The following is a 53,698-nucleotide window of genomic DNA, read 5'->3' on the forward strand; positions in this document are numbered from 1 at the left end:
GCATGGAGAAAGGCGCACCACCATGACCTCAGTGCAGGTCGACAAGCAGCACGACGGCAATGAGGCCAGCGAGTCCGCCGGCGAGGGTTATCAGCGGGGCCTCGGCGCACGCCAGATCCAGATGATCGCGATCGGCGGCGCCATCGGCACCGGCCTCTTCCTCGGCGCGGGCAAGGCCATCGCGAAGGCCGGCCCGAGCCTCATCCTGGCCTACGCCATCGCGGGCCTGGTCATCTTCTTCATCATGCGGGCGCTGGGCGAGCTGCTCATGTACCGCCCCGTGTCGGGCTCCTTCTCGGAGTACGCCCGTGAGTTCGTCGGCCCCTTCGCGGGGTTCGTCACCGGCTGGACGTACTGGCTCTTCTGGGTCGTCACCGGCATCACCGAGGTCACCGCGGCCGCCACGTACATGACGTACTGGTTCGACATTCCCCAATGGGTGTCGGCGCTGATCTTCACGGTCATCCTCTACGGCGCGAACCTGATCTCCGTGAAGCTCTTCGGTGAGCTCGAGTTCTGGTTCTCGATGGTCAAGGTCACCGCGATCATCGGCATGATCCTCATCTGCGCCGGCATCCTCACCATCGGCTTCTCCGACGCCGGGGACACCGCGTCCGTCACCCACCTGTGGGCCGACGGCGGCTTCTTCCCCAAGGGCATCGGCGGCACGCTGATGACCCTGCAGATCGTGATGTTCGCGTTCCTCGCGGTCGAGCTGGTCGGCGTCACCGCCGGTGAGTCCAAGGACCCGAAGACCGTCCTGCCCAAGGCCATCAACACCGTGCCGTGGCGGATCGCCGTCTTCTACGTCGGCGCGCTGATCATGATCCTGTCGGTCGTCCCGTGGACCTCCTTCCAGCCCGGCATCAGCCCCTTCGTGGCGGCCTTCGAGAAGATGGGCCTCGCCGCCGGCGCCGGCATCGTCAACTTCGTGGTGCTGACCGCGGCGCTGTCGTCCTGCAACTCCGGCATGTACTCCACCGGCCGCATGCTGCGTGACCTGGCGCTCAACAGCCAGGGCCCGAAGATCTTCACCAAGCTGACGAAGAGCGGCACCCCGCTCGTCGGCACCACCTTCTCGGCCCTGCTGATGCTCGTCGGCGTCTGGATCAACTACCAGTGGCCGGGCGAGGCGTTCAACTACGTCGTCTCCTTCGCGACCATCTCCGGCATGTGGGCCTGGATCATGATCCTGGTCTGCCAGATCCGCTACCGCGCCAAGGCCAACCGCGGCGAGCTGCCCGAGTCCGAGTTCAAGGCGCCCGGCGCCCCCTGGACCAGCTGGTTCGCCCTGCTGTTCATCGGCATGGTCATCGTGATGATGGGCATCGACAAGGACGCGCGGATCTCGCTGTACTGCGCGCCGCTGTGGGGCCTGATCCTCGGCGTCTCGTACCTGGTGCTGAAGTCCCGCAACCCGGAGGGCGCGGCCTTCGCCAAGCGCTCCTAGCGCCCGGCTCCGTAGCCCCGCCGCACGGCGCGCTTCTGGGCGCTGTCCAGCATTCGGGCCGTCCCGTACCACTCCTCGGTACGGGACGGCCCCTTTGCTTATCCTGTCGGACATGCTGACCATCACCCGCGCCCTGTACGACCAGATCGTCGAGCACTCCCGCGCGGACCACCCCGACGAGGCCTGCGGCGTGGTCGCGGGCCCGGCGGGCACCGGCCGCCCCGAGCGCTTCATCCCGATGCTGAACGCCGCCCGCTCGCCCACCTTCTACGAGTTCGACTCCGGCGACCTGCTGAAGCTGTACCGCGAGATGGACGACCGCGACGAAGAGCCGGTGATCATCTACCACTCGCACACGGCGACGGAGGCCTACCCCTCCCGCACGGACGTCTCGTACGCGAACGAGCCCGGCGCGCACTACGTCCTGGTCTCCACGGCGGACGCCGACGGCACGGGCCCCTTCCAGTTCCGCTCGTACCGGATCGTGGACGGTGTGATCACCGAGGAAGAGGTCGAGGTCGTCGAGGCGTAGCGGCGCCTCCCGGCCGAGGTCAGGCCCCCGGGGCGGGCGGTGCGCCGCCCGCCTCCGGCCCGACGCGGGTCCATCTGTTGAACGCTTCTCTTCCGGCATGTGAGATCACATTCCGGAACCCGGACCGGGAATCGATACGATGAGCCCATGGTTTCCCACGACGTGAGCGAACAGACGCCGAGCAGCCCGCTGCTCGCTACGCTGCGCTCCGCCTCCACTCTCCTTTTGGGAGCCTTCGGATGGGGAGCATCGCGGCTGCACGTCGACCTGTGCCGCCTCGCCAGCGCGATGTGTCCGTCCCGCGCCGCGATCTGACCCCCGGCCCTTCAGCACAGCAGCCCGAGCACCACCCCACCCGCGCGGGGGGCAAAGAGCCGCGCGCCCTTCACGCCACTCCCGACAGGAGCCCACGTCATGGCCATCGAGGTCCGCATTCCGACCATCCTCCGCACGTACACCGACGGCGCCAAGGCCGTCGACGGCAGCGGTGAGACCATCGCCGAGCTCTTCGCCGACCTCGAGACCCGCCACGCGGGCATCCGGGACCGCCTCATCGACAAGGCCAACGGCGAGCAGCTGCGCCGCTTCGTCAACGTCTACCTGAACGACGAGGACGTCCGCTTCCTGGACGGCATCAACACCAAGCTCACCGACGGCGACAACGTCACGATCCTCCCGGCCGTGGCCGGCGGCATGGTCTGACATGCGCTACGACTCCCCGCTGGCGGCCGTCGGCAACACGCCCCTGGTCCGCCTCCCCCGGCTGTCCCCCTCGGACAACGTCCGTATCTGGGCCAAGCTGGAGGACCGCAACCCGACCGGCTCGGTCAAGGACCGCCCCGCCCTGCACATGATCGAGCAGGCGGAGAAGTCGGGCCGGCTGACGCCGGGCTGCACGATCCTCGAACCGACGTCGGGCAACACGGGGATCTCCCTGGCCATGGCGGCGAAGCTCAAGGGCTACAAGATCGTCTGCGTCATGCCGGAGAACACCAGCGAGGAGCGCCGCCAGCTGCTCGCCATGTGGGGCGCCGAGATCATCTCCAGCCCCGCCGCCGGCGGCTCCAACACGGCCGTCCGCGTCGCCAAGGAGCTGGCCGAGCAGAACCCCAGCTGGGTGATGCTCTACCAGTACGGGAACCCCGACAACGCGGGAGCCCACTACGCCACCACCGGACCGGAGATCCTCACCGACCTCCCGTCCATCACGCACTTCGTCGCGGGCCTCGGCACCACCGGCACCCTCATGGGCGTCGGCCGCTATCTGCGCGAGCACAAGCCGGACGTCAGGATCGTCGCCGCCGAGCCGCGCTACGACGACCTCGTCTACGGCCTGCGCAATCTGGACGAGGGCTTCGTGCCCGAGCTGTACGACGCCTCCGTCCTCACCACCCGCTTCTCGGTCGGCTCGGCCGACGCGGTGACCCGCACCCGGGAACTGCTCCAGCAGGAGGGCATCTTCGCGGGCGTCTCCACAGGCGCGGCGCTGCACGCCGCGATCGGCGTCGGCAACAAGGCCGTCAAGGCCGGCGAGAGCGCCGACATCGTCTTCGTCGTGGCCGACGGCGGCTGGAAGTACCTCTCCACCGGCGTCTACACCGCCGCCACCACGGAAGAGGCCATCGAGACGCTGCAGGGCCAGCTCTGGGCGTAACACCCCACGGGCACGAGCGCGCTACGAGGCGAGGTGGCGGACCTGGTCCCAGACCACCGGGTCCACCACCCCTGCCCGCCTGCGGAACTCCCACACCGGAACGTCCCGCAGCTCGTCCGTCTCCAGGAAGCTCGCCCGCCCCCGCGTGTCGCCCACCGACCCAGGCGGCAGGGCGACCACCCCGCGCCGCTCGTCGTGGTACTTGCTGGTGATCTTGGCGACGAGGGCGCTGTCACCCCGTACGGCCATCACCAGACAGGGCCGGTCCTTCGCGCCGGGCCCGTCCTCATACGGCACCCGCGCCCACCAGATCTCCCCCGGCCGGGGCGTCCGCGCGGGCTCGCGCCGCGGGCCCGAGGGCTTTCCGGGCGGCCGGGTCACCTCCTCCGGACGCCGGCCCCCCGAAGGGCGGCCGCGGGACGAGCGGCTTCCGGAACGCCGGTCACCGCGCCGACGGCCGTCGGCGACCGCGACCACCAGTGCGATCACCACCACCCCGGCCAGCGCCGGCCACCAGGACGTGTCCATACCCCAGGACGTTACCGGCGCGCGCCGCGCCACGCCCGCCCGCCCCGCGCGGGCCCCGGGTCCATCCGAACCGGTGACAGCGCAGGTGAGTTCCCCCACAACGGGCCACCACGGAGGAGCGGCCGACCCCGCCGCGCCTTACGCTCGACAGATCGCACGACCTCCCTCCCCAGCGCCCGCCCCGCTCCCGTCCACGGAGGTTCACGCTCCATGAAGCTCACCGTCGTCGGCTGCTCCGGGTCGTTCCCGTCCGCGGAATCGGCCTGTTCGAGCTACCTCGTAGAGGCCGACGGCTTCCGGCTGCTCCTCGACATGGGCAACGGCGCCCTGGGCGAGCTGCAGCGCCACATCGGTCTGTACGACCTCGATGCCATCTTCCTCAGCCATCTGCACGCCGATCACTGCATCGACATGTGCGGCTACTTCGTGGCCCGGTACTACCGCCACGAGGGCGGCCGCTGCGACGCGCTCCCGGTCTACGCCCCGGAAGGCGCCGAACAGCGCCTGACCACGGCGTACGCGGACACCCCCTCGCCCACCTCGATGAGCGAGGTCTTCGCCTTCCACTCCCTGAAGTCCGGCACCTTCGACATCGGACCCTTCCAGGTCCGTACGGAGAAGGTCTGCCACCCGGTCGAGGCGTACGGCATCCGGATCGAGCACGGCGGGAAGGCGCTCACCTACTCCGGCGACACCGGCGTCTGCGACGCGCTGCACGAACTGGCCGCCGGGAGCGACCTCTTCCTCTGCGAGGCGTCCTTCACCCATGGCAAGGAAGACATCCCGGCGCTCCACCTCAACGGCCGCGAGGCCGGCGCGCACGCGCGTCGCGCGGACGTCGGCCGTCTGGTGCTGACCCACATCCCGCCGTGGACGGACGGTGCCCAGAACCTGGCCGACGCGCGGGCGGTATACGGGGGGCCGGCGGAGCTGGCGTACCCGGGCGCGGTGTACGAGATCTGAGCGCGGCCCCGAGCATGGGGAAGGCCCCGGAACCGTACGGTTCCGGGGCCTTCCCGTCGCTCTCGGGGACTCACGCCTTGGTGAGGTCCTCGATCTCCTCCTCGGGCTCGCGACCCGGGGTGGGGAGGTTGAACTTGGTGATCGCGAAGCGGAAGACCGCGTAGTAGATGGCGGCGAAGACGAGGCCGATCGGGACGATCAGCCACGGCTTGGTGGCCAGGTTCCAGTTCAGGGCGTAGTCGATGAAGCCGGCGGAGAAGGTGAAGCCGGCGTGGACCCCCAGCGCCCAGGTGACGGCCATCGAGACGGCGGTCAGCACCGCGTGGATCACGTACAGGAGCGGCGCGATGAACATGAACGTGAACTCGATCGGCTCGGTGATACCGGTGACGAAGGAGGTCAGCGCGAGCGACACCATCATGCCCATCACGGCCTTGCGGCGCTCGGGGCGGGCGGCGTGCGCGATGGCGAGCGCGGCGGCCGGGAGACCGAACATCATGATCGGGAAGAAGCCCGACATGAACTGGCCGGCGGTCGGGTCGTGGGCGAAGAAGCGGTTCAGGTCGCCGTGGACGACCTTGCCCGCGGCGTCGGTGAAGTCACCGAGCTGGAACCAGGAGACCGTGTTCACGAACTGGTGCATGCCGACCGGGATCAGCGCGCGGTTGATCAGGCCGAACAGACCCGCGCCGACGGCGCCGAGACCGGTCATCCACTCGCCGAAGCTGCTGATGCCGTTGCCGATGGGCTCCCAGACCAGGCCGAACACCACGCCGACGAGGGTGCCGACGAAGGCCATGATGATCGGGACCAACCGGCGGCCGTTGAAGAAGCCGAGCCAGTCCACCAGCTTGGTGCGGTGGTACTTCTGCCACAGCACCGCCGCGATCAGGCCCATGATGATGCCGCCGAGGACACCGGGGTTGTTGAACTTGGCGGGGGTGTCCTCACCGGCCTGGATGACGGCCTCGGAGACCGGGAAGGCCTTGAGGACGTTGCTGTAGACCAGGAACCCGACGAGGGCCGCGAGAGCGGTGGAGCCGTCGGCCTTCTTGGCGAAGCCGATGGCCACGCCTATGCAGAACAGCAGCGGCAGGTTGTCGAAGACCGCGCCGCCGGCGGTGGCGAAGACGGACGCGACCTTGTCCCAGCCGAGACCGTCCTTGCCGAACACATCGGGCTGGCCGAGACGGAGCAGAATACCCGCGGCCGGCAGGACGGCGATCGGCAGCTGCAGGCTGCGACCGACCTTCTGCAGGCCCTGGAACAGGCCGGATCCCCGCTTCTTGGCGGGTGCGGCGGCCTGGGCGGTGGCCGTACTCATCAACTTCCTCCAGTAGGCAAGGCGCCGCCCGGGGCATGATCTACGGGGGACGGCGGCGTCTCAGAAGAACGCGGTGGACTGGACCGCGTGGTCTACACCAATGAGTGGTGTAGACCAGTTTTAGCACGTGAGACTTAGATAAGGAACCTTCAAATCCGTCACCCGTTCTTCACGCCCCGTGCCCGGCCCCAGGGGCATGCGGAACCCGGCCGCCGGGGCATGCGGAAAGGCCCCCGGACCGGTCGGTCCGGGGGCCTTTCCGTCGCCTTTCGCAGGGGCTCGCGCCCGGCCGGGACTACGCCTTCGTGACGTCCCGCTCCGCCTCCTGCTCCACCTCCGGCGGCTCGCGTCCCGGCGTCGGGAGATCGAACTTGGTGATCGCGAACCTGAAGATCGCGTAGTAGACGACGGCGAAGGCGAGGCCGATCGGAATGATCAGCCAGGGCTTCGTGGCAAGGCCCCAGTTGATGACGTAGTCGATCAGGCCGGCCGAGAAGCTGAAACCGTCCTTGACCCCGAACGCCCAGGTCACCGCCATCGAGACGCCCGTCAGTACCGCGTGGATCGCGTACAGGACCGGGGCGATGAAGAGGAACGAGTACTCGATCGGCTCGGTGATGCCGGTGACGAACGAGGTCAGGCCGACCGAGAGCATCATGCCGCTGACCTCCTTGCGCCGGTGCGGCCTGGCGCAGTGGGCGATCGCGAGCGCGGCCGCGGGAAGGGCGAACATCATGATCGGGAAGAAGCCGGTGGTGAACTGGCCCGCGTTCGGGTCGCCCGCCAGGAACATGTTGATGTCACCGTGGACGACCTGGCCGTCCGGCTTGGTGTAGCTGCCGAACTGGAACCACACCGGCACGTTGAGGAATTGGTGGAGCCCGATGACGAGAAGCGCGCGGTTGGCGACGCCGAAGACTCCGGCGCCCCACGCCCCGAGGCCCACGAGCCAGTCGCTGAAGCTCTCCAGCGCGTCGCCGACCGGCGGCCAGATCCACAGGCAGAGCGCGGCGAAGGCGATGGCGACGAAGGACATGATGATCGGGACGAGTCGGCGGCCGTTGAAGAATCCGAGCCAGTCCACCAGCTTCACCCGGTGGTAGCGCTGCCAGAACCAGGCCGCGAGCAGGCCCATGATGATGCCGCCGAAGACGCCCGGGTTCTGGTACGTGTACCCGGCGAAAGTGTCCGCCTGTCCCAGACAGCCGCCCCCGACGTCCTTCGTGCCCTCCGGGCAGTCCTTGGGGAAGGCGTGCAGAACACCGCGGTAGACAAGGAATCCCGCCACGGCCGCGAGGGCGGTGGAACCGTCCGCCTTCTTCGCCATGCCGATCGCGACACCGATGCAGAACAGCAGGGGCAGCCCGAGGTCGGCGTCGAGGAGCGCCCCACCGGCGCCCGCCATCACCTTCGCGACGTCGGTCCAGCCGAGCCCGTCCTTGCCGAAGACGTCCGGCTGGCCGAGCCGGTTGAGGATGCCGGCGGCCGGCAGGACGGCGATGGGGAGCTGCAGGCTGCGGCCCATCTTCTGCAGCCCCTGGAACAGGCCCTGCCACCACCTCTTCTCCGGCACGGCGGCGGTGCTCTCGGAACTCATTGCATCCTCCCGGAACAAGCCAGTCTGGCCGGCGTGGCAACTGGTGTAGACCAGTTGCGGTAGGCTCTCGGAGCCCGGCCGCGGGCAGGACTCCGGTGATCGTCATCATTCGGGACGCCCTGGAATACCGCTCGCGAAGATGGGCCAACCGTGCGTTACCGTGACAAAGCGGCCTACGGTGCGCCGAGACTGCGCTCTTTGACTGCGCTTCGAAGGACAGGGAGAAAGACATGGCCAGCAAGGCTGAGAAGATCGTCGCCGGTCTCGGCGGCATCGACAACATCGAAGAGGTCGAGGGCTGCATCACCCGCCTCCGCACCGAGGTCATCGACCCCGGCAAGGTCGACGAAGCCGCGCTGAAGGCCGCAGGCGCCCACGGCGTCGTCAAGATGGGCACCGCGATCCAGGTCGTCATCGGCACCGACGCGGACCCCATCGCCGCCGACATCGAAGACATGATGTGAGCTGACCCAGCGCACCTCCCCGAAGGGCCCGCCCCGACACCGGGACGGGCCCTTCGCGTACCTACGACTAGGCTCAGCACCATGTCTCGAATCGACGGCCGCACCCCCGAACAGCTCCGCCCGGTCACCATCGAACGCGGATGGAGCAAGCACGCCGAGGGCTCCGTCCTCATCTCCTTCGGCGACACCAAGGTCTTCTGCACCGCCTCCGTCACCGAAGGCGTCCCGCGCTGGCGCAAGGGCAGCGGCGAAGGCTGGGTCACCGCCGAGTACTCGATGCTGCCCCGCTCCACCAACACCCGGGGCGACCGCGAATCCGTCCGCGGCAAGATCGGCGGCCGCACCCACGAGATCAGCCGGCTGATCGGCCGCTCCCTGCGCGCCGTCATCGACTACAAGGCCCTCGGCGAGAACACCATCGTCCTCGACTGCGACGTCCTCCAGGCCGACGGCGGCACCCGCACCGCCGCCATCACCGGCGCCTACGTCGCCCTCGCCGACGCCGTCGCCTGGGCCCAGGGCAAGAAGCTCGTCAAGGCCGGCCGCAAGCCCCTCACCGGCACCGTCGCAGCCGTCTCCGTCGGCATCGTCGACGGCACCCCGCTGCTCGACCTCTGCTACGAGGAGGACGTCCGCGCCGAGACCGACATGAACGTCGTCGTCACCGGCGACGGCCGCTTCGTCGAGGTCCAGGGCACCGCCGAGGCCGAGCCCTTCGACCGCAAGGAGCTCAACGCGCTCCTCGACCTGGCCACCGGCGGCTGCGCGGACCTCGCGGAGATCCAGCGCAAGGCGCTCGACACCACCCTGTAGCAACCACGGACGCCCGCCGCGGCGTCCCACACGACACGGGCGTACGGGTCGAACCGTACGCCCGTCCGTACACCCGCGCACTGCCGCGCGTCCGTACATCCGTGCACTCCTGGGGGAGGACCCGTCCCATGCGCCGTCGCCGTACCGCAGCACTCGCCGCCGCCACAGTCGTACTCGCCCTCACCGGCGCCGTCGGCTGCGGCGCCCTCGACAAGGCCATGGACTGCGTCCAGACCGCGGACGCCATAGCCACCAGCGTCGACAAGCTCCAACAGGCCGTCTCCAACGCCTCCAACGACCCCACGCAGCTCAACGAAGCCCTCAACGACATCACCACCGAGCTGGGCAACCTCAAGAACACCACCGACAACGCCGACCTGTCGAAGGCCGTCGACGACCTCGGCAAGGGCGTCGAGAGCGTCCGCACCGCCGTCAAGAACGGTGACAACACCCCCGACCTCAAGCCGGTCACCGACGCGGCCACCGAGATCGGCAAGGTCTGCACTCCCGGATAATCGGCGCATGACCCGTCTGATCCTCGCCACCCGCAACCCCGGAAAGATCACCGAACTCCACGCGATCCTCGCCGACGCAGGACTCACCCATGAGCTCGTCGGCGCGGACGCCTTCCCGGAGATCCCCGACGTCAAGGAAACCGGCGTCACCTTCGCCGAGAACGCCCTCCTCAAGGCCCACACCCTCGCCCGCGCCACCGGCCTCCCGGCCGTCGCCGACGACTCGGGCCTGTGCGTCGACGTCCTCGGCGGCGCCCCCGGCATCTTCTCCGCCCGCTGGTCCGGCGCCCACGGCAACGACCGCGCCAACCTCGACCTCCTCCTGGCCCAACTCGCCGACATCGCCCCCGAACACCGCGGCGCCCACTTCGCGTGCGCGGCGGCCCTGGCCCTCCCGGACGGCACGGAAAGGGTGGTCGAGGGCCGCCTGCGGGGCGTCCTGCGCCAGGAGCCGGTCGGCGCGAACGGCTTCGGCTACGACCCGATCCTCCAGCCGGAGGGTTACGACGTGACGTGCGCGCAACTGACGTCGGACGAGAAGAACGCGATCAGCCACCGGGGGGAGGCGTTCAGGGCGCTGGTGCCGGTGGTGCGCGAACTCCTGGGCTGACACCCGCACAAGCCGGAGGGCGCGACACCACGCCGGCGTCGCGCCCTCGGGCACGGTGGGCCCGGTGGGACTCGAACCCACGACACACCGGACCTAAACCGGCGCCCTCTTGGCCAGCTGGGGTACGGACCCGCGCCGCCCACTGTACTGCGCCTCCGAGCGGCGTTTCGAGAAGGTGCGGGTTTGGCTGTGACACGACGGGCACAGATACCGAAGGTTCTCGACGCGGTTGTCGAGACGGTCGCCGTTGATGTGATCGACCTCCAGGACGAGGCGTCTGCCCTGCCAGGTGTCGCCGACTCCGCAGGCTTCGCACGTGTGCGGAACGCGCCGTTCGTCGAGGGCGCGGCGCAGCTGCGTGGTCTTGGTGCGGGGAGAGCCCAGCTCCAAAAGGACCAGGACCTCGTCAGCGGACTTACGGCTCTCGGAAGGAACGCCGCGACGGTGGGCCTGGCCGACGAAATGTCCGGCATCGAGGCCGTGGGCCACCACACTGCGCTTCACGCGAGCCCGGTTCGTGCCGTTGTCGGTCATGCCGAGCTGCTTGAGCACACTGGCCAGGCTCCGCGAGGACGCCACTGCGGAAGCAAGTGCCTCGCGCGGCAGGATCCCTGGACCGTACCCGCGCCCGCGGAGGAAGTGCGACGTGTCGATCTCGAAGTGATCGAGCCTCCTCCGGACGTGTCCGTACGGGCAGTCGTCCGGGGAGAAGCCCATGAACTCGATCACCTCGCGGACACTGTGCGCCTGGGCGGCGGCTTTCGCGAGCAGTTCCTTCGAGAACGAACGGCGCGGCCGCTCCGGAAGTGCCTCCTGCCGGAAGTGCGAGGTATCGATGCCGTAGTGCCTGAGGCGCTTGTCGAGATAGTGACGCCGGCCACCGCTCAAAGGCGCGCCCAGCTTCCGCATCATGTCGACCAGACTGGTGGACTCCGCCGCAGCGCGGGCGAGCAGGTCGCGGGTGTAGGTGGGGGATGTCATGCCAGGCCCCGGCGCTTGCGACCGCGGTAATTGTCCGTGACAGCGTGGCAGTTGGGGCACAGAAGCCGGAGGTTCTCGAGTCGGTTGTCCCACCAGTCACCGTTGGTGTGATCCACCTCAAGCGTGAGTGGCTTTCCGTTCCATTCCGGTCCTGTCCCGCACATCGCGCAGGTTTCCTCGACCCCGTTGAGGAGGAGTTCGCGACGCAGGCGGTGCCCGGGCAGCCTGCCCTCCGCGGGGTCCCGCAGGCAGAGGGGGCTCCCTAGAGAGCCCTTTGGGCGACCTCGACGAGTTCGCCTGAAGTGAGAGGTGTCGATCCCGAGCGCGGCAATCCGACGGGCGATGTGACTCTGGTTGCCGCCGACCTGACTGATGCCCAGGTGGTGAACGACTTCCTTGATGTTGCTCGACACAGCCACGGCCGCGCGCAGGCGTTCCTCGGTGTGCCGGACCCTATGTGTCGTGAAGTGGGTGATGTCGATGCCTGCCTCGGCCATCTTCTGCCGCAGATAGCGTCTGCTGCCGGGCGTTGGGCACCCGCCGCACCAACGAACCGCGTCGTCCAAGTGTCGCGTTTCGCGTGCTGCCTCTTCCAATACGTCTCGCGTGTACCGCCCCGCCATTCGGCCCCCTCCGTCCGGTCGCCTGTTCGCGACCTCGCACGGAGTAACGAACCGAATATCGGATGGTCACGTCCGGCATGCGGAAGGGCCTCCCCCGCTCGGCGGTGGAGGCCCTTCCGGAGGGATGGAACCCCGGGCCGGGGCCCGGGAGGCGGTGGGTCAGACGCCCAGGTCCTTGATGATCTTGGCCACGTGGCCGGTCGCCTTCACGTTGTACAGCGCGCGCTCGACCTTGCCCTCCTCGTCGACCACGATCGTCGAGCGGATCACGCCCGTCACCGTCTTCCCGTACAACTTCTTCTCGCCGAACGCGCCGTACGCCTCCAGCGTCGCCTTCGACGGGTCGCCGACCAGCGTGACCTTCAGGGACTCCTTCTCACGGAACTTCGCCAGCTTCTCCGGCTTGTCCGGGGACACGCCGATCACGTCGTACCCCGCGCCCGCCAGCAGCTCCAGGTTGTCCGTGAAGTCGCAGGCCTGCTTCGTGCAGCCCGGGGTGAGCGCCGCCGGGTAGAAGTAGACGATGACCTTGCGGCCCTTGTGGTCCGCGAGCGAGACGTCGTTGCCGTCCGCGTCGGGAAGGGTGAAGGCGGGGGCGGTGTCGCCGGGCTGCAGTCGCTCGCTCATGACTCTCCTCAGGGATTCGCACGTACGCCGCACGAGCCTAATGGGGGTCTGTGACAACCTGCGGGCCACCGAGCTGACAGACTGTCCACAAGAGACCGTTCAGAGACCGAAGCGACGACCGGAGGCAGCGCAGTGTCGGAAGCCAGGACCCCTGCGCAGATCGAGGCGGACATCGTCCGTCGGCGCGAGCAGCTCGCCGTCACCCTCGACGAGATCGGTGTGCGGGTGCACCCGAAGACGATCATCGGGGACGCCAAGGCCCGGGTGGCCTCGACCGTCGACCAGACCGCCGGCCGGGCGTTCGTCGCCGTGAACCGGACCCTCTCCGATGTGAAGGCCCGCTTCACGCACGAGGACGGCGCCCCCCGTCTGGAGCGCGTCGTTCCCGTGGCCCTGGTCGTGGTCGGGATCGTCGGTGCGCTGGCTCTCTCTTCCCGCAAGCCGTCCCGTAAGCCCTCCCGCAAGCGCAAGGGCTGACCGGAGCATGACCCGTCGGGCGTGTAAGTTCGTGGCGTGAGCGAGAACACCCACGACAAGCTGCCCATCCGGATGCTCCATGACCGTGTGCTGGTCAGGACCGACTCCCCTGAGGGTGAGCGGCGCTCCGGCGGCGGGATCCTGATTCCGGCGACCGCCGCCGTCGGGCGACGGCTGGCCTGGGCCGAGGTGGTCGCGGTCGGCCAGAACGTGCGGACGGTCGAGACCGGGGACCGTGTGCTGTACGACCCCGAGGACCGCGCCGAGGTCGAGGTCCGGGGCGTGGCGTACGTACTGATGCGGGAGCGCGATCTGCACGCTGTCGCCGCCGACCGGTTCCAGGGATCCGAGGACTCGACCGGTCTGTATCTCTAGAGGAGGTCTCTGGAGGAGGTCTCTGGGGGAGATCACTGAAGGATTCTCCGGAGGATCTCCAGTGGATCGCTGAAGGGCCGCTGGAAGATCTACCGCAGGGCGGGCCGGAAGGCCTGAGGCCTGGTGACCATGGTCACCAGGCCTTTTTGTGCTGCCGCGCCCTTTGTTACCTTGGGGGACCCCGACGAGACGCGCCGTACCGGGCTGACGCAAAGACGACGCACCGCTGTTGTTCCGTCTCTCGGAGGTGTCGTCATGGCCTGGGTTCTGCTCGTTGTCGCCGGTCTGCTCGAAGTCGGCTGGTCGATCGGGATGAAGTACACCGACGGTTTCACCCGGCTGTGGCCCAGTGTGTTCACCGGTATCGGGATCGTCGGTTCGATGATGTTGCTGTCGCACGCGGCCAAGACGCTGCCGATCGGGACGGCGTACGGCGTGTGGGTCGGTATCGGCGCGGCCGGTGCGGCGGTGCTGGGGATGGTCGTGCTGGGGGAGCCGGCGACCGCCGCCCGGATCTTCTTCGTCTGTCTGCTGCTGGTGGCCGTGGTGGGGCTGAAGGCGACCTCGGGCCACTAGCCGCGGGGGCACGGGGGCACGGGGGCACGGGCGCCAGGGCTTTGGAGGGCCGACCCGGCGGGGCGTGGGCGGGGCGGCCCGGCGTGAAGGTGGCAGGCCCTCCTGGCTGCGGCCCGCGTCTGCGGTCGGGCGGGCTCAGGCCTGAGGCCCTCGGTCGGCAGCCCGCGGTCCCCGGCTGCCGTCGGCGACCTGTCGTCTAGGCGCCCGGAGGCCGACCTCCCGGGCCCGACCCGTCCCCGCCCCCGGGCGACCCTCCCGGCCCTCCGGTCCCCCCAGGCCCCCCAGGCCCTCCCGGCCCTCCGCTCCCGCCGGGCCCGCCGGCCCCTTCCGTCCCGGCGCTCGTCGTACCACCGCTCGTGGGCGCTCCAGGTGTCAGGCCGCCGGTGCCCGGCCCGCCCGTGTCCGCGCCCCCGGCCGGTGACCCGCCCGTCGCGGGCCCGCCCGTGGTTGGTCCCTGCGTCTGGCCAGCCGTGACGGGGCCCCCGCTGATCGGACCGCCCTGTGTCTGGCCGCCGGTGACCGGCCCGCCCGTCGTCGGGCCGCCCGGCGCCGCGCCGCCGGACGTGGGCGCGGCGGGCCCCTGTCCGCCGGGGCCCTGTCCGCCCTCCGCACCGCCGTTGCGGCCGGGGTGGTGGGGGTCGTGCGGACCCGGGCGCTCGTCCAGGGCCGGCATCTCCTCCGCGCCTTCCGCCAGCTGGAGATCGAAGTCCTCGGCGGGGGTGCCCTCGAGCGCGTCCCTGGTGAACTGGCCCCAGATCTCCGCCGGCGCCCCGCCTCCGTTGACCCGCTCCACTCCCATAGCCCCGTACAGCGGCATCTGCGTTCCGGTGTCAGGGTCCTGGCCCATCACCGTGACGACGGTGGCGAGATCCGGCGTGTAGCCGGCGAACCAGGCCGCCTTGTCGTCCTCCGCCGTACCGGTCTTCCCGGCGGCTGCCCGTCCGGCCGACAGCGCGGCCGTGCCGGAGCCGCCTTCGACGACGCTCCGCAGGATCGAGGTGGTGGTGTCGGCGGCCTCGCGGCTGACGACCTGCTTCATGTCGACCGCCGGGAGTTCGACCTCCGCGCCGTCCTTGGTCATCTTCTCGACGAGGCTGTACGTGCCGTGTCTGCCGTGGTTGGCGAGGGTCGCGTACGCCTCGGCCATGTCGAGGGCGCTCGCGGTGGCGGGGCCGAGCGCGATCGAGGGGTAGGCGCCGAGGTCGGGGGTGGACGCGGGGAGACCGAGGGCGACCGCGGTCTGCTTGACCTTGTCGGGGCCGACGTCCACCGCCATCTGCGCGTACACGGAGTTGACCGAGCTGTCGGTGGCGGCGCGGACGGTGAGGAGACCGTACCCGGCGTCGTCCTCGTTGGAGGGGGCGTACTCGCTGCCGCTCCAGCCCTGGACGGGCCGCTTGTCGGAGCCGTCGTAGATCGTGTTCGGGGTGATCCGCAGGCCGTCCTGCGTCACCGAGCCGTGCTCGACCGCGGCGGTGAAGACGAACGGTTTGAAGGTGGAGCCCACTTGGTAGTCGCGGCGGGTGGCGTTGTTGACGTACTGCTTGGTGTAGTCGATGCCGCCGTACATCGCGACGACCTTGCCGGTGGCCGGCTCGATGGCGGCTCCGCCGACCCGTACGTTCCTGTCGATGCCCCCGTCCCTGTTCAGCTTGGACATCACCTGGTCGTCGACGGCGTGGACGAAGGCGTCCTGCTTCGACCGTTCCAGGGTGGTGGTGATCCGGAAGCCGCCGCCCGCCAGGGTGTTCTCGTCGATGATGTCGTTGCTGGTGAGGTAGTCCTCGACGGCCTGGACGACATAGCCGCGCTGTCCGGACAGACCGATCGCGGGCCTGACCTTGTGCGGTGGCGGGAAGGCCGTGCGGGAGCGGTCGGCGTGGGTGAGCCACTTCTCCTTGACCATGCCGTCGAGCACGTAGTGCCAGCGGGCGAGCGCCTCGGCCCTGTTCTCGGGGTGGGTCGCGACGTCGTACGCGCTGGGGGCGTTGAGCAGAGAGGCGAGATAGGCCCCCTGCGCGGTGTCGAGGGCGGCGACGTCCTTGCCGTAGTAGGCGCGCGCGGCGGCCTGGATGCCGTAGGCGTTGCGGCCGAAGAAGCTGGTGTTGAGGTATCCCTCGAAGATCTCGTCCTTGCTCTTCTCGCGGTTGAGCTTGATCGCGATGAAGAACTCCTTCACCTTTCGGGTGACGGTCTGCTCCTGTCCCAGGTAGTAGTTCTTGACGTATTGCTGGGTGATGGTGGAGCCGGACTGCTTGCCCTTCCCGGTCACGGTGTTCCAGGCGGCGCGGACCATCGCCTTGGGGTCGACGGCGCGCTCCGTGTAGAAGTCGCGGTCCTCGGCGGCGAGTACGGCGTGCTGGATGCTCTTGGGGATCCGGGCGAGCCGGACGTTCTCGCGGTTCACCTCGCCGTCGCGGGCGATCTGACTGCCGTCGCTGTAGAGGTACTCGTTGGACTGCGCGGTCGCGGTGGCGTTGGCGGGCGGGATGTGGACGAGCATGTAGCCGGCGACGAAGCCGCCGGTCAGCAGGAGTGTGAGGAGCAGGAACGCGCCGAGCGTCATCCGCCAGGTCGGCAGCGCGCGGCGCCAGCCGGTGCGCCGGGGGCGCTTCCCGCCCTTGCGCGCCTTCGGGTCCCGCGGTGCGGGGGCGGCGTCCGGGACGGTGGGGTCGCGGGGTTCCCAGCCCTGCTGCTGCGGCTCGTCACTCATGACTGTGGAGACTCCTCGGACGCGGTCGGCATTCGCTCTCCGGCATAACGGCGTCGTATCGGGCGATTACCGTGATCGACCCATAGTGCACTTCTTCGGGTGATCACCCCTGGAACAACTCGGCTCCCAAATCGGTCGCGGGCGTCCGGGTGGGTGAGTAGGCTCGTGCGCTTTGGTGTCCGCTGCGGAGAGGGGCGTGACGTGCGGCTCTACGCGGTCGTGGCGGCGGGTGGGTTCCGGCGCTATGCGACGTACCGGACGGCGACGGCGGCGGGGGTGTTCACCAACACCGTCTTCGGTTTCATCGTGGCGTACACGTATATAGCCCTCTGGGACGAACGCCCACGGCTCGGCGGCTACGACCAGTCCGAGGCGCTGACCTATGTGTGGCTCGGCCAGGTGCTGCTGATGACCTGCGCGATGCTGGGCGGTGGCTTCAGCGACGAACTGGTCGAGCGCATCCGTACGGGTGACATCGCCATCGACCTGTACCGCCCCGCCGACCTCCAACTGTGGTGGCTGGCGGGCGACCTGGGCCGGGCGGCCTTCCACTTCCTGGGGCGGGGCCTGCTCCCGCTGGTTTTCGGTGCGCTCGCCTTCGACCTGGTCCTGCCCGTCAATCCGCTGACCTGGCTCGCCTTTCTGGTGTCGGTGGCGCTGGGCGTGGTCGTGAGCTTCGGGGTGCGCTATCTGGTGGCGCTGTCGGCGTTCTGGCTGATGGACGGCTCGGGCGTGACCCACATCGCGTCGCTGGCCGGCCTGTTCTTCTCCGGGATGCTGCTGCCGCTGACGCTGTTCCCCGGCGTGCTGGGCGAGGTGGCACGGCTGCTTCCCTGGTCGTCGCTGCTCCAGGTGCCGGCGGATGTCTTCCTCGGCAAGCACACGGGGTGGGGGCTGGTGGAGGCGTACGCCTTCCAGGTCGGCTGGGCGGTGGCGCTGCTCGGCGCGGGGCGGCTGCTCCAGTCGCTCGCGACGCGGAGGGTGGTGGTGCAGGGTGGCTGAGCCGGGAGTGGTCGGGGCGGCTGGTGGGGCTGAGGCGGTTGAGTCGGGCAGGGCTGGGGTGGTTGGCGGGTCTGGGGTGGGTGCGGCTGAGGTGGTTGGCTGGTCCGGTGTGGTCGGCTCGTCCGGTCGTCTCGCCGTGCTGCGGGCGGGGCTCAGCGCGTACGGGCTGATCGCCATGATGTGGATCCGCTCGACCATGGCGTACCGCGCCTCCTTCGCGATGACCGTGTTCGGGAACTTCGCGGCGACCGCCTTCGACTTCGTGACGGTCATGCTGATGTTCACGCACACGAAGGCGCTCGGCGGCTACGGCCTCGCGGAGATCGCCTTCCTGTACGGCCTGGCCGGCACCGCCTTCGGGCTGGCCGACCTTGTGATGGGCTCGATGGACCGGCTGGGCCGCCGGGTGCGGGACGGCACCCTGGACACGCTCCTCGTACGGCCGGTGCCGGTGCTCGCCCAGGTGGCGGCGGACCGGTTCGCGCTGCGCCGGCTCGGCAGGATCGCGCAGGGGCTGCTGGTCCTCGGGTACGCCCTGGTGGTTCTGGACATCGACTGGTCGCCGCTGAAGGTGCTGATGGTGCCGCTCGCGCTGCTGAGCGGCACGGCGATCTTCTCGGCGTTGTTCGTGGCGGGCGGGGCGTTCCAGTTCGTGGCGCAGGACGCGGCCGAGGTGCAGAACGCGTTCACGTACGGCGGGAACACCCTCCTTCAGTACCCGCCGTCGATCTTCGCGAAGGACCTGGTGCGCGGGGTGACGTTCGTGGTCCCGCTGGCCTTCGTGAACTGGCTGCCCGCGCTGTATGTGCTGGGCCGGCCGTATCCGCTGGAGCTGCCGGAGTGGCTGGCCTTCCTGCCGCCGGTGGTGGCGGCGGTGTGCTGTGGGCTGGCGGGAATGGCGTGGCGCGTGGGATTGCGTTCGTACCGGAGTACGGGGAGCTGAACATGGACGGCAGGGAATCGGACGTGGCGGAGCTGGGCGGCGGCAGGGAGGCGGGGGTGGCGGAGCCGGCCGCCGAGGGGTCGGGGCTCGTCGAACCGGGCGGCAGGGAGCCGGGCGGCAGCGAGCCCGGGGTCGTCGAACCGGACCGCGCGGGGGCGGGGTTCATCCAGCTGGACGGGGTCGAGAAGGTCTTCGACGTACGGCGGCGGGTCGCGGGCAGTCGGCTGCGGCGGGAGAAGCAGCAGGTCAGGGCCGTCGACGGAATCAGCTTCCGGGTCGAGCGCGGGGAAATGGTCGGCTACATCGGCCCCAACGGCGCGGGCAAGTCCACGACCATCAAGATGCTGACCGGCATCCTCACCCCGAGCGGTGGCCGGCTGCGCGTCGCCGGCATCGACCCGTCGCGGGAGCGCACCCGGCTGGCTCGGAGGATCGGCGTGGTCTTCGGGCAGCGCACCACGCTCTGGTGGGACCTGCCGCTGCGCGACTCGTACCGCCTGGTCCACCGGATGTACCGGATCCCGGACGCCCGCTACCGCGAGAACCTGGACCGCTGCGTCGAACTTCTCGACCTCGGCGAGCTGTTGGACGTCCCCGTACGGCAGCTCTCGTTGGGCCAGCGGATGCGCGGCGACATCGCGGCGGCGCTGCTTCACGACCCGGACGTGCTCTACCTCGATGAGCCGACGATCGGCCTCGACGTCATCTCCAAGGCGAAGGTCCGTGACTTCCTGCGGGACTTGAACGAGGCGAAGGGCACGACCGTGCTGCTGACGACCCATGACCTGACCGACATCGAGCAGTTGTGCAAGCGCGTGATGGTGATCGACCACGGGCGGCTGATGTACGACGGTGCGCTGGCCGGGCTCCATGAAGTGGGGGAGAGCGAGCGGACGCTGGTGGTCGATCTCGAGCGGGAGAGCGAGCCGATCGCGCTCGATGGCGTACGGGTGGTGAAGGTGGAGGGACCACGGCAGTGGCTGGCGTTCCCGGCGACGGAATCGGCGGCGCCGCTTGTCGCGGCGATCGCCGCGAAGTACCCCCTGGTGGATCTCTCGGTGAGAGAGCCGGACATCGAATCGGTGATCGCGAAGATGTACGCCGGGAGGTCCTGACCTCCGCGCACTAGGCTGATCGTATGACGAGTGAACTCCCTGAGATGCGAGCGTCGGATGCCGAGCGGGAGAGCATCGCCGAGCGGTTGCGCGACGCGGTTGCGGAGGGCCGCCTCGACATGGAGGAGTTCGAGGAGCGACTGGACGCGGCGCTCAAGGCGCGCACGCGGGGCGAGTTGGAGCCGCTGGTCCGTGACCTCCCCGCGCCCGGCGGCGCGTTGGACACCGGCAGCGCTGTGACCTCGGGCGGAGTGGCGGGATCGGCCGTGGCGACGGGCCCGGGCGCCTGGTCTTCCCGTATCGGAAAGCAGCCCACGTCGAAGGGCGCGTTCGCGTTCTGGGGAGGCTTCGGGCGGGGCGGCACGTGGACGGTTCCCCGGATCTTCAACGCCGTAGTGCTCCAGGCGGGCGGCGAGATCGATCTGCGCGAGGCGAACTTCGAGGACCGCGAGATCGTGATCCGGTGTGTGGCGGTCATGGGCGGTATCGAAGTGGTCGTACCGCCGGATCTGCACGTCGAGGTCACGGGATTCGGATTCATGGGCGGCTTCGACCACCGGGGGGCCGGGGAGGGCACGCCGGGCTCGCCGCGGGTGCGGATCACCGGATTCGCGCTGATGGGCGGCGTCGGGGTGGCACGGAAGCTGCGGAAGGCGGACAAGCTGCGGCAGAGGGAGGAGCGGCGGCTCGAGGAGGAGCGGCGCCGCCGGAAGGAACTGGGCTGAGGGGTGCGGGGGGTTCGGGGGGCGTGCTGATGGGCTGCGGGGGTTTCCGGAGGGGTGCGGGCTGTAAGGCGCGGCGAGGACGTGGGCCGGGGGCCGGGTGCCCGGGCCGGGGGAGCCGGGGGCTCTACGGGGTGAGCGTCGGGGCCGGTGTGGCAGGGGCCCGCCCGGCTCGGGGGAGCAGCGCTTCCAGCGGGATGGACGCACCCATCCGGCGGTATCCCGCGTCGTTCGGATGGAGCCCGTCCCCGGAGTCGTAGGCGGGGCTGAGCCGCTCGGGCGCCCGCGGATCGCGCAGCGCCCGGTCGAAGTCCAGTACGTCGTCGAAGAGGCCGCCTCTCCGGATCCTCTCGTTGACCGCCTCCCGTACGGGTTCCAGGTCGATCACGTCACCGTGCCGGCCGCCGAACGGCGGCAGCGTCGCCCCTACGACCCGCAGCCCGCGCGACCTCGCCCGGCCGGCCAGCGCGGCGAGGCCCTCGGCGATCCGGCCGGGGTCGTGCTGGTGCGGCCCGCGCAGGATGTCGTTGACTCCGAGGGCGATGACGACGGTCCGGGTACCCGGGCGGTCGAGCACGTCGCGCGCGAAGCGGGAGACGCCGCTCGGGCCCTTGCCGTTCAGCAGCAGCCGGTTGCCGCCGATGCCGGCGTTGAGCACACCGTACGGCTGCGAGGCCCGGCGCAGCCGGTCGGCCAGGACATCGGGCCAGCGGCCGTTGGTACCGGGGGTGGAACCGGCGCCGGCCGTGATCGAGTCGCCGATGACGGTGATCGCACCGGGGGAGCCGGAATTGAGTACGTCGACGGCGGCGAGGTGGTGCCATGAGGTGGTCCGCCGGGTATACGCGCCGGGTGCGGGGTCCTGCGTACGGTCGCCGTCGGCGAGGTACGAGGTCTGCTGCGCGCGGGTGTGACGGGTGGCTGGTCCGTGCGGCGCGTAGACGGTGACGAGCAGATCCCCGTCGTAGGGAACACGGAAGGCGAGCGGGTCGCTGACGGCCTCGCCGTGGGCGGGCACGGCCACCGACCGGTGACCGGAGAAGGTCACGGCCCGCAGCGTGCCGGGAACGGCGGCGGCGCCTTGCGCCCGTACGGCCAGGGAGACGTGCTCGACGTGGAGTGCCTCCCGGCCGAAGAGGTTGGAGAGGGTGAGCCGGGCGTGGGTACCGCCGATGCTGGTGTGGACGACGTTGCGGACGGAGCGGGGGGTGGAGGGTGCCTTGGTGGAGTCGACGGGGGCGGCGGCCCAGGTCCCGACCCAGCGCTTCTCGACCCGATGCCCCTCGACCCGGTGCTCTTGCCCATGGTCCTTCGTCGGGCCGTCGGGCGAGGCATCACCCACGGCGCCGCAGGCGACGGCGGCGATGACGGCGAGGAGTACGCCGATCAGGGCGGCGCTGTGGCGTCGTGTCGTCATGGCACATCCATCCCCCGGTGTCGTGGTGCCGGGAACTCGATGTGCGTCCCGGGAGTACCTCAGGTAGGGACAATACGTATATGTACGCGGCACACGCGGACGGGTGGAGTGGATGGACCGTAGGGACCACAGCGACGACCCCAACAAGCAGGACCCCAACAAGCGCGGCCAGAACGCGTCTGGCCAGAAGGCGTCAGGCCAGACCGGGTCGGGCCAGGCCGGGTCGGGCGAGGCCGGGTCGGGCGAGGCCGGGTCGGGCCATGCAGGGTCAGGCGAGGCCGGGGCGGGCCTTGGGAAGGCGGCCCTCGACGGGACGCGCCTCGAGGGGACGGGTATCGGCGGGACAGGGCTCGGCGGGGCGGGCTTCGGTGGGGCGGAGGGGAGTGCAGGCGTTGGCGTGAGGCCCCGTCCGCCGCTCGTCGCGTTCGCCTACACCGCCGCGGACGAGGAGCGGCAGCGCGGCGTCCGCCGGATGAAGACGACAGCCACCGGCCTGCTCCTCCTGGTCGCCCTGATCTACGTCCTGGCCACCTGGGCGGACAACGCGGACCTCGGCGGCTGGCCCGCCTATGTCGCGGCGGCGGCCGAAGCGGGGATGGTGGGCGCGCTGGCGGACTGGTTCGCGGTGACGGCGCTGTTCCGCCGACCTCTGGGCCTGCCGATTCCGCACACCGCCATCATCCCGACGAAGAAGGACCAGCTGGGGAAGACCCTCGGGTCGTTCGTGGGCGAGAACTTCCTTTCCTCGGAGGTGGTACGCGGCCGGCTCAGCGCCTTCGGTATCGCCGGGCGCCTCGGCGCCTGGCTCGCCGAGCCGGCCCACGCGGACCGCGTCACCGCCGAACTCGCCACGGCCCTCCGCGGCGCGCTCACCGTCCTGCGTGACTCCGACGTCCAAGCCGTCGTCGGCGAGGCGATCACGCGCCGCGCGGACGCGGCGGAGGTCGCGCCGGTCATGGGCAAGACCCTGGAACGGATCGTCACGGACGGCGCTCACCACCGCGCCGTCGACCTGGTCTGCGGGCGCGCCCACGACTGGATGGTGGAGCACCGCGACTCGGTGATGGACGCGGTCGAGGGCGGCGCCCCGGGCTGGACGCCCCGCTTCGTCGACAAGCGGGTCGGCGAGCGGGTCTACAAGGAACTCCTGCGCTTCGTCACCGAGATGCGCGACATGCCGGGCCACCCGGCCCGCGGCGCGATCGACCGCTTCCTGACCGACTTCGCCGCCGACCTCCAGGCCGACACGGACACCCGCACGCGGGTCGAGCGCCTGAAGTCGGAGCTGCTGGCCCGGCCCGAGGTCCAGGACATCATCGCGTCCGCCTGGGCATCGGTCCGCGGCATGATCATCTCGGCGGCGGAGGACGAGCGCAGCGAACTGCGTCTGCGGGCCCGCGCCTCGCTCATCTCTCTGGGCGGCCGGCTGGTGACCGACGGCCGTCTCCAGTCGAAGGTGGACGGGTGGGTCGAGGACGCGGCGTCGTACGTCGTCACGACGTACCGCGGTGAGATCACCTCCCTGATCAGCGACACGATCGCCGGCTGGGACGCCGACCAGACCTCGAAGAAGATCGAGGCCAACATCGGCCGTGACCTGCAATTCATCAGGATCAACGGCACGGTGGTCGGCGCGCTTGCGGGCCTGTTGATCTACACGGTCTCGCACGCGCTGGGCGGGTGAGGAGGCTGGGGTTGGACGCGCCAGGCCTTGAGGGCGGCGCGTGGTGGGCGCGGTGTGCCGGGCGGGGGCCGGTAGGGCGGTGAGTGGGGGCATGGTGCGGGCTGGGGCGCGCCAGGCCTTGAGGGCGGCGCGTGGTGGGCGCGGTGTGCCGGGCGCGGGCCGGTGGGGCGGTGAATGGGGGCATGGCCCGGGCGGGGGGCCTGTCGCGGGCGGGGGCCGGTGGGCGAGGGCGGGTGAACGGGCCCTGCCCTTCCCGTTCACCCGCCGGCCACTGTGGGGAGGCGCTCTCCAGTACGGACGGCAAGGCCGCCGCGTTCAGCCCCGACCGGAGAACCTCGCCCAGTCGGCCACTTTGCTCAGCGGTGGTCGTCGCGGGTGACGGCCCAGGAGGCCACCGCGACCGCCCCGGCCACGGTGAACACGGCGGGCCAGGCGCCGACCTTCTTGGCGAGGGGATGGGACCCGGCGAACGCGGCCACATACGCGGCGCTCAGCCCTACCGCGGCCCTGTTTCCCGCCTGCCGCTGCCAGTCCCGCGCCGCGACCGCCCCGGCGGCGGCGAGGGCGATGCCTCCGAGGGGCCGCTTCTTGGTCCACCGGGCCACGCCGTACCCGCCGACGAGCCCGCTCGCCGCCACGACCGCCGCAGGAATTTTCGCCATCGCCGTACCCCTTCACTGACGTTCACTCGCGCTGTGGTGCTGCCGACCGCCACGGTACGCGCGCCCCGCGCACCGCTGACGCGGCGCCCCAGCGGAGCGAGAGCGAGCAGGTAGCAGAGGCCGCCGACCGGCAGCAGGTCCAGGCTGGCTGCCATCGCGACCGTGCCGAGTACGACCAGGATGAGCGAGCGGACGGCATCCCGGCCGGTGAGGGCGGCGAGGAGGGTGATGATGCCTATGTACAGAAAGACAGGTCCGACGGTGTACACCACCGGCATGACGCCGGGTATGTCCTGCACCTGCGCGAACATCTCCTTCATCTCGGGCTTGTCGGCGGCGCGAAGGCCCACGACGAGGTCGATCCCCGCCTGAGCGAGCGCTGCGCCCACACCCACGAACGCTGCTATCAGCCCGGCCGACGCGACGCGCCGCCGGACCGGGCCGCCGGAGTCGGCTGCCATCCGGCGCAGTCCCACGCAGGCAGCCCCGAAGAACAGCACACTCACGAAGAAGGCGATGTGCCCGGTGGTCCAGCCGACCCCGGGGGCCTTGGACCCCTCTACCAGCAGGCGGATGGAGCCGTATGCGATGAGGAGGACGGGGGCGGCGATGAAGGAGAACCGGGTGAGCGCTGCTCGATCTGTCATGACTCAAGCGTGACGCTCACCCGGCCCCCGTCACCATGGGTGATCACCATGACAACACCCTGAGAGCAACCCCGAGGTGACTCAGGGTCATGCCGCGATCACTCGCAGCCCACCCCGTCCCCGTCGCGGTCGAGATGCCTCCCGTACCCGGGGTCGCCGCGATGAACGGGCGCGGCGCCGGCGGCACGTGCGGCAGAGCAGTTCTTGTAATACGTACTGCCACCGCCTCCACTCCCGCCGCTGTCTCCGCCGCCCCCGCTCGTACTGCTGCCCCCGCTGTCTCCGCCACCGGAGTAGGGCTCGCAACCGACCCCGTCCCCGTCGCGGTCTAGATGGCTCCCGTACCCCTCGTCACCCCGCCGCACCGGCGCGGCACCCGCCGCTCGGGCCGCGTCGCAATTGCGGTAGTACACCTCATGCTTCGGAGCGACGGGCTTCTTCGACGCAACCGGCTTGGGCGTCGGCGTCGGCGCGGTGACGGTGATACGCACAACGGCGGTGCCACCCACCGCGCCCGGGCCCGTCGGGCTCAGCCGGTACGTGAACGCGTCCTTGCCGCTGTACCCGGCTGTCGGCGTGTAGGTGACCTGAGCACCCTTGAACTCGGCGGTGCCGTGACTGGGCGCGGAGTCCACCGTGAGGCGGTACTCGGTCTCCTTGAGCACCTCCGTCAGCGGTTGAGAAACCGCCGAACCACCCGCCGTGGCGGTGTCGTTGTCGAGTACGGCGATGACCAGGGGCGTCCCCGCGTCAGCACTCTTCTCGTCATCGACGAGCACGGTTGCCGCCCGGACCGTCGCCGACGGACTCGCCGAGACGCTCTCGACGACCCTGTTCTTGCCCTGTCCCTCCGTGCCCTCGCCCCCCTCGCATCCCACGAGCCCCACGGTCAGCACCACTGACGCGACGACCAGCCCACCACGCCCGCGTATCGCTCCTCTTCGCACAAGCCCCCCAAAGGCAGTCGGAGTTGGAGAAGGGGGCCGATGCTTCCACGTCATGAGAGTCGGCGTGAGGGAATGGCGGAACGCAGTCCAGTTGTGAGGAAAATGTGTCCACGCGGTACTGAAACCGTAGCCGACCCGGGCGGAACACCCCTCGCCGCTGCTTCTGGATGAGGCCCCTGAACCAGGGTGACCGACATCGACGCCGCACGGCTCACCTGCCGTGAACGACGCCGGCATCAGGAACCTCGTCCTGCCGCTCCACGCCCTCGTCCCGCCCGAGGCTCACAGGTGCCGCACCGCCTTCTTCACTGCGGCGACCCCCGGACTTGGTCATCAACCTGGTCTTGATCGAAAGCCGGCCGGCGGGCCAACGGCTCCATCCCCAGCGACTTCGGCGGGCTGCTGTCTTGCTGGTGACGGACGCTTGATGGGTGTGCTTCTCCTGCGACTACTGGCAGCCAAGTTGCTGAAGGGACGCCTCTGATGTGGCCGGTCCTGATCGGTGCGCCTGGTTGAATGTCGTTATGTGAGCAGCATCACGCCTTCATGCGTCTGAGTCGGGGTTAGTTTCTGCCCGTGCCTCTACGTGACTTGCTCATACGCATTGCGGAAATCTACGAGCCCGAGGGGCGGGCGACTGCTGAGAAGCCGGGCCACGCTCTCCTGTGGGGCGTCGGCGAACGGGATGATCTCACCTTGCCCCCAAGGTGCTTCGCCGAAGGGTACGGAGGGCAAGGCAGCGCGAGCCTTACGCCCTGGATTGGCGTGTTCGATCGGGCCATCAACACCAATCCTCACGACGGCCTCTATCTCGCCTACATCTTCAACTCGGCCCGCACGACGGTCACTCTGACGCTCCAGCAGGGGGTGACGAAGCTGATCAAGTCCTACGGAAAGGGCGCCACTCTGCATCGCTACCTGACTGCTCAGGCGGGCACTCTGCGTGGCGCCCTGCGTCCAACGTTGGAGGCGGAATGGCGGGATGCCTTGCACTTGCGGGTGGCCACCAAGGATTGGCGTCCTCGTGCCTACGAGAAGGCCAATGTGGCGGCCCGGTGCTACGAGGTGGAGCGCTTGCCCGCGGAGCACATTCTCACGGAGGACTTGCGGCAAGCGGCACAGCTGCTTCAGGACGCGGCGGCCGCCGATCGATTCCTGGAGATTCAGCTACCGAAGGTAGGTGAACCGATTGTCGAGTACCCAGATCCCCAGCATGAAGACGACCCACTGAGCAGGTTCCATCCGAAGGGTAGCGAGGGGTACTACGTCGAAATCAAGGGAGGGATACGGAGGAGAGAACAGCCGCACGAGGCGCTCCTCTGGAGTTTTGGGCATCACGCCGCAGCTTGTGAGTACGTCCCGCACACCGATGAGATGCACCCGCGCGATCTCGTCCTGCGCCACCCAGGCTCGCCTGGCCGCGACTGGCTAGTGGAAGCCAAGGCCGTGGCAGACGTGAAGAAGACGTACCTCGCCGTTCGAGAGGCCGTCGGCCAGCTCCACGAGTATCGACACTTCTTCTATCGCGAGTGCGGCAAGCCGGACCCCGCGCTTGTCGCACTCTTCACGCATGACATCGGGGTCTACGCCGACTATCTGGAGACGCTTGGGATCGCCTCTATCTGGGCATGCCCGGAGGGCTGGTCGGGATCGCCGCTCGCCGTCTCCTGGAACCTCGTTACTTAGCACGGTGCCCGGCCGCCTGGGGTGGGCCGCCCCCCTCAGGCTCAGGCGTTGTCCTCCCCGTGGCACTCCCCGTACGCCCTCCCTCTCCCGCACCAGCATCGCGCCGACCTTGCCGGGGGCCAGGGGGTGGCGCGGCCTCTTGCTGCCAGGGTCGTGGCGTATTGGGGGAGGAGGTCCGCGTTGGAGGGGGAGGAGGATTCGGAGGCGGCGAAGGCCTCGTAGGAGGGGACCGTCGCCGGGACGATGCCGAGGTTGGGGGTGCCCGCCGTGCTGAGTTCGCGGAGGGAGGCCTCGATGTCGGTCAGGTGGGCCTCGTACGTCGGGTACTCGGATTCCAACTCGGGGTACGCGGCGAGCAGTTCGTCCAGTTCTGGTTCCGGCCAGTGGAGGACCGCCACCGGGAAGGGGCGGGAGAGGGCCGTGCGGTAGGAGCCCAGTTCGCTGCGGAGGCGGATGATCTCGGCCTGGAGCTCCGCCGGGTCCGAGGAGCCCAGGGACCACAGGCGCTTCGGGTCGTGGAGCTCGTCCAGGGGGACCTCCGCCGGGTGGAGGTCGTCCGCCAGGGTGTCCCAGGTGTCATGGGGGAGGGCCAGGAGCCGGCGCACGCGGTGGCGCGTCGTCATGAGGGACTGGGTCGGGAAGGAGATCTGCTCGGACGAACCCGGGGCCGGCAGCAGGACGGCCAAGGCCGCCGTCGCCGTGGCCTCCGCGGTCTCCAGTTCGTCGTGGGCCTCCAGGGTCTCCGTGACGATCTCCCACGGGGACGGGTCCGTCGGTGTCGACGCCCGGATGCCCTCGATGATCGCGCGGGCCTCGGCCTCGTGGCCGTACTCCCACAGGTTGGCCGCCTTCAGGGCCTTGATCAGGTGCGGGTTCTCCGGGGATGTCGCCAGGAGGCTGTCGTACAGGGTGGTGGCCCGGGGGCGGGCGCCGGACAGTTCGAGGTGGGCCGCGGCCTGGAGGAGGAGTGGTTCGTGGTCCTCGGGGTACTGCGCCGCGGTGCGCAGCAGGCGCTCGGCTTCGGTCGTGTGATCGGCAGGCGTGTCGGGGCGCATGCATGACACCGTACTGCTGTACGGGGGGCGCGTGGCGCCCCTGGTGGTCTGGTGAGTTGAGGTGCGAACGCCTATCGTGCGCCCCGTGCGGGAGCGGGTGCGCGTACCAGTAGTGGTGCAGGGGCGGGCGTCACGGCGCCGGGCGGCCGTCGGGCGTGGGCTGTGGGTCGGCGCCGAGCTCACCGTCACCTTCGGCCTCGTCGTGCTCCTTCTCGTCGTCCACCAGCTGTGGTGGACCAATCAGCAGGCCCGTGCCGACGCCGACCGCACCGTGCGCTCCCTGGTGGAGGAGTGGTCCTCCCCGCCGCCCGTCGAGCCGGCCCCCGCCGAGGAGGCCGGCGTCCCGTCCGCCGTGCCCGAGGAGAACGGCGGCACATCCACCCCTTCGGCTTCCGGAGCGGACCGCCCCACACCCCGCTGGGACCGCGCCTACGCGATCCTGCGCATTCCGAAGATCGGCGTCACCGCCCCGGTGGCGCAGGGCATCGGCAAGAGGAACGTCCTGGACAAGGGCTACGTCGGGCACTACCCGGGGACGGCCCAGCCCGGCGCCGCCGGGAACTTCGCGCTCGCCGGGCACCGCAACACCCATGGCGAGCCCTTCCGCCACATCAACCGGCTGCGCGATGGAGACCTCGTCCAGGTCGAGACCCGCGAGAAGGTCTACTCCTACGTCGTCGACCGGACGCTTCCGCAGACCTCCCCGCGCGACAGCGGCGTCATCGCCGAGATCCCCCGGTCACTGGTCAAGCCCGGCCACGGGTACAGCGAACCCGGCTCCTATCTGACGCTGACCACCTGCACTCCCGAGTTCACCTCCACCTATCGGCTCGTCGTGTGGGCGAAACTGACCGGAAGCCGCGAACGCTGAGCCCGCGCTCGCTGAGCCCGCGCTCGCTGAGCCCGCGCTCGCTGAGCCCGCGCTCGCTGAGCCCGCGCTCGCTGAGCCCGCGCTCGCTGAGCCCGCGCACGCTGAGCCCGCTCACGCTGAGCCCGCGCACGAGGAGGACGAGGCCGGAACGCCGGGCAGGGGGCCGGTTCCCGTTCCGCGCCTCGCGCGCGCCATGTGACCTGTGCCCGATCACCCCTCACCCTTTGCCGGCGCCCCCTACAAGCACGCTGACCGCCCCCACCCCCGCCAGCCCCGCCGACACCAGCAGTGCCGCGTTCGCGCCCGCCGTCGAGGTGGCGATCGTCAGGGCCACGCCCGCCGATGAACCGATGTAGCGGGCCGTGTTGTTGGCGCCTGAGCCCATGGCCGCCCGCTCGGCGGGGACCGATTCGACGGAGAGGCGGGGGAGTGCGGCGTTCAGGAGGCCGCTGCCCGCGCCGGCGACGAACAGGCCGGGCAGCAGCCGGGCCCAGGACCCCGATGGGGTGATCCCGCTGAGCAGGGCCAGGACGCCGGCCGCCGAGAGGGCGAAACCGAGCGCCAGTTGGCGGCGGGCCGTGAGCCGGCCGGCCAGGTGCTTGGACTGGAGGGCGACCAGGAACGCCGTACCCGACCACAGGACGAACAGCCAGGCGGCGCCCAAGGGGGACATGCCCACCGTGCGCTGGAGCAGCGTCGGCAGATAGCTGAACATGCCGATGACTGAGAGGCCGGTGAAGAGCGCGCCCGCCGACGCCGCCACGAACGCCGGGCGGCGCAGCAGCCCGAGGTCGATCATCGGCGTACGGCTGCGGCGCTCGACGGCGGTGAACAGGGCGCCCAGCACCAGCGAGGCCAGCAGGAGCAGCCCCACGGGCGCGCGCAGCCAGCCGTCCCGGCCGAGGGTCAGGGCGGTGAGCAGGGCGGCGAGGGACAGGCCGAGGGTGAGCGCGCCCACCGCGTCGGGGCGACCGCCGCGCGGCGCGCGGGACTCGGCGAGCGTACGGAAGGCGGGTACGGCGGTCAGCAGGGCGGCCACGGCGAGGACGTCGTACGTCAGCCGCCAGTCGACGGCGGCCAGCGCGCCGGCCAGGAGCGGGCCGAGCGCGATCCCCGCGCTCACGAACGCGCCCCACACCCCGGTCGCCCTGAGCCGGGCCGGTCCCGCCGGGTAGGCGTGGACGAGCAGTCCGAGGCTGCTCGCCAGGATCGCCGCGCTCGCCGCGCCCTGGGCGACGCGGGCCAGCGTGAAGGTGAGCGTCGAGGTCGCGAACGCGCCGAGGCCGGTGGTGACGCCGAGTGCGACGGTCCCGGCGAGGAAGACCCGGCGCCTGCCGTGGTCGTCGGCGAGGCTGCCGGCCACCAGGAGGACGACGGCGAGGCCCAGGGGGGCGCCGTTGAGCAGCCAGGCCTGGGCGGAGAGGGGAGTCGCGAAGGACTCGACCATGCCCGGGAGGGTGAGCATCGGGGCGGTGTAGTTCATCAGCGCGAGGGTGGTCGCGGCGCTGGTGACGGCGAGGGTGGCGGCCGCGCGCGGGGGCGCGGTCGTCACCGCCGGTGCGAGAGGAGCCTGTACGCGCTGGGTCATGCCGGGCCTCCGCCCCGAGAGCGAGTGGGTTCAGTGAACGAACCTAGCATGGTTGGTTCGGTCATTGAACCGATGGCCGGTAGGCTGGTGTCATGGCTCTCGGAAAGGACTACGCGGCGCAGCAGTGCTCCATCGCCCGCGCCCTGGAGGTCGTCGGTGAACGCTGGACCCTGCTGGTCGTGCGCGACGCCTTCTACGGCGTACGCCGCTACAGCGACTTCCTCGCGCATCTCGGCGCCCCGCGCGCCGTTCTCGCCTCCCGGCTCCAGGCCCTCACCGAGGCGGGGGTCCTGGAGAAGCGCCGCTATCAGCAGTCGCCGCCGCGCGACGAGTACGTCCTGACCGACCGGGGCCTGGCCCTCTGGCCCGCTCTGCGCGCGCTCTCCCTCTGGGGGAGCGCGCACACCCCCGGCAGCGGCCCGATGCGTCACTTCCATCACATCCGCTGCGGTACGGAGATCGGCCCGTACGGCGAATGCCCGGCGTGTGGCGTCGGCGTACCGCCGCAGGACATCGAGATGAGGCCGGGACCCGGCCTGGACCCGGACCCCCAGGATCCCGTCGCCCGGGCCCTGTTGCGCCCCCGCCGGCTTCTGGTGCCGCTCGGCGCCGAGCACGCCGATCAGCGGTGACCATCGTGTATAACGGCTGGAGGTAATCGAACGCCGGCCTCGGGAAGGAGCGGGATGATCAGGACCGTCACCATGCGGCCCGTAGCCCTGCTGCTCTTCCTCCTCGCCCTCGCCGGCGTCCTGCTCGCAGACGGCGCCGGACTCTCCGCCGCCGTCGCCACGGTCGCCGCCGTCGCGACCGCCGCCGCCACGGCTGCGACCTGCGCCCTTCTCGGCGCCCGCAGCGCCCACGCCGTACCGCCCACCCGCGTACGGACGGCCATCCGAGACCGCGAGCAACGCACCGCCTTCCTCCCGCAACGCGACCCCGACGCCTCGGGGCGCAGGCGGCCCCGAGCCCCCGGGCCGCGCGTCCCGACGGCCGTCCAGGGGCGCGTTCCCTCCTTCCGGTAGCCGAAGCCGAGCAGTCAGCCGGCCCGGCGAGCAGTCAGGCGCCGAGCAGCCGAGCAGTCAGCCGGCCCGGCCGAGCAGCCGAGCAGTCAGTCAGTCAGCCAGCCGAGCAGCCGCGTGGCCAAGCAGCCCGCGTGGCCGAAGCAGCTGAGTGGCCCAGCCCGGCAGAGCTCGCCCGCCAGTGATCCCGGAAGCCCCGACCCGCCCCTGCGCGGTTCCGTCATGCCGATCCGTACGTCACCACTGCGCGTCCTCGTACGCGCCCCCCGGCACGACGAGACCCCCGGAGGGCTCCCCATGTCCGTTTTCGCCACCCTGCTCGAGCAGCTCGCCGACCTGCTTCAGCCGCTGTTCCACACCGGCGCCACCGCCGCCGCGATCGTTCTCTTCACTCTGCTCGTACGGCTCGCGGTCCATCCGCTCTCGCGCGCCGCGGCGCGGGGCCAGAAGGCTCGTACCCGGCTCGCCCCACAGATGGCCGAGCTGCGCGCGAAGCACGGCAAGGACCCCGAGCGCCTGCAGAAGGCGGTGATGGAGCTGCACGCCAAGGAGAAGGTGTCGCCTCTCGCCGGCTGCCTGCCGAGCCTGCTCCAGATGCCCGCGTTCTTCCTGATGTACCACCTGTTCTCCAGCGGCAGGATGGCCGGCCACACGCTCCTGTCCGCTCCTCTGGACGGCCACTGGACGGGCGCCCTCACCGACGGCGGGGTCTTCGGGTCGGCCGGGCTCGTCTACCTGGTTCTGTTCGGGATCGTCGCCGCCGTCGCCACGTACACCTATCTGCGGACGAAGCGGCAGATGGCGAGCGCGCCCCCGGCCACGCCCAGCGACATGCCGGGCGCCGGGGTCATGGGCGCCATGACGAAGGTCATGCCGCTGCTGTCCTTCGCCACCTTGATCACCGTGGCCGTCGTCCCCCTCGCCGCCGGGCTCTACATCGTCACCAGCACGACCTGGACGGCTGTCGAGCGGGCCTTTCTCTACCGGGACGCGCCGGCCGCCGGGGCGCTTGCTACTGCCGCGTAACGGTCCAGGTTGTGAACGGGGTCTTGCGGAGTGGTCCCGCGTCTTGGAGGATCTTCCAACCCTCCGATGGCCGCAACCCGTCGCGGGGTGCCTCACCTCGACGACTCGGAGAAGACCATGAAGCTGCTGCGCGTAGGTACCGCAGGGGCGGAGCGACCCGCGCTGCTCGACCAGGACGGGACCCTCAGGGATCTGTCCGCCGTGGTCGACGACATCGACGGAGGGCTGCTCGCGGACGCGTCCGCGCTAGACCGCGTCCGGGCCGCGCTGGGTGCCGGTGTGCTGCCGGAGCTGGACGCCACCGGCCTGCGGATCGGCCCGCCGGTCGGCCGGATCGGCAAGGTCGTGTGCATCGGGCTGAACTACCACGACCACGCCGCCGAGACCGGGGCGCCGACGCCCGCCGAGCCGGTCGTCTTCTTCAAGGCCGCGGACACGGTCGTCGGCCCGAACGACACCGTGCTCGTGCCGCGCCGCAGCGTGAAGACGGACTGGGAGGTCGAGCTCGCGATCGTCATCGGGCGCACCGCCCGCTACCTGGAGTCCGACGAGCAGGCGCTCGCGCACGTGGCCGGGTACGCGGTCTCGCACGACGTCTCGGAGCGCGAGTGGCAGATCGAGCGCGGCGGCACCTGGGACAAGGGCAAGAACTGCGAGACCTTCAACCCGCTCGGCCCCTGGCTGGTCACGGCGGACGAGGTCCCCGACCCGCAGGCGCTCTCGCTCAAGCTCTGGGTCAACGGCGAGCTCAAGCAGGACGGCTCGACCGCGAACCAGATCTTCCCGGTCGCCGAGGTGGTCCGGTACGTCAGCCAGTTCATGACGCTGTACCCGGGCGACATCATCAACACCGGTACGCCGGCGGGTGTGGCCATGGGACAGCCGGAGCCCAAGCCGTTCCTGAGGGCCGGCGACGTGGTCGAGCTCGAGGTCGAGGGCCTGGGACGCCAGCGCCAGGAGCTCAAGGACGCCTAGTCCGGGCGGTGTGACCCGGGAGGCGCGCCCAGGACGGGCGGCGAGGCGACGGCTGCGGGGAGGCCTGCGGACGGGCTACCCCGGTGACGGCGACGGCTGCGGGGCGCCTGCGGGTGTGGTCCAAGGGGGAGCGGTTCAGGGGGAGCGGTTCAGCGCGGGCCCGCGAACCGCTCCAGCGCCTCCACCACCAGAGCGTGGTCCTCCAGCTGCGGCAGCCCCGAGACCGTGACCGTGCCGACGACACCCACGCCCTCGACCGCGATCGGGAACGCGCCGCCGTGCGCGGCGTACCGGTCGGGGTCGAGGCGCGAGTCGCCCTCGAAGGTCTTGCCCTTCGCGCGGAAGCGGCTGCCGACGAGGTACGAGCTCTCGCCGTACCGTTCGACGACCCGGCGCTTGCGGTCGATCCAGGCGTCGTTGTCCGCGCTGGAGCCCGGCAGCGCGCAGTGGAAGAGCTGCTGTGCGCCGCGGCGGATGTCGATCGCCACCGGCGCGGAGCGCAGCCGTGCCATCTCGACGAGCAGGGAACCCAGGGCCCAGGCGTCCTCGTATGTGAACCGGCGCAGTGTCAGCCGGGCTTCCTGCGCTTCCAGTTCGGGGATGTCCGGCGTCTCGGCGGCGGTCACAGCGTCACCGTGATTCCCTCGCGGGCGGACCGCCGGGCCGCCTCCAGTACGTCCAGGGCGGCGGCCGCCTCCAAGGCGGTGACCGGGTTCTCGCCCGTCCCGCGCAGGGCGGCGGCGATCCGCGCGTAGAACGCCGGGTAGTCGCCCGGCACGGTCTCCACCGGTGTGCCCCCGCCGGTCAGCGGTGACTCCCCGGCGCCGATCGTGCCCCACATCGAGGTGGGCTCCACGCCCCACGGCTCGTCCGGGGTGGGGCGCAGCCCCTCGCGCAGGGCGGCCTCCTGGGGGTCGAGGCCGTACTTCACGAATCCGGCGCTCGATCCCAGGACCCGGAAGCGGGGGCCGAGCTGGGCCGTGGTGGCGCTGACGTGGAGGTGCGAGCGCACCCCGTCGGCGTGCGTGATGGCGATGAAGGTGTCGTCGTCGGTCTCGGCGCCGGGCCGGCGTACGTCCGACTCGGCGTACACCCGCACCGCCGGCCCGAAGAGCACCAGGGCCTGGTCGACGACATGACTGCCGAGGTCGTACAGCAGACCGCCGATCTCCTCCGGGGCGCCGGACTCGCGCCAGCCGCCCTTGAGCTGCGGCCGCCACCGCTCGAAGCGGGACTCGAAGCGCTGCACCTCGCCGAGGTCACCGTCCGCGAGGATCTTGCGGAGCGTCAGGAAGTCGCTGTCCCAACGCCGGTTCTGGAAGACGGAGAGCAGCAGCCCGCGCTCCTCCGCGAGGGCCGCCAGCTCACGCGCCTCGGCCGCGGTACCGGCCAGCGGCTTGTCCACGACGACCGGGAGGCCGGCCTTCAGGGCGGCGGTGGCGACCGGGACGTGCGTCTTGTTCGGGGAGGCGATCACGACGAGGTCGAGCTCGTCGGCGCGCTCCCACAGCTCGTCCGGAGTGGCCGCGAAGCGCACGTCGGGGAACTCCAGACGGGCCTGCTCCCGCCGCTCCTGGCTGCCGGTGGTGATCGTGTCGAGGGCCAGGCCCCTGGTGGCGGCGATCAGCGGGGCGTGGAAGACGGAGCCCGCGAGGCCGTAGCCGACGAGTGCGACGCGGAGAGGGGTGCCGGTGCCTGTCATGCCTTCCACTTAAGCAACGCTGTTGCCAAAGTGCAAGCGCACGCGACAATGGGGTGGTGAACAGCCAGCTCTCCCCCACGGGGTTCAATCTGCCGGCCCTGCGCAGCCACAACGCCGGGCTCGTCCTCGACCTGCTGCGCACGGCCGGCGACACCGGCATCAGCAGGCTGGAACTCGCCGCGCGCACCGGACTCACCCCCCAGGCCGTCAGCAAGATCACCGCCCGGCTGCGGGCGGAGGGCTTGGCGGAGGACGCGGGCCGCCGCGCGTCGACGGGCGGCAAGCCCGCGACCGTCCTGCGTCTCGTCCCGGGCGCCGCCCATGCGGTGGGCCTGCACCTGGACCGCGACGAACTGACGGCGGTACTGGTCGACCTGGCCGGCGCGCCGGTCGCCACCCGGGTGCTGCCGCTGGACCTGGGCGCGGGCGCGGAGGCGGTCGTGGAAGCGGCGGCGGCGGAGGTGGAGGCGCTGATCGTCGGAGCCGACGGCCGGAGCGCGGGGGGCCGGGGCGGCCGCGACAGCCGGAGCGCGGGCAGCCGTGGTGGGCTCGGCCAAGGTGTGGACGGGCGTGGTGACCACGGCCCGGATGAGGACGGCCGTGGTGAGGACGGCCGTGGTGTGGGCGGCCGTGGTGGGGGCGGCCGGGGTGAGGACGGTCCCGGTGGGCGTGGTCCGGGTGACGGGGGCCCGGCAGGTCGGGGAGGCGTCCTCGGGGTCGGGGTCGCCATGCCGGGGCCCCTCGACCACGCCACCGGCGTCCCGCACCGCGTCACCGGCTTCCCGCAGTGGGACGGCTTCCCGCTGCGGGACACCCTGGCCCGGCGGCTCTCGCTCCCCGTCGTCCTCGACAAGGACACCAACGCCGCCGCCCTCGGTCTCGCCCTCGGCCGCGGCACCGAATCCTTCGCGTACGTCCATCTCGGTACGGGCCTCGGCGCCGGACTCGTCCTCGGCGGCGCGCTGCACCGCGGCGCGCGGACCGGGGCGGGGGAGTTCGGGCACCAGACGATCCAGCTCGACGGGCCCCTCTGCGGCTGCGGCGGACGGGGTTGCCTGGAGGCCCTCTGTCTCGCGGCCGCCGCCCGGGGTGATCTCGCGGAGGCGGCCAGGATCCTCGGAGCCGGAGCCGCGAACCTGGTGGGGCTCCTTGACATCGACCGCGTCCTGCTCGGCGGGCGGACCGTGGCGGCGGCACCGGACGCGTTCGTACGGGGAGTGGCCGGCGTCCTCGCCGAACGTGCCCGCCGGGCCGGCGACCCGCAGCCGGTCCCGGTGGGTCTCGCCGGGGGTGGCGCCGATCGGGTCGCGGAGGGCGCGGCGCAGTTGATCCTCCGGCCTCTGTTCGGCGGCCCGAAAATAGGCTGATGGAGGGGACTTCGCCTCGTCCGGCGGTACGGGGGGTCCCTCCCCCGGCGGAGGGCGGCCGACCGTGGCAGGTTCGGGCCTACGACCGCTCGCGAGCAGCAAAGGCCCGTCATGCGACTGCGCACTGCCCTCGCCATCGGCGTCGCCGCGGCGACCGTGGGGACGGCGGTGGTCCTCAACGGCTTGTCCCCGGCCGCCGCCCACCCGGCCGCCGCCCCTTCCCTGGCCGCCCCTTCCCTGGCCGCCCCTTCCCTCGCTCATCCGGCCGTCGCCCACCCGGCCGCCGCCCCTTCCCTGGCCGCCCCTTCCCTCGCTCATCCGGCCGTCGCCCAGCCTTTCCTCGCCCTTCTGGCCGTCGCCCAGTCCTCTTTCACCCACTCGGCCGCTGATCGCCCCGCGCTCGCTCCCCCCGGCTCCCCCCGGCGCGCCCCCGGCGTCGCCCGGCCGCCCACCTGCGGTGAGGTGGACGACACCGCCTTTCCCATCGGGACACGACTGCGGGGCGGGGCCGCCGAGTACCGGCCCGGCGAGGAGTACCGCACCTGGCACGTCGAGCTGAGGAACACCACGCGCGAGCCCTGCCGGGGTATTCACCCCGTGGTGGCCCTCACCGACCGGGACCGGGTCCTCAGGCCCGAGCAGATCCGGATGGAGTTCTACGACGGCCAGGCCCGCCGCTGGCGGCCCGTCGCCTTCGAAGGGACCGAGGAGGACGAGAACGTCGGGGTCTTCGACGACGGCTTCCCCGGCTTCGACCTGGCCGCCGGAAAGACGCTCGTCGTGCGTGTGCGTCTCGCGTTCACCCCGGACGCCGCGCCCAACGAGGTGGCCGTCACCGCGGCGGTGGTGCAGCGGAGGGGCGATGACGGCGACTGGATCGGTGAGTCCGACGAGTACCGGTTCACTCTCGCGCCGCCCACCTCACGTGTCCCCTCCAACCCGCGGTCGCCCCAGCGGGCACGGCCCCCGGAGATGGCGAGGACGGGCCCCAGGCCGGTGGAGACGACGATTCCGGCCACAGGCGCGGCGCTCCTGGTGGGCATCGGCACCGTGTTGGTCGTGGCGGCACGCCGCCGCCGCACGCGCTGACCCGCCCCCGTCGGCGCGTCGGCTACGTACGCCCCCATGCCCGACCCGCACCCCTCGCCCCCGCCCGCACCCCCGCGCCCCTCGCCCCCCGCCCGACCACGGCCACCTCGACGCCGGCGGCCACGGCGGCTCCTCGATCGAGGAGCGGCGCACCTTCGTCCTCGCGCAGGGCCCGGGGATCGCGGCGGGCGCGCGCCCCGTCGACACCCGGCTCGTCGATGTCGCGGCCACCGTCTTCCACCAGTTGGGCGTCGTCCCCGACCCGTCCTGGGGCCTGGACGGCAAGCCGGTCCAGCAGCGCTCGACCGACCCGTTCGACGCGCTCCACGGATCGCTGTCCGGGCGGGTCGACGAGACCGGCATCCCGGCCGGTGTCCTCGGCTTCACCCACACCCCGCCCAGCGGCTGGTCCGTCATCAACAGCGCCATGGGCACCGGCGGCGTGACCGAGTGGCGGGGCTGGGCCTTCGCCACCGACGAGTTCTGGTCCCGTACCCAACGCGACCAGTCCCGCGAGCTGAACGTCCGCTCCCGTGGCGTCTTCGCCGTCGCCGACTCCGACGAATGGGCCGACAAGTCCTTCTCCGGTACGTACGACTCGACCCTGGTCACGCCCGCGTACAGCGTCAGCGGCAAGACCAGGGTGACGCTCGACTTCACCACCTTCTACCGCCAGGAGGGCAGCCAGAGCGCCCAGGTGCTGGTGTCCTTCAACGCGGGAACGCCCACCGTCGTCAAGAGCTACACCTCCGACGTGATCTCCCAGCCGCAGTCGCTGACCGTGAACGTCCCCTCCGGGGCGTCGAGCGTGAGCTTCCGCTTCCGCTACACCGGGTCCAACAACTGGTACTGGGTGATCGACGGGGTCAAGATCCAGACATCCTGACTACCCTGGGGGCGTCGCCACAGCGCTGTCGCGGCGTCCCCAGCACGCATGTACCTGTACGGCAGGAGTCCCGCCCCATGGCAGAGCGCAAGCCGATCGAATCCTGGCTCACCGATATGGACGGTGTCCTCATCCACGAGGGCGTACCGATCCCCGGCGCCGACTCCTTCATCAAGAAGCTCCGGGAGACCGGGAAGCCCTTCCTGGTGCTCACCAACAATTCCATCTACACGGCCCGCGACCTGCACGCGCGTCTCGCCCGGATGGGGCTCGACGTCCCCGTGGAGAACATCTGGACGTCGGCGCTGGCGACCGCGCAGTTCCTGGACGACCAGCGCCCCGGCGGCACGGCGTACGTCATCGGCGAGGCCGGGCTCACCACGGCCCTGCACGACATCGGCTATGTCCTCACCGACCACGACCCGGACTACGTGGTCCTCGGCGAGACCCGTACGTACAGCTTCGAGGCCCTCACCAAGGCGATCCGGCTGATCAACGCCGGCGCCCGGTTCATCTGCACCAACCCGGACGAGACCGGCCCCTCCACCGAGGGCCCGCTCCCGGCCACCGGGTCGGTCGCCGCGCTGATCACCAAGGCCACCGGCAAGGCCCCGTACTTCGCGGGCAAGCCGAACCCGCTGATGATGCGCACCGGCCTCAACGCCATCGGCGCGCACTCCGAGACCAGCGCGATGATCGGCGACCGGATGGACACCGACGTGCTGGCGGGCCTGGAGGCCGGGATGGAGACCTTCCTGGTCCTGACGGGTCTGACGACGCCGATCGAGGTGGACCGGTACCCGTACCGGCCCTCCAAGATCGTCGATTCGATCGCGGATCTGGTCGACCGCGTCTGAGAATCCGCCCGACCGGCCGCCTTGCGGGTGCGGAATGCGGGGAACGGGGGGAACCTGCCCTTGGGAGGTTCACGATGCGTTCAGGCCCGTTTGCTCTCCGTTCCCGCGCTCTCCGTTCCCGTGCTCTCGGTTCCGGCGCCCTCCGTTGCGGTGCTCTCGGCTCCTGTGCCTTTCGGTCCTGTGTCTATCGGTCCCTGGGGGCGGCCGCCGTGCTGATGCTCGCGTCGTCCGCCCCGGCGTACGCCCACGACGGTGTGAAGGTCACGGTCACCCCTTCGACACTCACGGCCGGTGCCGACGTGGACGTCCGCGTCCAGGGCTGTGCGGGCACGACCGGGGCGGTGACGTCCCCGGCGTTCGTCGCCGATGTGGCGCTCTCCGGACGCGACGGCAAGGGCCGCCCGCTGTTCGGGGACACCTCCCTCAGGTCCACCGTCAGAGCGGGCACGTACCCGGTGAGTGTCACCTGCGACGGACAGGACCACGCGAACGCCGGGTCCCTCAGGATCGGAGACGCGCACATGGGTCCTGAACCGGATCAGGCCCACCGGCCGGACCCTGAACGACCGGACCCTCAGCAGTCCCCGCGGCAGGGCCCGGAGCTGGACACGGGCCTGGAGCCGGGGCGGGATCGCGAGCAGGCCCAGCGGCCGCAGGCGGTCCGCACCCCCGTCGCCCCGGTGCGCGCCGGCGGCGGGGGGACGGCCGCTCTGGGCGCCGACGCTCCGGCTCCCGCGCCTCCCCGTGGGGAAGGGCAGGGCCCGGGCACCCCGCACACCGTGATCGGCCTGATCCTCGCCGCCGTGGCGGCCGTGCTCGTCGCCGTGCGCGGTGTGCGCCGCCGCCGCGGCGGCACCGACTGACATGCCGTCCGGCGAACGCGCGGCCGGCACCGAGCGGCTGTTCACCGGGGTGGCCTGGGCGGTTCTCCTGCTCGGTCTGTGGCTGTGGGGCAAGGAGGCGACGGGCGGGTCCGGCAGTAGCTCCGCACCGACCACCGGTGACGTCGCGGCCGTCGGCAGGCCGCTCGGTGTCGCCCTGCCTCCCGCCCACGAGCCGCTGGCCCCCTCGAAGCCGTACCGGGTGGACATCCCGTCGATGGGGGTCAGCGCCCCCGTGATCCCGCGCGGCCTCGACGCCCGGGGAGCGATCGACCCGCCGCCCTTCGAGACGCCGCAGACGGTGGGGTGGTTCGACGCGGGTACGCAACCGGGGGCGTCCGGCGCCGCGCTCCTCGTCGGCCATGTCGACACGCGGACAAGGGCCGCCGTCTTCCACGGGCTCAGCGCGGCCCGCCCCGGAGAGAAGGTCGAGGTGACGCGAGCGGACGGAACGGTCGCCGAGTTCACCATCGACGACGTGCAGGTCTTCAGCAAGGACCGGTTCGACCCGAAGAAGGCCTACGGCCAACGGCAGGCTCACCGCGCGGAACTGCGGCTGATCACGTGCGGCGGCACCTTCGACCGGGAGGCGGGCGCGTACACCGCGAACGTGGTGGTCTCCGCGTATCTCACCGGTGTGGCGGGCGCCCGGACCGAGAGCGCGTAGCCCGCGCGGCCCCGCCGCACGACCGAGGCCCCCTCACCGATGGTGAGGGGGCCTCGACTCTGCGTGCGCCGCCAGGGACTCGAACCCCGGACCCGCTGATTAAGAGTCAGCTGCTCTAACCAACTGAGCTAGCGGCGCCTGCTGACCTGGAGAACTTTACCCGATGCTCCGGGGTGGTTCCGACCAATACCCGGCCGCTTCGGCCTGTCGGATAGTCGCTTTTTACCGTCAATCAGTCAAAATGCCCTATGTCTGGACAGTTGAGACAGGGGTGCCCGTGCGGAAGCGCCAAGAGATCGTGACGAGTGCGGAGGGGAAACGCATGAGCGTGCCGGTCTTCGAGGAGTACGAGCCCACCGCCGACTGCGCCTGCCCCGGATGCGCCCGGGAGCGCCGGGACCTCGCGCTCGGGCTGCCCGTTCGAGCGGGCGGTTACCCGGCGGCGCACGGCGCCCGCCGCGCGCTCGTGCTGGTCACGGCGGCGGGCGTGGTGCTCGGCGGGGGAGGGGCGCAGTGCGCGAGCGCCGTGGCGCGGTCGGCCGGACCGTTCGCGCCGGCCGGTCCCGAGCGGGCCGACACGGTTGACGCGGCCGACCCGGAACCCGACACGCCGCAGGGCGGCACCGGGCCGCTGCACGGCCGGCCATCGGCCGGACCCCAGGGCACCCCGGCCCCCGGTGGCGCCGCGACGGCCAGCGGGATCGACAGGCCGGCACAGCCGCTGAGGCAGACCACCCGCGCCGAGATCATCAACCGCGCCAAGCGCTGGATCGACGCGGGAGTGCCGTACTCGATGACGACGTACTGGTCGGACGGGTACCGCCAGGACTGCTCTGGATTCGTCTCCATGGCGTGGAACCTGCGCGGCAACGAGTGGACGGGGACCCTCGCTCGGTACGGGACGAAGCTGAGCCGGGCCGATCTGGAGCCCGGCGACATCCTGCTGTTCCACAACCCCGCCAACCCGAGCAAGGGATCGCACGTCACGATCTTCGGCGGCTGGGCCGACTACACGCGCACCTACTACATCGCCTACGAGCAGGCGCCACCGCGCGCTCGTAAGCAGCCCACGCCGATGGCGTACTGGAACAACGCCGCCCGCTACACCGCCTACCGCTACAACGGCCTCGTCAGCTCCGCCGGCGCCGGCGGCGGCGGACCCGAGACGACCCTGTTCCCCGGCGCCGGGCTCTTCGGGCCCGGCGCCGCCAACGCCCATGTGACCCGTCTCGGCCAGATGCTCGTCCAGCGGGGCGGCAAGCGTTTCTACAGCCAGGGTCCGGGGCCCCGTTGGGGAGCGGCGGACCGGCTGGCCACCCAGGCGTTCCAGAAGGCGCAGGGCTGGAGAGGCGCGGAAGCGGACGGGCTGCCGGGGCCGCGGACCTGGCGCCTTCTGGTGAACAAGCTGGGCAAGGACATCCCGGCCGTGGCGCCCGGCTCGTCCGGTCCCTCGCCCGCCACGGGCCCCCAGACCTCCGCGCCCCCCTACCCCGGCCTCGGCCATTTCCGCCCCGGCCGCTCCAGCCCCCATGTCGAGAAGCTCGGCCGCCAACTGGTGAAGCGGGGCTTCGGGAAGTACTACCTGTCCGGTCCGGGCCCGCGCTGGGGCGAGGCGGACCGGCGCAATGTCGAGGCGTTCCAGAGGGCGCAGGGATGGCGCGGCAGCGCGGCCGACGGCTATCCCGGCCCGGAGACCTGGCGCCGGCTGTTCCGCTGACCTTGATCGAGTGAGAGCGTGAGGTGGGAGCCATGAGCATGGCGACGTCGGAGCCGGACACCCCGGGCCCGTCGGACACCGGGGTGCGGCGCACCCCGGTGATCGGATCCGAGACGACCGGCACGATCCCGGTCCATCTGCTGTTCCGGGAGGAGGGAAGGTCGGGCTCCGGCATGCCCGGACCCACCATGCTGTCGGCGTCCGCGCCCCGGTCCTCCCGGCCTGCGGACAAGGACGGCGAAGACGACGGCGGCCCGGCGACGCAGCCGATGCCCTCCCTGAACCCGACGGACGGCGGTGCGCCGGCGGCTCCGGTTGTCAGGCCGGCCGCCGCACCGGACCCGTCGGGCCGCTACACACCTGCGGCGCCGGCGGCTCCGGGTGTCTGGGCAACCGCCGCACCGGACCCGTCGGGTGGCTACGCGAAGCCGGTGAGGGAAGCCCACGTGGTCCGCGTGGCGGGCCCGGCGGACCCGCCGCGCTCGGCGAGGACGGCCGATCCGGGCCGGTACGCGGGTACGGGCTGCGCGGCGACGACGGCGAGGCCGACCGGCTCGTACACCGGGCGGGGGAGGACCGTTCGCGCGGCGACGGCGATCGGGCGGGGCAAGTACACCGGGCCGGGGGGCGCTGCCCCCGTGGCGAGGCCGGTTGGGGTGCCCGAACTGCCGGCCGGGTGGCGGGAGGTTTCCGTGGTGACAGGCAGGGGTGCGCCGGATCCCTCGGCCGGCTCTCCGGCGGAGTCGCCGGCCTCCGCGAGGGAAGAGGCGTCGGGCCCGTATGCCGGGCCTGAGAGTGCTGCTCGCGCGGCGACGGCGGTCGGCGCGCCGGATCCGTCGGCCGGGTGGAGCACGGTTCCCGAGACGGGGGAGGTGAGTGCGCCGGAACCGTCGGCCGGGTGGAGTGCTGCTCGCGCGACGACGGCGGTTGGCGCGCCGGAACCGTCGGGCGAGTGTCCGGTGGAGTCGTCGGGTTCGGTCAGGGCCGAGGCGACGCGTGGCTTCGCCGGGTCGGTTGCTGCCCCCGAGCCGACGGCGGTCGGCGCGCCGGAAGTGTCAGCCGGGTCGGACGTTGCCCCCGTGGCGCCGGCGGTTGGAACCTGGGAATCCTCGGCCTCGTACTCGGCGGATCCGCGCTCGGTGATGGCGGGGGTGTCGGGTGGCTACGCCGGACCTGGCGGCGGGACGGCCTGGTCGTCGGCGGCCGGACCGTCCGAGGCGTCGACTCCGGTCACGGTTGAGGCGGCTCCCGAGCCGACGGCCGGCGCATCCCCCGCGGGCTCCATTCCGGCCGCGTCCAGGGCCGCGGACGAAGCGACAGTGACGGGCTCGGGCCGCCCCGGCGCACCCGCGCCCGAAGTGGGCTTCATGACCGGGTTCGGCTCGGTCGGGGCCGCCCCCGGCGGGACCGGTGAAGAGTTCCCCCTCGACCCGCCCGTCCACGCTTCCGACTCTCCGGAAGGCGCCTCCGAGGACGACGGATTCCTCCTCTCCCCGCCAGGGTCCCCGGCGACCGGCGCCGCCCCGGTGGCGTCCCGTCACGAGACCGCGGAGGCCGCCGCTCTGGACGACTCGCTGCGCAAGGCGACGGACCACCGCCTGGCGCCTCCGCCGGGATCACCCGTGAACTCGGTCGATGCCCCGTCCGCGCTCCTGGGCGGCCCCCTCCCGCACGCGGCCGACCTCCAGCCGACGTCTCCCGTCGACGTGGCCCCCTCTCCGCCCACCACCGACTCCCGGCCGACGGACCCCGCGCCCGCCGCCACCGGACGCCCCGGCGGAGCGACCGCCCTGTCGCGGACCGGGGCGCCGGCCGGGCGGGCGTCCCGGGGCAGGTCCGCGCGGAGCTCCGCACGGGCCGTGCCGATCGTCGAGCCGAGGCTCAGGGAACGGCCCGGACCGGTGTTGCCCGGCTGGACCGGCATCGTGGCGGGGGCCGCCGCGCTCGGCGGTTGCGCGCTGGTGCTCTGGGGCGCCGGGGCGGTGCCACAGGTGGTGACCCAGCGGCTCGGGCTGCCGTCGAACCCGTACCAGGGTGTCCACCTGGGCCAGTGGGTCCTGCTCGCGCTCGGCGTGCTCGTGGCCCTCTTCGCCCTGGGCGGCCTCGGCCGCGGCCGGGTCGGGTACGCCTGGGTGCTCACGCTCTTCGGCGAGTACCGGGGGAGTGTGCGCCGGACCGGCCTGGTCTGGGTGAGCCCGCTCCTGCTGCGTCGTCGCGTCGACGTACGGCTGCGTCACTGGCGCAGCGAGCCGCTGCCCGCCGTCGACGCCAAGGGCACGGCGCTCCGGGTGGTCGTGCTGGTGGTGTGGCGGGTCCGCGACACGGTCCGTGCGGTGCTCACCGTCGAGGACCACGAGGACTACCTGCGCGAGCAGGTGGAGGCGGCGATGGCGCGGGTGCTGTCGCAGCTGCCGGCCGACGCGTTCCACGAGGACGCTCCGACGCTGCGGGACGCGGTGGTCGTCGGCGACGCGCTGACCCGGATGCTGTCGGCGGAGTGCGCACCGGTGGGCATCGAGGTCTTCTCGGCCCAGCCGACCGGGATCGAGTACGCGCCGGAGATCGCGACCGCGATGCAGCGCAGGAGGATCGCGGCGATCGACGCCAAGCACCGGGACAGTGTGCTGACGTCCGTCGTGGACGCCGTCGACGACATGGTCCACCGGCTGACCACACGTGGTCTGGTCGAATTGGACGACTACGAACGCAAGGGCCTGGTCAAGGACCTGACGGTGGCGTTCTACACGGGTCGCAGTGGTCCGGTCGAGGTGCCTTAATTGGTCTGGACCCGTTCCTCCGATTGTCTGGACACCGCCAACTCCCGCTCCTACATTGGAACTTGGTCTAGACCGGAATCAGCTCTACCGCACGCGTGCAGCACGGGTCACTGGAACTCCCCCACGTTCTCTGGAGCGGACAGCATGCGACACAAGATAGGTACGGCGGTGGTGGCCCTCGGCGTTGCCGGGGCCTCCCTCCTCGCCACCAGCAGCGCCAGCAGTCACGGGTACACCGACTCCCCGATCAGCCGCCAGAAGCTCTGCGCCAACGGCACGGTGACCAACTGCGGCAACATCCAATGGGAGCCGCAGTCGGTCGAGGGCCCCAAGGGCTTCCCGGCCGCCGGACCCGCCGACGGCACGATCTGTTCCGGCGGCAACGGACAGTTCGCCCAGCTCGACGACCCGCGCGGCGGCTCCTGGCCTGCCACCAGGGTGTCGTCCGGTCAGAGCTACACCTTCCGCTGGCAGTTCACCGCACGGCACCGCACCACCGACTTCAAGTACTACATCACCAAGAACGGCTGGAACCCGAGCCAGAAGCTGACCCGGGCGGCCCTGGAATCGCAGCCGTTCCTCACCGTCCCCTACAACAGCCAGCAGCCGCCCGCCACGCTGTCGCACTCCGGCACGATCCCCGGCGGGAAGTCCGGCAAGCACCTGATCCTGGCCGTCTGGACGATCGCCGACACGGCGAACGCGTTCTACGCCTGCTCGGACGTTCAGTTCTGACGTATTGTCAGCTAGCCTCCGCCCCATGCGGAGCGCGGACACCGTGGCGGAGCTCGTACAACGGCAATGGGGCGACCACAGGACGGGGTTGAGGAGCCACGACCTCGCGCTGAGTCATCACCAGGTCGCCGCGGGCGCCGCCGCGCGGGCCGCTCTGCTCGTGGAGCTGCTGCCCCGGGGCGCAGAGCCGCACCTCGGGGTACTGCTCGACAACACACCCGAGTTCCCGCTGTGGCTGAGCGCGGCGGCCCTCGCCGGGGCCGCCGTCGCCGGCATCAACCCCACCCGCCGCGGCGCCGAACTCGCGCGCGACATCCTGCACACCGACTGCCGCGTCCTGGTCACCGAGCGCGCGCACCTTCCCCTGCTCGACGGTCTCGAACTGCCGGGCGTGCGGGTGCTCGTGACCGACACGGACGCGTACGCGCGGCTGCTCGCCCCGTACGAGGGAGCGAAGCCGGGCGAGGCGGTGGTGGGACCCGTCGGGCCCGGCAGCCGGATGCTGCTCTACTTCACCTCCGGATCCACGGGCGCGCCCAAGGCGGCGATCTGCAGTCAGGGCAGGCTGGCGGCCGCGGGCCGGTCGCTGGTCGCGCACTTCGGCGTGCGCCCCGACGACGTGCACTACGTCTGCATGCCGATGTTCCACGGGAACGCGGTAATCGCCGACTGGGCGCCCGCGCTGGCCGCAGGCGCCTCGGTCGCCCTGCGCCGCCGCTTCTCGGCGTCCCGCTTCCTGCCCGACGTACGGGAGTTCGGCGCGACCTACTTCACCTACGTCGGCCGGGCGGTGCAGTACCTCCTCGCCACCCCGGGGGACCCCGGCGACCGCGAGCACCCGCTGCGGCTCGGCTTCGGCACGGAGGCGGGCGCCGTGGACGCCGCCCGCTTCGAGGCGCGCTTCGGCGTACGGCTGGTGGAGGGCTACGGCTCCTCGGAGGGCGGCGCGGCCATCCAGCGGACCCCCGACACTCCGGCGCGGGCGATCGGCCGGGCGGCGCCCGGCGACGATCTGGCGGTGGTGGACCCGGAGACCGGCGAGGAGCGGCCGCCGGCCGAACTGGACGGCGCCGGGCGGCTGCTGAACGGTGACGAGGCGATCGGCGAACTCGTCAACCGCGGGCGCAGCCCCTTCGAGGGCTACTGGCGCAACCCCGAGGCGGACGCGGCGCGGGTGCGCCCGGGGCCCTCCCCGGCCGCGGGCTCCGGGGGAGACTGGTACTGGTCCGGTGACCTCTTCTTCCGTGACCCGGAGGGCTTCCTCTACTTCGCGGGCCGTACCGACGACCGGCTGCGGGTCGACAGCGAGAACCTCGCCGCCGCGGTGATCGAAGGCATCCTGACCCGCTGGGACCCTGCCGCCGCCGTCGCCGTCTACGCGGTCCCCGACCCGGTCGCGGGCGATCAGGTCATGGCCGCCCTGGCGCTCCGCGAGGGCGAATCCTTCACCCCGGAGTCGTTCGCGGGCTTCCTGCGGGACCAGCGGGACCTCGGGACGAAGATGGCCCCGCGCTTCATACGTCTGGTGCCCGCGATGCCGGTGACGGCGACGAACAAGGTCCACCGCGTCGCGCTGCGGCGCGAGGGATTCCAGTGCGACGACACCGTCTGGTGGTCGCCGGGGGGCGGCCCCTACCGGCGCCTGACGGCGGAGGACCGCTCGGCCCTCGAAGCCGCGTACGCGGCGAGCGGCAGGGCGGACCTGCTGGGCCGGTGAACGCCGGAAGCCCGGGCGGACCGCTGACGGCCTGCCCGGGCTCCCGTGCGAACGACTAGTAGGCGCCGACCTGCTTGGGGTTCGGGCCGTACTGGTTCTGGCCCGGCTTGCTGTCCGAGGCGAGGAAGACGATCAGGATGATGAAGCCGACGAGCGGGATCAGGCCGATCAGGAACCACCAGCCGGAGCGGTCGGTGTCGTGCAGACGGCGGACGAGAACGCCCAGGCTCGGCAGGAACACGGCGACCGTGTAGATCAGCTGGAGCACCTGGCCGGTGCCGATCATCTTGTCGATGACGAGCAGGACGATGCTGATGATCGAGCTGATCAGCGTGAACATCCAGTATTCCTGGCGGCGCGCGCGACCGCTGAACACCGCGTACTTCTTGAGTACGTCTACGTACCAGTTCATGGGATTCCCCCCGATGGACGGTGTGGACCCGTCCAGATGGATCGAGCCAGGGGGAGAACGTATGGGCTTGTAATGATCAGGTCAACGGATTTCAGGTCACCATTCGGTGAACCCCGCCCGACGGAAGGTAGGGCCTGCCCCACCGACGTACGCCCTCTGGGCAGATGGCCACCCCCGCCGCGCCCCGCCTACCGTGAGGCGCATGGACTCCCGTACCCCCTGGCAGGCCCTGACCAGGGGCGACTACCTGCGAACCGGCTGGCCCTGGCGGTCCGTCGGGTATCTCGCGAGCGCCGTGCTCACCGGCGCGCCCCTGCTCGTCCTGCTGCTGGTGCTCGCCGGATTCTCCGTGCTGGTCGTCGGGCTGCCGCTGCTCCTGCTCACCGGCGTCGCCCTCGGCGGGATCGAGCGGCGGAGGCTCGGGCTCGTCGACCGGGAACGGGCCGCCGATCCGCACCGGGTACCGCATGACCCGGGGCTCGCGGCCTGGCTGCGGACCCGGGTGCGCGAGCAGGCCACCTGGCGGGAGCTCGCGTACGCCGTCCTGCACGCCGTCGTCCTGTGGCCGTTGGACCTGCTGGCCCTGGCCGCCGCCCTGGGACTGCCCGCCGCCCTGCTCGCGGCCCCCGCCCAACTGGCCCTGGACGGCCACGAGGCACGGATCGCCAAGGGGCCGCTCCTCACGTCCTACCCGCAGGCGTTCGCCGCCTTCCTCGTCGGCCTCGCCGCTCTCGCCCTCGGCCTGTACGTGATCGGTGTCCTCGCCGGCGCGCGTGCCGCTCTCGCCCGAGCCCTGCTCGCCCCGCGCGAGGCCGAGCTGCGGGACCGGATCGGCGAGGTGACCCGCTCCAGGGCCCGCCTCGTCGACGCCTTCGAGGCCGAACGCCGCCGGATCGAGCGGGACTTGCACGACGGCGCCCAGCAGCGGCTCGTCGCCCTCACCATGGCCCTCGGCCTCGCCCGCCTCGACGCCCCGCCGGGCCCCCTCGCCGACCAGCTCGCCAGGGCCCACGACGAGGCCGGCCGCGCTCTCGCCGAACTGCGCGATCTCATCCACGGCATCCACCCCCGGGTCCTCACGGACTACGGCCTCGGCGCCGCCCTCGCCGACGCCGCCGACCGGTCCGCCGTCCCCGTGGAGCTGCGCGGCCCCGACGCCCTGCCCCGGCTGGAGCCGCCGGTGGAGAGCGCCGCCTACTTCGCCGTCTGCGAGGCCCTCGCCAACATCGGCCGGCACAGCGGCGCCCGCACGGCCCGTCTCACCGCCCGCCACGAGCGCGGTCTCCTGCGCATCGAGGTCCATGACGACGGCCGCGGCGGCGCCACCGTCTCGGGGACCGGCAGCGGGCTCACGGGCCTCGTCGACCGGCTGTCCGTGCTCGATGGCACACTGACGATCATCAGCCCGCCGGGCGGCCCGACCGCCTTGACCGTGGAGATCCCGTGCCGACCAGCAGCCGCCCCCTCAGCCGTCCGCTCCGGGTAGTGCTCGCCGAGGACAGCGTGCTCCTGCGCGAAGGGCTGGTCGGGCTGCTGGCCCGCTTCGGCCACCAAGTGGTCGCCGCCCTCGGGGACGCGGACGCGCTGCCCGTCGCCGTCGCCGAGCACGCCCCGGACATCGTCGTCACCGACGTCCGGATGCCCCCCGGCTTCCAGGACGAGGGCCTGCGCGCCGCGCTCGCGCTGCGCGCCGAACGGCCCCGGCTGCCGGTCCTGGTCCTCAGCCAGTACGTGCAGCGCAGCTACGCCACCGAGCTGCTCGACACCGGGGACGGCACCGGGGTCGGCTATCTCCTCAAGGACCGGGTCGGACAGGTCGAGGAGTTCGTGGACGCGCTGGGCCGGGTGGCCGAGGGGGGGACGGTCGTCGACCCGGAGGTGGTGCGGCAGCTGCTGCGCCGCCACCGCGACCCGCTCGCCGCGCTGACGCCGCGCGAGCGCGAGGTCCTCTCGCTGGTCGCCGAGGGCCTCTCCAACGGCGAGATCGGCCGTCGGCTGGTGGTCACGGAAGCCGCCGTCGGCAAGCACATCGGCAACATCCTGGGGAAGCTGAACCTGCCGCCGGCGGAGGACACCCATCGCCGGGTCCTCGCCGTCCTCGCCTATCTGCGGGCATGAGGCCTACGGCACAGGGCGTCGGTGGAGTGCGGAGGACCGCGGTCAGGGCAACGAAAAGGCCCCCCGCGTCCGCGAGGGGCTTCTTCCGTCTGTGCGCCGCCAGGGACTCGAACCCCGGACCCGCTGATTAAGAGTCAGCTGCTCTAACCAACTGAGCTAGCGGCGCCTGCTGACAGCATTAATACTACCTGCTGTCCGGGGGTGCTCCAGACCACCGCCCCCGAGGCGCCGTACCCGGTCCTAGATCGCCAGGGAGAGCACCACCGGAGCCGCCCGCCGGTTCAGCGCGTCCGCCGCCGAGCGGAGCCGGTGCGCGTGCTCGATCGGAAGGGACAGTGCCAGGCATCCGACCGCGGACCCGGCCGTCAGTGGCACCGCCGCGCAGACCGTACCCACCGCGTACTCCTGGAGATCGAGCACCGGGACGGTCGGCGGCTGGCTGTCCAGCTTGGAGAAGAGCACCTTCTCGTTGGTGATCGTCCGCGAGGTCAGGCGCGCGATCTTGTGACGAGAGAGGTGGTCCCGGCGGCCGTTCTGGTCGAGCTGGGTCAGCAGGCACTTCCCGACCGCGCTGGCGTGCGCGGCCGAGCGGAAGTCGACCCACTCGTTGACCTTGGGCGTGCGCGGGCCGTCCGCCATCTGGGTGATCTTCACCTCGCCGTCGATGTACCGGCTGATGTAGACGGCGGCGCCCACGGTGTCGCGCAGCTCCGTGAGGGTTTCCTGGAGCTTGCTCTCCAGGGCCTCGCGGCGCGTGGCGCCGGAACCGAGCAGGACGAGGGAGTCACCGATCACATAGGCGCCGTCGGCGACCTGCTCCACGTACCCCTCGCGACGCAGCATGAGCAGCATCGAGGAGAGATGGCCGACCGGAAGACCGGTCTCGCGGGCGATCTGGACGTCGGTCACTCCGCCGCCGTGCCTTGAGACCGTCTCAAGGACGCGAAGGGCGTACTGCACCGAATGGAACGGTGCGGTGGGCTCGGGCTTCAGCGCCACGGTTTCCCCCTAGCAGGTTGTGACCGCAAGCTTCCGTACCACGATAGCCGCCAAGGACCGTTTCGGGGGCGGCTGTTGGCGAGATTGATGCGGCGCCCCAGCGTCATACGCTGGGGCGCACCACCATGGCATATGCCAGAGTCACAACTGGCCGATAGAAGGAGAGGTCAGAGCACCGCGCCGAGGAACTCGCGGGTACGTTCCCGTGCCGGGTCTCCAAAGATTTTTTCCGGAGAACCGGACTCGATCACCTTCCCGGAGTCGAACATCAGCACCTCGTCCGAGATGTCACGGGCGAATCCCATCTCGTGCGTGACGCAGAGCATGGTGATGTCCGTGGAGCGAGCGATGTCGCGGAGGAGATCGAGTACGCCGGCCACCAGCTCCGGGTCGAGCGCCGAGGTGACCTCGTCGAGCAGGAGCACCTTCGGTTCCATCGCCAGGGCCCGGGCGATCGCGACCCGCTGCTGCTGTCCGCCGGACAGCTGCGCGGGCTTGGCCTCGCACTTGTCGGCCAGACCCACCAGATCGAGCAGCTCCCGCCCGCGCTGCTCGGCCTCGTCGCGGCTCCGGCCGAGCGCCCGTACCGGCGCCTCGGTGATATTCCGCAGAACAGACATATGGGGAAAGAGATTGAAGTGCTGGAAGACCATTCCGATCTTCTTGCGCGTCTCGCGGCGGTGTTTCTCGTCGGCCGGATACAGCTGTCCGCCGTTCACCCGGATCGTGCCCGCGTCGGGCTTTTCCAGGGTCATCAGCAGCCGGAGGATCGTCGTCTTACCGGAACCGGAAGGTCCGATCAGCGTGACATGACGGCCGGGCTTCACCGAGAAACACAGATCGTCGAGGACGGTGTTCTCCCCGAACCGCTTGGTGACGTTCTCGAATCGGATCAGGTCGTGGGTCGGGTCAGCGGACAAGGCGGCGCTCCAGGGTTCGTACGAGCAGAGAAGCCGGGTAGGCGATCAGGACGAATGCGATACCGACGACCGTGAGCGGCTCGGTGTACTGGAAGGTGGTGGCGGACTCCAGCCGGGACTGCTGGAGCATTTCCAGCACGCTGATCCCGGCGAGCAGCGGCGTGTCCTTCAGCATGGCGATCACGTAGTTGCCGAGCGCGGGCGCGATCCGGCGCAGGGCCTGCGGCAGGATCACCCCGAGCCAGGTGCGGTGCAGGGGCAGGCTCAGTGCCCGCGCGGCCTCCCACTGTCCGGCCGGTACGGCGTCGATCCCGGCGCGGTAGACCTGCGCGGTGTACGTCGAGTAGTGCAGGCCGATGGCGAGGGTGCCGGTCGTCAGCGCCGAGAACTGCACGCCCCATTCCGGCAGGACGAAGAAGAGGAAGAAGAGCTGCACCAGCAGGGGAGTGGTGCGGATGAACTCGGTGACGACATGAACCGGCCACCGCACGAACCGGGACGGAGCCCGGAAGCCGAGCGCCCAGACCAGCCCGAGCGTGAACGAGATGAGCGAGCCGAGCACCAGGACCTGAAGCGTGACCTGGACGCCGTCCCAGAAACGTGGCATGAAGTCCGCCACCGCGGACCAGTCCCAGTTCACTTCGCCACCACCCCCAGGTTGGCCTTGGTC

56 protein-coding genes, 3 tRNA genes, 1 pseudogene and 1 riboswitch (1 of these 61 only partly in view) are annotated in these 53,698 nt (G+C 71.2%); of the genes and pseudogenes, 36 read left to right on the plus strand and 24 right to left on the minus strand.

Features of this window, described 5'->3' with window-relative positions:
• Nucleotides 1-22: 22 nt before the first annotated feature.
• The 5 genes from ACZ7J0_RS24285 to ACZ7J0_RS24305 all read left to right on the plus strand — a co-directional run bounded on the left by ACZ7J0_RS24285 (nt 23) and on the right by ACZ7J0_RS24305 (nt 3,636).
• A complete protein-coding gene (locus tag ACZ7J0_RS24285) occupies nt 23-1,450 on the plus strand; it encodes an amino acid permease (RefSeq protein WP_468710833.1) in 1,428 nt (475 codons plus the stop codon).
• 112 nt (nt 1,451-1,562) lie between these two features.
• Nucleotides 1,563-1,982 carry a M67 family metallopeptidase gene (locus tag ACZ7J0_RS24290; protein WP_470890611.1) on the plus strand — a complete coding sequence of 140 codons (420 nt, stop codon included), beginning with the start codon at nt 1,563-1,565 and terminating at the stop codon, nt 1,980-1,982.
• A gap of 147 nt (nt 1,983-2,129) precedes the next feature.
• Nucleotides 2,130-2,297 (plus strand): putative leader peptide, encoded by a 168-nt coding sequence (locus tag ACZ7J0_RS24295; RefSeq protein WP_470890613.1) that lies wholly within the window; start codon nt 2,130-2,132, stop codon nt 2,295-2,297.
• A gap of 99 nt (nt 2,298-2,396) precedes the next feature.
• Nucleotides 2,397-2,684, plus strand: coding sequence for a MoaD/ThiS family protein (locus tag ACZ7J0_RS24300; RefSeq protein WP_470890615.1), 288 nt, complete (start codon nt 2,397-2,399; stop codon nt 2,682-2,684).
• Between the two features lies 1 nt (nt 2,685).
• Nucleotides 2,686-3,636 (plus strand): PLP-dependent cysteine synthase family protein, encoded by a 951-nt coding sequence (locus ACZ7J0_RS24305; RefSeq protein ID WP_470890617.1) that lies wholly within the window; start codon nt 2,686-2,688, stop codon nt 3,634-3,636.
• A 21-nt stretch (nt 3,637-3,657) separates the two neighbouring features.
• On the opposite strand, the gene ACZ7J0_RS24310 is transcribed toward ACZ7J0_RS24305, so the two are convergent.
• Nucleotides 3,658-4,164, minus strand: a complete 507-nt coding sequence (locus ACZ7J0_RS24310) for a type II toxin-antitoxin system PemK/MazF family toxin (RefSeq protein ID WP_470890619.1) — start codon at nt 4,162-4,164, stop codon at nt 3,658-3,660.
• A 210-nt stretch (nt 4,165-4,374) separates the two neighbouring features.
• On the opposite strand from ACZ7J0_RS24310, the gene ACZ7J0_RS24315 reads away from it, so the two are divergent.
• Nucleotides 4,375-5,127 carry an MBL fold metallo-hydrolase gene (locus ACZ7J0_RS24315; RefSeq protein ID WP_468710825.1) on the plus strand — a complete coding sequence of 251 codons (753 nt, stop codon included), beginning with the start codon at nt 4,375-4,377 and terminating at the stop codon, nt 5,125-5,127.
• Between the two features lie 70 nt (nt 5,128-5,197).
• Here ACZ7J0_RS24315 and ACZ7J0_RS24320 read toward each other — a convergent pair whose 3' ends face one another.
• A complete protein-coding gene (locus ACZ7J0_RS24320) occupies nt 5,198-6,451 on the minus strand; it encodes a PTS transporter subunit EIIC (RefSeq protein ID WP_470890621.1) in 1,254 nt (417 codons plus the stop codon).
• A gap of 295 nt (nt 6,452-6,746) precedes the next feature.
• On the minus strand, nt 6,747-8,048 hold the full coding sequence (locus tag ACZ7J0_RS24325; RefSeq protein WP_470890623.1) for a PTS transporter subunit EIIC: 1,302 nt from the start codon (nt 8,046-8,048) through the stop codon (nt 6,747-6,749).
• 230 nt (nt 8,049-8,278) lie between these two features.
• On the opposite strand from ACZ7J0_RS24325, the gene ACZ7J0_RS24330 reads away from it, so the two are divergent.
• The 4 genes from ACZ7J0_RS24330 (at nt 8,279) to rdgB (ending at nt 10,450) form a co-directional block, all read left to right on the plus strand.
• Nucleotides 8,279-8,512 carry a PTS sugar transporter subunit IIB gene (locus tag ACZ7J0_RS24330; RefSeq protein WP_468710821.1) on the plus strand — a complete coding sequence of 78 codons (234 nt, stop codon included), beginning with the start codon at nt 8,279-8,281 and terminating at the stop codon, nt 8,510-8,512.
• A gap of 81 nt (nt 8,513-8,593) precedes the next feature.
• Nucleotides 8,594-9,325, plus strand: coding sequence for a ribonuclease PH (rph, locus tag ACZ7J0_RS24335; protein WP_468710819.1), 732 nt, complete (start codon nt 8,594-8,596; stop codon nt 9,323-9,325).
• Nucleotides 9,326-9,453: 128 nt separating this feature from the next.
• Nucleotides 9,454-9,840 carry a hypothetical protein gene (locus ACZ7J0_RS24340; RefSeq protein ID WP_470890625.1) on the plus strand — a complete coding sequence of 129 codons (387 nt, stop codon included), beginning with the start codon at nt 9,454-9,456 and terminating at the stop codon, nt 9,838-9,840.
• A 7-nt stretch (nt 9,841-9,847) separates the two neighbouring features.
• Nucleotides 9,848-10,450, plus strand: coding sequence for an RdgB/HAM1 family non-canonical purine NTP pyrophosphatase (rdgB, locus tag ACZ7J0_RS24345; protein ID WP_470890627.1), 603 nt, complete (start codon nt 9,848-9,850; stop codon nt 10,448-10,450).
• 56 nt (nt 10,451-10,506) lie between these two features.
• On the opposite strand, the gene ACZ7J0_RS24350 is transcribed toward rdgB, so the two are convergent.
• The 4 genes from ACZ7J0_RS24350 to bcp all read right to left on the minus strand — a co-directional run bounded on the left by ACZ7J0_RS24350 (nt 10,507) and on the right by bcp (nt 12,681).
• A tRNA-Leu gene (locus ACZ7J0_RS24350) sits at nt 10,507-10,582 on the minus strand.
• A complete protein-coding gene (locus ACZ7J0_RS24355) occupies nt 10,544-11,431 on the minus strand; it encodes an HNH endonuclease signature motif containing protein (RefSeq protein ID WP_470890770.1) in 888 nt (295 codons plus the stop codon). The genes ACZ7J0_RS24350 and ACZ7J0_RS24355 overlap by 39 nt, the downstream gene beginning before the upstream one ends.
• Nucleotides 11,428-12,054, minus strand: a complete 627-nt coding sequence (locus ACZ7J0_RS24360; RefSeq protein ID WP_470890629.1) for an HNH endonuclease — start codon at nt 12,052-12,054, stop codon at nt 11,428-11,430. Before ACZ7J0_RS24360 ends, ACZ7J0_RS24355 begins: the two co-directional genes overlap by 4 nt.
• A gap of 159 nt (nt 12,055-12,213) precedes the next feature.
• Nucleotides 12,214-12,681 carry a thioredoxin-dependent thiol peroxidase gene (gene bcp / locus ACZ7J0_RS24365; protein WP_468710812.1) on the minus strand — a complete coding sequence of 156 codons (468 nt, stop codon included), beginning with the start codon at nt 12,679-12,681 and terminating at the stop codon, nt 12,214-12,216.
• Nucleotides 12,682-12,813: 132 nt separating this feature from the next.
• Between bcp and ACZ7J0_RS24370 the strand changes: the two genes are divergently transcribed.
• The 3 genes from ACZ7J0_RS24370 (at nt 12,814) to ACZ7J0_RS24380 (ending at nt 14,109) form a co-directional block, all read left to right on the plus strand.
• Entirely contained in the window at nt 12,814-13,158 is a 345-nt protein-coding gene (locus ACZ7J0_RS24370) for a DUF3618 domain-containing protein (RefSeq protein WP_470890631.1), read from the plus strand.
• Nucleotides 13,159-13,194: 36 nt separating this feature from the next.
• Nucleotides 13,195-13,533 carry a GroES family chaperonin gene (locus ACZ7J0_RS24375; RefSeq protein ID WP_468710809.1) on the plus strand — a complete coding sequence of 113 codons (339 nt, stop codon included), beginning with the start codon at nt 13,195-13,197 and terminating at the stop codon, nt 13,531-13,533.
• Between the two features lie 154 nt (nt 13,534-13,687).
• Nucleotides 13,688-13,758: riboswitch (guanidine-III (ykkC-III) riboswitch) on the plus strand.
• 30 nt (nt 13,759-13,788) lie between these two features.
• Complete coding sequence (locus ACZ7J0_RS24380; RefSeq protein ID WP_470890633.1) at nt 13,789-14,109, plus strand: DMT family transporter; 321 nt, start codon at nt 13,789-13,791, stop codon at nt 14,107-14,109.
• A gap of 196 nt (nt 14,110-14,305) precedes the next feature.
• Here ACZ7J0_RS24380 and ACZ7J0_RS24385 read toward each other — a convergent pair whose 3' ends face one another.
• Nucleotides 14,306-16,822 (minus strand): transglycosylase domain-containing protein, encoded by a 2,517-nt coding sequence (locus ACZ7J0_RS24385; protein ID WP_470890635.1) that lies wholly within the window; start codon nt 16,820-16,822, stop codon nt 14,306-14,308.
• 201 nt (nt 16,823-17,023) lie between these two features.
• Between ACZ7J0_RS24385 and ACZ7J0_RS24390 the strand changes: the two genes are divergently transcribed.
• The 4 genes from ACZ7J0_RS24390 (at nt 17,024) to ACZ7J0_RS24405 (ending at nt 20,607) form a co-directional block, all read left to right on the plus strand.
• Nucleotides 17,024-17,824, plus strand: a complete 801-nt coding sequence (locus ACZ7J0_RS24390) for an ABC transporter permease (protein WP_470890637.1) — start codon at nt 17,024-17,026, stop codon at nt 17,822-17,824.
• Between the two features lie 91 nt (nt 17,825-17,915).
• Complete coding sequence (locus tag ACZ7J0_RS24395) at nt 17,916-18,767, plus strand: ABC transporter permease (protein WP_470890639.1); 852 nt, start codon at nt 17,916-17,918, stop codon at nt 18,765-18,767.
• A gap of 2 nt (nt 18,768-18,769) precedes the next feature.
• Nucleotides 18,770-19,882 carry an ABC transporter ATP-binding protein gene (locus ACZ7J0_RS24400; protein ID WP_470890641.1) on the plus strand — a complete coding sequence of 371 codons (1,113 nt, stop codon included), beginning with the start codon at nt 18,770-18,772 and terminating at the stop codon, nt 19,880-19,882.
• Between the two features lie 23 nt (nt 19,883-19,905).
• Nucleotides 19,906-20,607 (plus strand): DUF1707 SHOCT-like domain-containing protein, encoded by a 702-nt coding sequence (locus tag ACZ7J0_RS24405; RefSeq protein ID WP_470890643.1) that lies wholly within the window; start codon nt 19,906-19,908, stop codon nt 20,605-20,607.
• 124 nt (nt 20,608-20,731) lie between these two features.
• Here ACZ7J0_RS24405 and ACZ7J0_RS24410 read toward each other — a convergent pair whose 3' ends face one another.
• Nucleotides 20,732-22,021, minus strand: coding sequence for an SGNH/GDSL hydrolase family protein (locus ACZ7J0_RS24410; RefSeq protein ID WP_470890645.1), 1,290 nt, complete (start codon nt 22,019-22,021; stop codon nt 20,732-20,734).
• A 112-nt stretch (nt 22,022-22,133) separates the two neighbouring features.
• Between ACZ7J0_RS24410 and ACZ7J0_RS24415 the strand changes: the two genes are divergently transcribed.
• Nucleotides 22,134-23,705, plus strand: coding sequence for a DUF445 domain-containing protein (locus tag ACZ7J0_RS24415; RefSeq protein WP_470890647.1), 1,572 nt, complete (start codon nt 22,134-22,136; stop codon nt 23,703-23,705).
• A 356-nt stretch (nt 23,706-24,061) separates the two neighbouring features.
• On the opposite strand, the gene ACZ7J0_RS24420 is transcribed toward ACZ7J0_RS24415, so the two are convergent.
• The 3 genes from ACZ7J0_RS24420 to ACZ7J0_RS24430 form a co-directional block, all read right to left on the minus strand.
• Nucleotides 24,062-24,310 carry a hypothetical protein gene (locus ACZ7J0_RS24420; RefSeq protein WP_470890771.1) on the minus strand — a complete coding sequence of 83 codons (249 nt, stop codon included), beginning with the start codon at nt 24,308-24,310 and terminating at the stop codon, nt 24,062-24,064.
• Nucleotides 24,202-25,014: a hypothetical protein gene (locus tag ACZ7J0_RS24425; RefSeq protein ID WP_470890781.1), complete on the minus strand. Its 813-nt coding sequence runs from the start codon at nt 25,012-25,014 to the stop codon at nt 24,202-24,204. The genes ACZ7J0_RS24420 and ACZ7J0_RS24425 overlap by 109 nt, the downstream gene beginning before the upstream one ends.
• Before the next feature lie 98 nt (nt 25,015-25,112).
• Complete coding sequence (locus ACZ7J0_RS24430; protein WP_470890651.1) at nt 25,113-25,901, minus strand: excalibur calcium-binding domain-containing protein; 789 nt, start codon at nt 25,899-25,901, stop codon at nt 25,113-25,115.
• Between the two features lie 636 nt (nt 25,902-26,537).
• Here ACZ7J0_RS24430 and ACZ7J0_RS24435 point away from each other — a divergent pair.
• Entirely contained in the window at nt 26,538-27,647 is a 1,110-nt protein-coding gene (locus tag ACZ7J0_RS24435; protein WP_470890653.1) for an MrcB family domain-containing protein, read from the plus strand.
• Nucleotides 27,648-27,688: 41 nt separating this feature from the next.
• On the opposite strand, the gene ACZ7J0_RS24440 is transcribed toward ACZ7J0_RS24435, so the two are convergent.
• Nucleotides 27,689-28,702, minus strand: a complete 1,014-nt coding sequence (locus tag ACZ7J0_RS24440) for an SEC-C domain-containing protein (RefSeq protein ID WP_470890655.1) — start codon at nt 28,700-28,702, stop codon at nt 27,689-27,691.
• Nucleotides 28,703-28,787: 85 nt separating this feature from the next.
• Between ACZ7J0_RS24440 and ACZ7J0_RS24445 the strand changes: the two genes are divergently transcribed.
• Nucleotides 28,788-29,573 (plus strand): class E sortase, encoded by a 786-nt coding sequence (locus ACZ7J0_RS24445; RefSeq protein ID WP_470890657.1) that lies wholly within the window; start codon nt 28,788-28,790, stop codon nt 29,571-29,573.
• 217 nt (nt 29,574-29,790) lie between these two features.
• Here the strand turns inward: ACZ7J0_RS24445 and ACZ7J0_RS24450 are convergent, their stop codons facing one another.
• Entirely contained in the window at nt 29,791-31,161 is a 1,371-nt protein-coding gene (locus ACZ7J0_RS24450; RefSeq protein WP_470890659.1) for an MFS transporter, read from the minus strand.
• A gap of 92 nt (nt 31,162-31,253) precedes the next feature.
• Here ACZ7J0_RS24450 and ACZ7J0_RS24455 point away from each other — a divergent pair, with 92 nt between their 5' ends.
• From ACZ7J0_RS24455 to ACZ7J0_RS24470, 4 genes are all read left to right on the plus strand, one after another.
• Nucleotides 31,254-31,793, plus strand: a complete 540-nt coding sequence (locus tag ACZ7J0_RS24455; protein ID WP_470890661.1) for a winged helix-turn-helix transcriptional regulator — start codon at nt 31,254-31,256, stop codon at nt 31,791-31,793.
• 54 nt (nt 31,794-31,847) lie between these two features.
• Nucleotides 31,848-32,186 carry a DUF6412 domain-containing protein gene (locus ACZ7J0_RS24460; protein ID WP_470890663.1) on the plus strand — a complete coding sequence of 113 codons (339 nt, stop codon included), beginning with the start codon at nt 31,848-31,850 and terminating at the stop codon, nt 32,184-32,186.
• A 294-nt stretch (nt 32,187-32,480) separates the two neighbouring features.
• Entirely contained in the window at nt 32,481-33,209 is a 729-nt protein-coding gene (locus ACZ7J0_RS24465) for a YidC/Oxa1 family membrane protein insertase (RefSeq protein ID WP_470890773.1), read from the plus strand.
• Between the two features lie 117 nt (nt 33,210-33,326).
• Nucleotides 33,327-34,184: a fumarylacetoacetate hydrolase family protein gene (locus ACZ7J0_RS24470; protein ID WP_470890775.1), complete on the plus strand. Its 858-nt coding sequence runs from the start codon at nt 33,327-33,329 to the stop codon at nt 34,182-34,184.
• A 149-nt stretch (nt 34,185-34,333) separates the two neighbouring features.
• On the opposite strand, the gene ACZ7J0_RS24475 is transcribed toward ACZ7J0_RS24470, so the two are convergent.
• Nucleotides 34,334-34,810 carry a heme-degrading domain-containing protein gene (locus tag ACZ7J0_RS24475; RefSeq protein WP_470890665.1) on the minus strand — a complete coding sequence of 159 codons (477 nt, stop codon included), beginning with the start codon at nt 34,808-34,810 and terminating at the stop codon, nt 34,334-34,336.
• Nucleotides 34,807-35,886 carry a Gfo/Idh/MocA family protein gene (locus ACZ7J0_RS24480; protein WP_470890667.1) on the minus strand — a complete coding sequence of 360 codons (1,080 nt, stop codon included), beginning with the start codon at nt 35,884-35,886 and terminating at the stop codon, nt 34,807-34,809. The genes ACZ7J0_RS24475 and ACZ7J0_RS24480 overlap by 4 nt, the downstream gene beginning before the upstream one ends.
• A gap of 56 nt (nt 35,887-35,942) precedes the next feature.
• On the opposite strand from ACZ7J0_RS24480, the gene ACZ7J0_RS24485 reads away from it, so the two are divergent.
• The 6 genes and pseudogenes from ACZ7J0_RS24485 to ACZ7J0_RS24510 all read left to right on the plus strand — a co-directional run bounded on the left by ACZ7J0_RS24485 (nt 35,943) and on the right by ACZ7J0_RS24510 (nt 41,633).
• Complete coding sequence (locus ACZ7J0_RS24485) at nt 35,943-37,253, plus strand: ROK family transcriptional regulator (protein WP_470890669.1); 1,311 nt, start codon at nt 35,943-35,945, stop codon at nt 37,251-37,253.
• A 111-nt stretch (nt 37,254-37,364) separates the two neighbouring features.
• Nucleotides 37,365-38,342, plus strand: coding sequence for a hypothetical protein (locus tag ACZ7J0_RS24490; protein ID WP_470890671.1), 978 nt, complete (start codon nt 37,365-37,367; stop codon nt 38,340-38,342).
• Between the two features lie 94 nt (nt 38,343-38,436).
• Nucleotides 38,437-39,228 (plus strand): annotated as a pseudogene (locus tag ACZ7J0_RS24495) (alkaline phosphatase family protein); the annotation flags it as partial.
• A 77-nt stretch (nt 39,229-39,305) separates the two neighbouring features.
• On the plus strand, nt 39,306-40,085 hold the full coding sequence (locus ACZ7J0_RS24500; RefSeq protein WP_470890673.1) for an HAD-IIA family hydrolase: 780 nt from the start codon (nt 39,306-39,308) through the stop codon (nt 40,083-40,085).
• A gap of 215 nt (nt 40,086-40,300) precedes the next feature.
• Nucleotides 40,301-40,948, plus strand: coding sequence for a hypothetical protein (locus ACZ7J0_RS24505; protein WP_470890777.1), 648 nt, complete (start codon nt 40,301-40,303; stop codon nt 40,946-40,948).
• A gap of 1 nt (nt 40,949) precedes the next feature.
• A complete protein-coding gene (locus tag ACZ7J0_RS24510; protein ID WP_470890675.1) occupies nt 40,950-41,633 on the plus strand; it encodes a class F sortase in 684 nt (227 codons plus the stop codon).
• Nucleotides 41,634-41,697: 64 nt separating this feature from the next.
• Here the strand turns inward: ACZ7J0_RS24510 and ACZ7J0_RS24515 are convergent.
• Nucleotides 41,698-41,771 (minus strand) — tRNA-Lys (locus ACZ7J0_RS24515).
• A gap of 184 nt (nt 41,772-41,955) precedes the next feature.
• Here ACZ7J0_RS24515 and ACZ7J0_RS24520 point away from each other — a divergent pair.
• Nucleotides 41,956-43,350 (plus strand): peptidoglycan-binding protein, encoded by a 1,395-nt coding sequence (locus ACZ7J0_RS24520; RefSeq protein WP_470890677.1) that lies wholly within the window; start codon nt 41,956-41,958, stop codon nt 43,348-43,350.
• 418 nt (nt 43,351-43,768) lie between these two features.
• Here ACZ7J0_RS24520 and ACZ7J0_RS24525 read toward each other — a convergent pair whose 3' ends face one another.
• The gene (locus ACZ7J0_RS24525; RefSeq protein WP_470890679.1) at nt 43,769-43,966 is read right to left on the minus strand and encodes a hypothetical protein; all 198 of its coding nucleotides are present in this window, start codon (nt 43,964-43,966) and stop codon (nt 43,769-43,771) included.
• A 751-nt stretch (nt 43,967-44,717) separates the two neighbouring features.
• Here ACZ7J0_RS24525 and ACZ7J0_RS24530 point away from each other — a divergent pair.
• The 3 genes from ACZ7J0_RS24530 (at nt 44,718) to ACZ7J0_RS24540 (ending at nt 48,579) form a co-directional block, all read left to right on the plus strand.
• Entirely contained in the window at nt 44,718-46,127 is a 1,410-nt protein-coding gene (locus tag ACZ7J0_RS24530; protein ID WP_470890681.1) for an SPFH domain-containing protein, read from the plus strand.
• Nucleotides 46,128-46,271: 144 nt separating this feature from the next.
• Complete coding sequence (locus ACZ7J0_RS24535) at nt 46,272-46,862, plus strand: lytic polysaccharide monooxygenase auxiliary activity family 9 protein (RefSeq protein ID WP_468710759.1); 591 nt, start codon at nt 46,272-46,274, stop codon at nt 46,860-46,862.
• A 25-nt stretch (nt 46,863-46,887) separates the two neighbouring features.
• Nucleotides 46,888-48,579 carry an AMP-binding protein gene (locus ACZ7J0_RS24540; RefSeq protein WP_470890683.1) on the plus strand — a complete coding sequence of 564 codons (1,692 nt, stop codon included), beginning with the start codon at nt 46,888-46,890 and terminating at the stop codon, nt 48,577-48,579.
• A gap of 55 nt (nt 48,580-48,634) precedes the next feature.
• Here ACZ7J0_RS24540 and ACZ7J0_RS24545 read toward each other — a convergent pair whose 3' ends face one another.
• Nucleotides 48,635-48,991 carry a DUF805 domain-containing protein gene (locus tag ACZ7J0_RS24545; protein WP_470890685.1) on the minus strand — a complete coding sequence of 119 codons (357 nt, stop codon included), beginning with the start codon at nt 48,989-48,991 and terminating at the stop codon, nt 48,635-48,637.
• A gap of 202 nt (nt 48,992-49,193) precedes the next feature.
• On the opposite strand from ACZ7J0_RS24545, the gene ACZ7J0_RS24550 reads away from it, so the two are divergent.
• Nucleotides 49,194-50,477, plus strand: coding sequence for a sensor histidine kinase (locus ACZ7J0_RS24550; protein ID WP_470890687.1), 1,284 nt, complete (start codon nt 49,194-49,196; stop codon nt 50,475-50,477).
• Complete coding sequence (locus tag ACZ7J0_RS24555) at nt 50,435-51,109, plus strand: LuxR C-terminal-related transcriptional regulator (protein WP_470890689.1); 675 nt, start codon at nt 50,435-50,437, stop codon at nt 51,107-51,109. Before ACZ7J0_RS24550 ends, ACZ7J0_RS24555 begins: the two co-directional genes overlap by 43 nt.
• Nucleotides 51,110-51,201: 92 nt before the next feature.
• Here the strand turns inward: ACZ7J0_RS24555 and ACZ7J0_RS24560 are convergent.
• The 5 genes from ACZ7J0_RS24560 to ehuC all read right to left on the minus strand — a co-directional run.
• Nucleotides 51,202-51,275: transfer RNA gene (locus tag ACZ7J0_RS24560), tRNA-Lys, on the minus strand.
• Nucleotides 51,276-51,349: 74 nt separating this feature from the next.
• Entirely contained in the window at nt 51,350-52,108 is a 759-nt protein-coding gene (locus ACZ7J0_RS24565) for an IclR family transcriptional regulator (RefSeq protein ID WP_470890691.1), read from the minus strand.
• A gap of 167 nt (nt 52,109-52,275) precedes the next feature.
• Entirely contained in the window at nt 52,276-53,028 is a 753-nt protein-coding gene (gene ehuA, locus ACZ7J0_RS24570; RefSeq protein ID WP_470890693.1) for an ectoine/hydroxyectoine ABC transporter ATP-binding protein EhuA, read from the minus strand.
• On the minus strand, nt 53,018-53,668 hold the full coding sequence (ehuD, locus tag ACZ7J0_RS24575) for an ectoine/hydroxyectoine ABC transporter permease subunit EhuD (protein WP_470890695.1): 651 nt from the start codon (nt 53,666-53,668) through the stop codon (nt 53,018-53,020). The genes ehuA and ehuD overlap by 11 nt, the downstream gene beginning before the upstream one ends.
• On the minus strand, nt 53,665-53,698 hold the 3' end of the coding sequence (gene ehuC / locus ACZ7J0_RS24580) for an ectoine/hydroxyectoine ABC transporter permease subunit EhuC (RefSeq protein ID WP_470890697.1). The gene runs 626 nt beyond the window's last position; the window shows 34 of its 660 coding nt (coding positions 627-660); its start codon lies beyond the right edge, outside the window — the gene reads right to left on this strand; the stop codon is at nt 53,665-53,667. The genes ehuD and ehuC overlap by 4 nt, the downstream gene beginning before the upstream one ends.

The sequence above is a fragment of the Streptomyces sp. NPDC038280 genome (assembly GCF_055600045.1).

What these genes read in the sequence shown, in the direction of transcription:
- ACZ7J0_RS24360 (WP_470890629.1), bottom strand. Translation starts at nt 12,054, where the DNA reads ATGGCGGGGCGGTACACGCGAGACGTATTGGAAGAGGCAGCACGCGAA.
- ACZ7J0_RS24520 (WP_470890677.1), top strand. Translation starts at nt 41,956, where the DNA reads ATGAGCGTGCCGGTCTTCGAGGAGTACGAGCCCACCGCCGACTGCGCC.
- ACZ7J0_RS24315 (WP_468710825.1), top strand. Translation starts at nt 4,375, where the DNA reads ATGAAGCTCACCGTCGTCGGCTGCTCCGGGTCGTTCCCGTCCGCGGAA.
- ACZ7J0_RS24380 (WP_470890633.1), top strand. Translation starts at nt 13,789, where the DNA reads ATGGCCTGGGTTCTGCTCGTTGTCGCCGGTCTGCTCGAAGTCGGCTGG.
- ACZ7J0_RS24410 (WP_470890645.1), bottom strand. Translation starts at nt 22,021, where the DNA reads ATGACGACACGACGCCACAGCGCCGCCCTGATCGGCGTACTCCTCGCC.
- ACZ7J0_RS24340 (WP_470890625.1), top strand. Translation starts at nt 9,454, where the DNA reads ATGCGCCGTCGCCGTACCGCAGCACTCGCCGCCGCCACAGTCGTACTC.
- ACZ7J0_RS24295 (WP_470890613.1), top strand. Translation starts at nt 2,130, where the DNA reads ATGGTTTCCCACGACGTGAGCGAACAGACGCCGAGCAGCCCGCTGCTC.
- ACZ7J0_RS24405 (WP_470890643.1), top strand. Translation starts at nt 19,906, where the DNA reads ATGACGAGTGAACTCCCTGAGATGCGAGCGTCGGATGCCGAGCGGGAG.
- ACZ7J0_RS24305 (WP_470890617.1), top strand. Translation starts at nt 2,686, where the DNA reads ATGCGCTACGACTCCCCGCTGGCGGCCGTCGGCAACACGCCCCTGGTC.
- bcp (WP_468710812.1), bottom strand. Translation starts at nt 12,681, where the DNA reads ATGAGCGAGCGACTGCAGCCCGGCGACACCGCCCCCGCCTTCACCCTT.
- ACZ7J0_RS24500 (WP_470890673.1), top strand. Translation starts at nt 39,306, where the DNA reads ATGGCAGAGCGCAAGCCGATCGAATCCTGGCTCACCGATATGGACGGT.
- ACZ7J0_RS24455 (WP_470890661.1), top strand. Translation starts at nt 31,254, where the DNA reads ATGGCTCTCGGAAAGGACTACGCGGCGCAGCAGTGCTCCATCGCCCGC.
- ACZ7J0_RS24470 (WP_470890775.1), top strand. Translation starts at nt 33,327, where the DNA reads ATGAAGCTGCTGCGCGTAGGTACCGCAGGGGCGGAGCGACCCGCGCTG.
- ACZ7J0_RS24510 (WP_470890675.1), top strand. Translation starts at nt 40,950, where the DNA reads ATGCCGTCCGGCGAACGCGCGGCCGGCACCGAGCGGCTGTTCACCGGG.
- ACZ7J0_RS24450 (WP_470890659.1), bottom strand. Translation starts at nt 31,161, where the DNA reads ATGACCCAGCGCGTACAGGCTCCTCTCGCACCGGCGGTGACGACCGCG.
- ACZ7J0_RS24300 (WP_470890615.1), top strand. Translation starts at nt 2,397, where the DNA reads ATGGCCATCGAGGTCCGCATTCCGACCATCCTCCGCACGTACACCGAC.
- ACZ7J0_RS24400 (WP_470890641.1), top strand. Translation starts at nt 18,770, where the DNA reads ATGGACGGCAGGGAATCGGACGTGGCGGAGCTGGGCGGCGGCAGGGAG.
- ACZ7J0_RS24355 (WP_470890770.1), bottom strand. Translation starts at nt 11,431, where the DNA reads ATGACATCCCCCACCTACACCCGCGACCTGCTCGCCCGCGCTGCGGCG.
- ACZ7J0_RS24460 (WP_470890663.1), top strand. Translation starts at nt 31,848, where the DNA reads ATGATCAGGACCGTCACCATGCGGCCCGTAGCCCTGCTGCTCTTCCTC.
- ACZ7J0_RS24385 (WP_470890635.1), bottom strand. Translation starts at nt 16,822, where the DNA reads ATGAGTGACGAGCCGCAGCAGCAGGGCTGGGAACCCCGCGACCCCACC.
- ACZ7J0_RS24425 (WP_470890781.1), bottom strand. Translation starts at nt 25,014, where the DNA reads ATGACAGATCGAGCAGCGCTCACCCGGTTCTCCTTCATCGCCGCCCCC.
- ACZ7J0_RS24490 (WP_470890671.1), top strand. Translation starts at nt 37,365, where the DNA reads ATGCGACTGCGCACTGCCCTCGCCATCGGCGTCGCCGCGGCGACCGTG.
- ACZ7J0_RS24465 (WP_470890773.1), top strand. Translation starts at nt 32,481, where the DNA reads ATGTCCGTTTTCGCCACCCTGCTCGAGCAGCTCGCCGACCTGCTTCAG.
- ACZ7J0_RS24535 (WP_468710759.1), top strand. Translation starts at nt 46,272, where the DNA reads ATGCGACACAAGATAGGTACGGCGGTGGTGGCCCTCGGCGTTGCCGGG.
- ACZ7J0_RS24330 (WP_468710821.1), top strand. Translation starts at nt 8,279, where the DNA reads ATGGCCAGCAAGGCTGAGAAGATCGTCGCCGGTCTCGGCGGCATCGAC.
- rdgB (WP_470890627.1), top strand. Translation starts at nt 9,848, where the DNA reads ATGACCCGTCTGATCCTCGCCACCCGCAACCCCGGAAAGATCACCGAA.
- rph (WP_468710819.1), top strand. Translation starts at nt 8,594, where the DNA reads ATGTCTCGAATCGACGGCCGCACCCCCGAACAGCTCCGCCCGGTCACC.
- ACZ7J0_RS24290 (WP_470890611.1), top strand. Translation starts at nt 1,563, where the DNA reads ATGCTGACCATCACCCGCGCCCTGTACGACCAGATCGTCGAGCACTCC.
- ACZ7J0_RS24545 (WP_470890685.1), bottom strand. Translation starts at nt 48,991, where the DNA reads ATGAACTGGTACGTAGACGTACTCAAGAAGTACGCGGTGTTCAGCGGT.
- ACZ7J0_RS24310 (WP_470890619.1), bottom strand. Translation starts at nt 4,164, where the DNA reads ATGGACACGTCCTGGTGGCCGGCGCTGGCCGGGGTGGTGGTGATCGCA.
- ACZ7J0_RS24540 (WP_470890683.1), top strand. Translation starts at nt 46,888, where the DNA reads ATGCGGAGCGCGGACACCGTGGCGGAGCTCGTACAACGGCAATGGGGC.
- ACZ7J0_RS24530 (WP_470890681.1), top strand. Translation starts at nt 44,718, where the DNA reads ATGACCGGGTTCGGCTCGGTCGGGGCCGCCCCCGGCGGGACCGGTGAA.
- ACZ7J0_RS24325 (WP_470890623.1), bottom strand. Translation starts at nt 8,048, where the DNA reads ATGAGTTCCGAGAGCACCGCCGCCGTGCCGGAGAAGAGGTGGTGGCAG.
- ACZ7J0_RS24480 (WP_470890667.1), bottom strand. Translation starts at nt 35,886, where the DNA reads ATGACAGGCACCGGCACCCCTCTCCGCGTCGCACTCGTCGGCTACGGC.
- ACZ7J0_RS24320 (WP_470890621.1), bottom strand. Translation starts at nt 6,451, where the DNA reads ATGAGTACGGCCACCGCCCAGGCCGCCGCACCCGCCAAGAAGCGGGGA.
- ACZ7J0_RS24505 (WP_470890777.1), top strand. Translation starts at nt 40,301, where the DNA reads ATGCTCGCGTCGTCCGCCCCGGCGTACGCCCACGACGGTGTGAAGGTC.
- ACZ7J0_RS24285 (WP_468710833.1), top strand. Translation starts at nt 23, where the DNA reads ATGACCTCAGTGCAGGTCGACAAGCAGCACGACGGCAATGAGGCCAGC.
- ACZ7J0_RS24440 (WP_470890655.1), bottom strand. Translation starts at nt 28,702, where the DNA reads ATGCGCCCCGACACGCCTGCCGATCACACGACCGAAGCCGAGCGCCTG.
- ACZ7J0_RS24415 (WP_470890647.1), top strand. Translation starts at nt 22,134, where the DNA reads ATGGACCGTAGGGACCACAGCGACGACCCCAACAAGCAGGACCCCAAC.
- ACZ7J0_RS24550 (WP_470890687.1), top strand. Translation starts at nt 49,194, where the DNA reads ATGGACTCCCGTACCCCCTGGCAGGCCCTGACCAGGGGCGACTACCTG.